The 57,671-nt window shown below is 39.3% G+C and carries 49 protein-coding genes, 1 tRNA gene, 2 pseudogenes and 2 riboswitches (2 of these 54 cut by a window edge); of the genes and pseudogenes, 23 read left to right on the top strand and 29 right to left on the bottom strand.

Annotated features, from left to right (window positions below; all coding sequences use genetic code 11):
• Both queD and queC read right to left on the bottom strand, forming a co-directional pair.
• Positions 1-308, bottom strand: partial view of a 6-carboxytetrahydropterin synthase QueD gene (gene queD, locus ACXVWB_RS08065; RefSeq protein ID WP_049357348.1) — the 5' portion only. Its footprint begins 118 nt before the window's first position; the window shows 308 of its 426 coding nt (coding positions 1-308); the start codon lies at positions 306-308; its stop codon lies off the left edge, out of view.
• A complete protein-coding gene (queC, locus tag ACXVWB_RS08060) occupies positions 301-987 on the bottom strand; it encodes a 7-cyano-7-deazaguanine synthase QueC (protein ID WP_128787485.1) in 687 nt (228 codons plus the stop codon). Before queC ends, queD begins: the two co-directional genes overlap by 8 nt.
• Position 988: 1 nt before the next feature.
• A riboswitch (PreQ1 riboswitch) is annotated at positions 989-1,033 on the bottom strand.
• Between the two features lie 122 nt (positions 1,034-1,155).
• Here queC and ACXVWB_RS08055 point away from each other — a divergent pair.
• Positions 1,156-1,299, top strand: a complete 144-nt coding sequence (locus ACXVWB_RS08055; RefSeq protein WP_128787484.1) for a hypothetical protein — start codon at positions 1,156-1,158, stop codon at positions 1,297-1,299.
• 45 nt (positions 1,300-1,344) lie between these two features.
• Here ACXVWB_RS08055 and ribA read toward each other — a convergent pair whose 3' ends face one another.
• Positions 1,345-1,992 (bottom strand): GTP cyclohydrolase II, encoded by a 648-nt coding sequence (gene ribA, locus ACXVWB_RS08050; RefSeq protein WP_005696347.1) that lies wholly within the window; start codon positions 1,990-1,992, stop codon positions 1,345-1,347.
• Positions 1,993-2,059: 67 nt separating this feature from the next.
• Here ribA and ACXVWB_RS08045 point away from each other — a divergent pair, with 67 nt between their 5' ends.
• The 3 genes from ACXVWB_RS08045 (at position 2,060) to ACXVWB_RS08035 (ending at position 5,423) form a co-directional block, all read left to right on the top strand.
• Positions 2,060-2,785, top strand: a complete 726-nt coding sequence (locus ACXVWB_RS08045; protein ID WP_172622012.1) for a phosphatase PAP2 family protein — start codon at positions 2,060-2,062, stop codon at positions 2,783-2,785.
• A gap of 145 nt (positions 2,786-2,930) precedes the next feature.
• Complete coding sequence (gene nagK / locus ACXVWB_RS08040; protein WP_285266851.1) at positions 2,931-3,848, top strand: N-acetylglucosamine kinase; 918 nt, start codon at positions 2,931-2,933, stop codon at positions 3,846-3,848.
• 135 nt (positions 3,849-3,983) lie between these two features.
• Entirely contained in the window at positions 3,984-5,423 is a 1,440-nt protein-coding gene (locus ACXVWB_RS08035) for an alanine/glycine:cation symporter family protein (RefSeq protein WP_289901984.1), read from the top strand.
• Positions 5,424-5,502: 79 nt separating this feature from the next.
• Here ACXVWB_RS08035 and ACXVWB_RS08030 read toward each other — a convergent pair whose 3' ends face one another.
• The 4 genes from ACXVWB_RS08030 to ACXVWB_RS08015 all read right to left on the bottom strand — a co-directional run bounded on the left by ACXVWB_RS08030 (position 5,503) and on the right by ACXVWB_RS08015 (position 9,820).
• Complete coding sequence (locus ACXVWB_RS08030; protein ID WP_289901985.1) at positions 5,503-7,029, bottom strand: catalase; 1,527 nt, start codon at positions 7,027-7,029, stop codon at positions 5,503-5,505.
• A gap of 252 nt (positions 7,030-7,281) precedes the next feature.
• Positions 7,282-8,481, bottom strand: coding sequence for a Bcr/CflA family multidrug efflux MFS transporter (locus ACXVWB_RS08025; protein WP_289901986.1), 1,200 nt, complete (start codon positions 8,479-8,481; stop codon positions 7,282-7,284).
• Between the two features lies 1 nt (position 8,482).
• A complete protein-coding gene (gene rsuA, locus ACXVWB_RS08020; protein WP_289901987.1) occupies positions 8,483-9,181 on the bottom strand; it encodes a 16S rRNA pseudouridine(516) synthase RsuA in 699 nt (232 codons plus the stop codon).
• Positions 9,182-9,190: 9 nt separating this feature from the next.
• Positions 9,191-9,820, bottom strand: coding sequence for a DUF1919 domain-containing protein (locus ACXVWB_RS08015; RefSeq protein ID WP_289901988.1), 630 nt, complete (start codon positions 9,818-9,820; stop codon positions 9,191-9,193).
• 200 nt (positions 9,821-10,020) lie between these two features.
• Here ACXVWB_RS08015 and ACXVWB_RS08010 point away from each other — a divergent pair, with 200 nt between their 5' ends.
• Positions 10,021-11,295, top strand: a complete 1,275-nt coding sequence (locus tag ACXVWB_RS08010; RefSeq protein WP_289901989.1) for a malic enzyme-like NAD(P)-binding protein — start codon at positions 10,021-10,023, stop codon at positions 11,293-11,295.
• A gap of 48 nt (positions 11,296-11,343) precedes the next feature.
• Here ACXVWB_RS08010 and ACXVWB_RS08005 read toward each other — a convergent pair.
• Positions 11,344-11,562 (bottom strand): annotated as a pseudogene (locus ACXVWB_RS08005) (IS3 family transposase); the annotation flags it as partial.
• Between the two features lie 160 nt (positions 11,563-11,722).
• Here ACXVWB_RS08005 and ACXVWB_RS08000 point away from each other — a divergent pair.
• The gene (locus ACXVWB_RS08000; protein ID WP_420485550.1) at positions 11,723-13,660 is read left to right on the top strand and encodes an LTA synthase family protein; all 1,938 of its coding nucleotides are present in this window, start codon (positions 11,723-11,725) and stop codon (positions 13,658-13,660) included.
• A 69-nt stretch (positions 13,661-13,729) separates the two neighbouring features.
• Here ACXVWB_RS08000 and ytfE read toward each other — a convergent pair whose 3' ends face one another.
• Positions 13,730-14,404 carry an iron-sulfur cluster repair protein YtfE gene (ytfE, locus tag ACXVWB_RS07995; protein WP_289901991.1) on the bottom strand — a complete coding sequence of 225 codons (675 nt, stop codon included), beginning with the start codon at positions 14,402-14,404 and terminating at the stop codon, positions 13,730-13,732.
• A 214-nt stretch (positions 14,405-14,618) separates the two neighbouring features.
• Between ytfE and ACXVWB_RS07990 the strand changes: the two genes are divergently transcribed.
• Positions 14,619-15,470: an endonuclease/exonuclease/phosphatase family protein gene (locus ACXVWB_RS07990; RefSeq protein ID WP_289901992.1), complete on the top strand. Its 852-nt coding sequence runs from the start codon at positions 14,619-14,621 to the stop codon at positions 15,468-15,470.
• A gap of 58 nt (positions 15,471-15,528) precedes the next feature.
• On the opposite strand, the gene ACXVWB_RS07985 is transcribed toward ACXVWB_RS07990, so the two are convergent.
• Entirely contained in the window at positions 15,529-17,004 is a 1,476-nt protein-coding gene (locus ACXVWB_RS07985; RefSeq protein ID WP_289901993.1) for a leucyl aminopeptidase, read from the bottom strand.
• A gap of 105 nt (positions 17,005-17,109) precedes the next feature.
• Between ACXVWB_RS07985 and lptF the strand changes: the two genes are divergently transcribed.
• Both lptF and lptG read left to right on the top strand, forming a co-directional pair.
• Positions 17,110-18,201, top strand: coding sequence for an LPS export ABC transporter permease LptF (gene lptF, locus ACXVWB_RS07980; protein WP_289901994.1), 1,092 nt, complete (start codon positions 17,110-17,112; stop codon positions 18,199-18,201).
• A gap of 11 nt (positions 18,202-18,212) precedes the next feature.
• A complete protein-coding gene (gene lptG, locus ACXVWB_RS07975; RefSeq protein ID WP_458485301.1) occupies positions 18,213-19,286 on the top strand; it encodes an LPS export ABC transporter permease LptG in 1,074 nt (357 codons plus the stop codon).
• A gap of 91 nt (positions 19,287-19,377) precedes the next feature.
• Here the strand turns inward: lptG and fbp are convergent, their stop codons facing one another.
• The gene (gene fbp, locus ACXVWB_RS07970) at positions 19,378-20,382 is read right to left on the bottom strand and encodes a class 1 fructose-bisphosphatase (RefSeq protein WP_049357539.1); all 1,005 of its coding nucleotides are present in this window, start codon (positions 20,380-20,382) and stop codon (positions 19,378-19,380) included.
• 177 nt (positions 20,383-20,559) lie between these two features.
• Between fbp and ACXVWB_RS07965 the strand changes: the two are divergent.
• Positions 20,560-20,694 (top strand): annotated as a pseudogene (locus ACXVWB_RS07965) (patatin); the annotation flags it as partial.
• A 184-nt stretch (positions 20,695-20,878) separates the two neighbouring features.
• Positions 20,879-22,024, top strand: a complete 1,146-nt coding sequence (locus ACXVWB_RS07960; RefSeq protein ID WP_369866792.1) for a 5-methyltetrahydropteroyltriglutamate--homocysteine S-methyltransferase — start codon at positions 20,879-20,881, stop codon at positions 22,022-22,024.
• A gap of 137 nt (positions 22,025-22,161) precedes the next feature.
• Here the strand turns inward: ACXVWB_RS07960 and lysS are convergent, their stop codons facing one another.
• The 7 genes from lysS to ACXVWB_RS07925 all read right to left on the bottom strand — a co-directional run bounded on the left by lysS (position 22,162) and on the right by ACXVWB_RS07925 (position 31,093).
• On the bottom strand, positions 22,162-23,670 hold the full coding sequence (lysS, locus tag ACXVWB_RS07955; RefSeq protein ID WP_126471084.1) for a lysine--tRNA ligase: 1,509 nt from the start codon (positions 23,668-23,670) through the stop codon (positions 22,162-22,164).
• Between the two features lie 298 nt (positions 23,671-23,968).
• Positions 23,969-25,099, bottom strand: a complete 1,131-nt coding sequence (gene nrdB / locus ACXVWB_RS07950; RefSeq protein ID WP_005637108.1) for a class Ia ribonucleoside-diphosphate reductase subunit beta — start codon at positions 25,097-25,099, stop codon at positions 23,969-23,971.
• A 101-nt stretch (positions 25,100-25,200) separates the two neighbouring features.
• Positions 25,201-27,471: a class 1a ribonucleoside-diphosphate reductase subunit alpha gene (gene nrdA, locus ACXVWB_RS07945; RefSeq protein WP_458485299.1), complete on the bottom strand. Its 2,271-nt coding sequence runs from the start codon at positions 27,469-27,471 to the stop codon at positions 25,201-25,203.
• Between the two features lie 274 nt (positions 27,472-27,745).
• Positions 27,746-28,327: a division/outer membrane stress-associated lipid-binding lipoprotein gene (gene dolP, locus ACXVWB_RS07940; RefSeq protein WP_197543450.1), complete on the bottom strand. Its 582-nt coding sequence runs from the start codon at positions 28,325-28,327 to the stop codon at positions 27,746-27,748.
• 84 nt (positions 28,328-28,411) lie between these two features.
• Complete coding sequence (locus ACXVWB_RS07935; protein WP_289902041.1) at positions 28,412-28,996, bottom strand: D-sedoheptulose-7-phosphate isomerase; 585 nt, start codon at positions 28,994-28,996, stop codon at positions 28,412-28,414.
• A gap of 12 nt (positions 28,997-29,008) precedes the next feature.
• Positions 29,009-29,368 carry a YraN family protein gene (locus ACXVWB_RS07930; protein ID WP_289902042.1) on the bottom strand — a complete coding sequence of 120 codons (360 nt, stop codon included), beginning with the start codon at positions 29,366-29,368 and terminating at the stop codon, positions 29,009-29,011.
• Positions 29,369-29,371: 3 nt separating this feature from the next.
• Complete coding sequence (locus tag ACXVWB_RS07925; protein WP_289902043.1) at positions 29,372-31,093, bottom strand: penicillin-binding protein activator; 1,722 nt, start codon at positions 31,091-31,093, stop codon at positions 29,372-29,374.
• A gap of 69 nt (positions 31,094-31,162) precedes the next feature.
• Between ACXVWB_RS07925 and rsmI the strand changes: the two genes are divergently transcribed.
• The 4 genes from rsmI to pntB all read left to right on the top strand — a co-directional run bounded on the left by rsmI (position 31,163) and on the right by pntB (position 36,776).
• Positions 31,163-32,011 (top strand): 16S rRNA (cytidine(1402)-2'-O)-methyltransferase, encoded by an 849-nt coding sequence (gene rsmI, locus ACXVWB_RS07920; protein WP_289902044.1) that lies wholly within the window; start codon positions 31,163-31,165, stop codon positions 32,009-32,011.
• Between the two features lie 81 nt (positions 32,012-32,092).
• A complete protein-coding gene (tldD, locus tag ACXVWB_RS07915) occupies positions 32,093-33,541 on the top strand; it encodes a metalloprotease TldD (RefSeq protein ID WP_289902045.1) in 1,449 nt (482 codons plus the stop codon).
• Between the two features lie 303 nt (positions 33,542-33,844).
• Positions 33,845-35,386 carry a Re/Si-specific NAD(P)(+) transhydrogenase subunit alpha gene (pntA, locus tag ACXVWB_RS07910; RefSeq protein WP_054418819.1) on the top strand — a complete coding sequence of 514 codons (1,542 nt, stop codon included), beginning with the start codon at positions 33,845-33,847 and terminating at the stop codon, positions 35,384-35,386.
• A 10-nt stretch (positions 35,387-35,396) separates the two neighbouring features.
• Entirely contained in the window at positions 35,397-36,776 is a 1,380-nt protein-coding gene (gene pntB / locus ACXVWB_RS07905; RefSeq protein WP_289902046.1) for a Re/Si-specific NAD(P)(+) transhydrogenase subunit beta, read from the top strand.
• A 59-nt stretch (positions 36,777-36,835) separates the two neighbouring features.
• Here pntB and yedF read toward each other — a convergent pair whose 3' ends face one another.
• From yedF to moeA, 4 genes are all read right to left on the bottom strand, one after another.
• The gene (gene yedF, locus ACXVWB_RS07900) at positions 36,836-37,105 is read right to left on the bottom strand and encodes a sulfurtransferase-like selenium metabolism protein YedF (protein ID WP_289902047.1); all 270 of its coding nucleotides are present in this window, start codon (positions 37,103-37,105) and stop codon (positions 36,836-36,838) included.
• Between the two features lie 41 nt (positions 37,106-37,146).
• Positions 37,147-38,370 carry a selenium metabolism membrane protein YedE/FdhT gene (yedE, locus tag ACXVWB_RS07895; protein ID WP_289902090.1) on the bottom strand — a complete coding sequence of 408 codons (1,224 nt, stop codon included), beginning with the start codon at positions 38,368-38,370 and terminating at the stop codon, positions 37,147-37,149.
• A 233-nt stretch (positions 38,371-38,603) separates the two neighbouring features.
• Positions 38,604-39,326: a molybdopterin-synthase adenylyltransferase MoeB gene (gene moeB / locus ACXVWB_RS07890; protein WP_128787454.1), complete on the bottom strand. Its 723-nt coding sequence runs from the start codon at positions 39,324-39,326 to the stop codon at positions 38,604-38,606.
• Positions 39,326-40,543, bottom strand: coding sequence for a molybdopterin molybdotransferase MoeA (gene moeA, locus ACXVWB_RS07885; RefSeq protein WP_289902048.1), 1,218 nt, complete (start codon positions 40,541-40,543; stop codon positions 39,326-39,328). The genes moeB and moeA overlap by 1 nt, the downstream gene beginning before the upstream one ends.
• Before the next feature lie 154 nt (positions 40,544-40,697).
• On the opposite strand from moeA, the gene folE reads away from it, so the two are divergent.
• Positions 40,698-41,348, top strand: coding sequence for a GTP cyclohydrolase I FolE (gene folE, locus ACXVWB_RS07880; RefSeq protein WP_128787452.1), 651 nt, complete (start codon positions 40,698-40,700; stop codon positions 41,346-41,348).
• Between the two features lie 44 nt (positions 41,349-41,392).
• Here folE and aroA read toward each other — a convergent pair whose 3' ends face one another.
• The 3 genes from aroA to ACXVWB_RS07865 all read right to left on the bottom strand — a co-directional run bounded on the left by aroA (position 41,393) and on the right by ACXVWB_RS07865 (position 44,003).
• Positions 41,393-42,691, bottom strand: a complete 1,299-nt coding sequence (gene aroA, locus ACXVWB_RS07875; RefSeq protein WP_128787451.1) for a 3-phosphoshikimate 1-carboxyvinyltransferase — start codon at positions 42,689-42,691, stop codon at positions 41,393-41,395.
• Positions 42,691-43,527, bottom strand: a complete 837-nt coding sequence (gene purU / locus ACXVWB_RS07870; RefSeq protein WP_128787450.1) for a formyltetrahydrofolate deformylase — start codon at positions 43,525-43,527, stop codon at positions 42,691-42,693. Before purU ends, aroA begins: the two co-directional genes overlap by 1 nt.
• A 71-nt stretch (positions 43,528-43,598) precedes the next feature.
• On the bottom strand, positions 43,599-44,003 hold the full coding sequence (locus ACXVWB_RS07865) for an H-NS family histone-like protein (protein ID WP_128787449.1): 405 nt from the start codon (positions 44,001-44,003) through the stop codon (positions 43,599-43,601).
• A 296-nt stretch (positions 44,004-44,299) separates the two neighbouring features.
• Positions 44,300-44,476: riboswitch (Lysine riboswitch) on the top strand.
• A 63-nt stretch (positions 44,477-44,539) separates the two neighbouring features.
• Between ACXVWB_RS07865 and ACXVWB_RS07860 the strand changes: the two genes are divergently transcribed.
• Positions 44,540-46,060, top strand: coding sequence for a Na+/H+ antiporter NhaC family protein (locus tag ACXVWB_RS07860; RefSeq protein ID WP_289902049.1), 1,521 nt, complete (start codon positions 44,540-44,542; stop codon positions 46,058-46,060).
• Between the two features lie 64 nt (positions 46,061-46,124).
• Here the strand turns inward: ACXVWB_RS07860 and cls are convergent, their stop codons facing one another.
• Entirely contained in the window at positions 46,125-47,585 is a 1,461-nt protein-coding gene (gene cls, locus ACXVWB_RS07855; protein ID WP_289902091.1) for a cardiolipin synthase, read from the bottom strand.
• An 18-nt stretch (positions 47,586-47,603) separates the two neighbouring features.
• On the opposite strand from cls, the gene ACXVWB_RS07850 reads away from it, so the two are divergent.
• From ACXVWB_RS07850 to ACXVWB_RS07840, 3 genes are read left to right on the top strand one after another with little or no spacing between them, the layout of a single operon-like run.
• Positions 47,604-48,296, top strand: coding sequence for a TIGR01621 family pseudouridine synthase (locus ACXVWB_RS07850; protein ID WP_289902092.1), 693 nt, complete (start codon positions 47,604-47,606; stop codon positions 48,294-48,296).
• A 51-nt stretch (positions 48,297-48,347) separates the two neighbouring features.
• Positions 48,348-49,151 carry an exodeoxyribonuclease III gene (xthA, locus tag ACXVWB_RS07845; RefSeq protein ID WP_265469745.1) on the top strand — a complete coding sequence of 268 codons (804 nt, stop codon included), beginning with the start codon at positions 48,348-48,350 and terminating at the stop codon, positions 49,149-49,151.
• Positions 49,152-49,160: 9 nt separating this feature from the next.
• On the top strand, positions 49,161-49,934 hold the full coding sequence (locus tag ACXVWB_RS07840; protein WP_289902051.1) for a TIGR01619 family protein: 774 nt from the start codon (positions 49,161-49,163) through the stop codon (positions 49,932-49,934).
• A 131-nt stretch (positions 49,935-50,065) separates the two neighbouring features.
• On the opposite strand, the gene ACXVWB_RS07835 is transcribed toward ACXVWB_RS07840, so the two are convergent.
• A tRNA-Asn gene (locus ACXVWB_RS07835) sits at positions 50,066-50,141 on the bottom strand.
• A gap of 400 nt (positions 50,142-50,541) precedes the next feature.
• On the opposite strand from ACXVWB_RS07835, the gene uvrB reads away from it, so the two are divergent.
• The gene (gene uvrB / locus ACXVWB_RS07830; protein ID WP_289902052.1) at positions 50,542-52,578 is read left to right on the top strand and encodes an excinuclease ABC subunit UvrB; all 2,037 of its coding nucleotides are present in this window, start codon (positions 50,542-50,544) and stop codon (positions 52,576-52,578) included.
• Between the two features lie 37 nt (positions 52,579-52,615).
• On the opposite strand, the gene ACXVWB_RS07825 is transcribed toward uvrB, so the two are convergent.
• On the bottom strand, positions 52,616-54,007 hold the full coding sequence (locus tag ACXVWB_RS07825) for a DegQ family serine endoprotease (protein WP_289902053.1): 1,392 nt from the start codon (positions 54,005-54,007) through the stop codon (positions 52,616-52,618).
• Between the two features lie 414 nt (positions 54,008-54,421).
• Here ACXVWB_RS07825 and aroG point away from each other — a divergent pair, with 414 nt between their 5' ends.
• Together aroG and ACXVWB_RS07815 are read left to right on the top strand one after the other, a co-directional pair.
• On the top strand, positions 54,422-55,513 hold the full coding sequence (gene aroG / locus ACXVWB_RS07820) for a 3-deoxy-7-phosphoheptulonate synthase AroG (protein ID WP_049357471.1): 1,092 nt from the start codon (positions 54,422-54,424) through the stop codon (positions 55,511-55,513).
• A 123-nt stretch (positions 55,514-55,636) separates the two neighbouring features.
• The gene (locus ACXVWB_RS07815) at positions 55,637-56,554 is read left to right on the top strand and encodes a LysO family transporter (RefSeq protein ID WP_289902093.1); all 918 of its coding nucleotides are present in this window, start codon (positions 55,637-55,639) and stop codon (positions 56,552-56,554) included.
• Between the two features lie 86 nt (positions 56,555-56,640).
• Here ACXVWB_RS07815 and hypF read toward each other — a convergent pair whose 3' ends face one another.
• Positions 56,641-57,671: the end of a carbamoyltransferase HypF gene (gene hypF, locus ACXVWB_RS07810; protein ID WP_128787438.1), read on the bottom strand. It continues 1,237 nt past the right edge of the window; only the last 1,031 of its 2,268 coding nucleotides appear in the window; the start codon falls outside the window, past its right edge; the stop codon is at positions 56,641-56,643.

The raw sequence follows: 57,671 nt of genomic DNA, 5'->3' as shown, positions 1-57,671 counted from the left end.
CTACGAAAATTCACGCCAAAGGTTTTTGATTGTAATTCTTCTAGAAGTATTGCAATTTTACTTTCACGTTTACTGGTTTGATCGTAGATAAAAGCATGATCCATGGGATCTAAAATAGATTTTTTCACAATAGATTTTAAATCTGAAAAGTCCATCACCATTGATTTTTTTGCGCCATGAGTAATTAAATGACCGGTTATTTCGACTTGGAGTTTATAGGTATGACCATGTAGATTTTGGCATTTACCATCATGACCATCTAATAAGTGGGCCATATCAAAACTAAATTCTTTGGATACTTTAAACATCTTTATTTTCTGCTTTTATTGATAAGTACTCTTGTAAACCTTTATGACGTAATTGACAGCTTAGACATTTACCACAGCCTCCTTCAACACCTTCATAGCACGTGTGGGTATGCTGACGAACATAATCTAAAGCATTTAATTCATCGGCAAGAGCCCAAGTTTGGGCTTTGGTGAGATACATGAGTGGTGTTTTTAAATTGAATGGATAATCCATGGCTAAATTGAGGGTGACATTCATTGATTTAATAAACACATCACGGCAATCGGGATAGCCACTGAAATCTGTTTCACATACGCCCGTGATAATGTCATTAATACCTTGTCCTTTTGCGTAAATCGCCGCATATAATAAGAAGAGCGCATTTCGGCCATCCACAAAGGTATTGGGTAATTCACCGTCTTTTTGCTCAATATTTACATTTGCATCCATTAAAGCATTATGAGTGATAGCTTTAATAACGGATGTATCAATTAGTGTTTGCTTTACGCCAAGATCGTTAGCGATCCAACGGGCTTTTTCTAATTCAATAGCATGGCGTTGGCCATATTGAAAGGTGAGGGTTTCGACATTTTCTACGCCATATTCGGCAATCGCCTGAATTAAACAGGTTGTGGAATCTTGTCCACCAGAGAAGATCACAAGAGCTTTACGATTGTGATTAGGATTTGAAATATTCATAGGATACCTAGTTTTTTTATGTAGGAGGTTTGCGAACTACAAGTTAAAAATGAGGCGCTATTGTAGAAGCTAGGTATGAATTTTGCAAGAAATCAGCTAATTTAAGCAGGAAAAGTTAATAAAAGTTATGATACAATTTTGGCAAGTCAGTTTAAAAAGGTAAACACAATGAAAAAATTACTTCTTATTGTTATTGGTGCATTAGCGATTTCAGCTTGTGCAAATAAAGACGTTTATTTTAATGGTTCTGAAGGATCCCATTCAGGAATGAAATTTGACAAAGATGCTCATCATTGGGGAGTAAATCAATAGGTTATACTTATAATCTAAAAGCCATACTATCGTATGGCTTTTTTACTAAATGACTTCTTCTTGACAATGTGGGCACGTCATTAAGTGTTCTTCATTATTGTGCACAATATAATGACCCATTTTTTTTGCCTTGGTATCAAGATATTTTGTATTATAGCGGTTTTCACCCACATTAAGAGGCACTCGCTCCACAATATTAATACCCGCTTTTTTCATGGTTTCTACTTTTTGCGGGTTATTTGTCATTAAGCGGACTTGCTTCACACCTAATAATTCAAACATATCGGCACACACATTAAAGTTACGCTCATCAGCTTTAAAGCCTAGTGCAAGGTTGGCTTCAATGGTGTCCATGCCTTGATCTTGTAATGAATAAGCACGAATTTTGTTAATTAACCCAATGCCACGACCTTCTTCACGATGATAGATCAAAACACCACGACCCGCTTCGCTAATTTGACGTAATGCGGCTGCAAGCTGGAAACCGCAATCGCATTTTAAACTGTGTAACGCATCACCCGTTAAGCATTCCGAATGAATGCGGGCGAGCACAGGCTCATCTTGGTTTGAAATATCACCCATCACTAAAGCGACATGTTCTTTTTTTGTATCGGGAAATTCAAATCCGACCATTTTAAATATGCCATATTCGGTAGGCAAATTGGCTTGAGCAACCAGTTGGATTTTTGACATAACGTATCCTTTTTCAACTTTATTCTGCTAAAATGTGTACTTTAATTTTTATTATCAAGAGGCAACAATGTTTAAAAGGCTGTCATTATATACGTTATTTCTTTGTCTTGTACCATTTTTTGTTTGGGGTTTTGCTTATCATTGGCATGGAAACAACCAATTAATGGAATGGGATTATTGGCTTTATCTTTTAACCGAAACGGGTAGCGTACCTTATGCTTTAATTACCTGTGGTGTGTTTGCTTTACTTTTCCGTTTTCTTTTTGAAAACCGTAAACAGTGGATTATGGGTGTGATTGTAATGGGTCTGTCGGTATTATCCACACAAGTAATTAAAACAGGGTTAAAAACAGTTTTTGCCGAGCCACGTCCTTTTACCGTCTATTTAGCGGAAAAAACAGAAAGTACGACAGATGCTTTTTATCATCGAGATCGTTCAGAGCGTGCAAAATTAGTGGATAAATTTTATTCTACACAAGCGGATACACCAGCCTGGTTAAAAGCGCATTATGAAGATGAAACGGGTTATTCTTTCCCATCTGGACATTCTATTTTTGCAGCCACTTGGTTAATGTTAGCCGTCGGGTTTAGCCAATTATTAGGGAAACGTTCTTTTAAAGCGGAATTACTAATTGGAGCCATGACAATTTGGGGCGTATTAATGTTGATTAGCCGAGTCCGCCTTGGAATGCATTATCCAATCGATTTATTTGTGGCGATAATTTCAGCATGGATTGTTCATTTAATTATTTTTGGTTTCTTACAGAAGAAAGGCTTGTTTAACAATAAATAGCATCAAAGACCGGTTTTAGTGATAAAGCCAGTCTTTTTTATTGCTTGTAGAAAATATGATTTTTGTCATGGATTTTCATTTTGATTTCAAGGAAAATACAACCTATAAATTTCAATAATTTTGACCGCTCTTTTAAGGAGACAATATGTATTACGGTATTGATATTGGTGGCACCAAGATTGAATTGGCTGCCTTTAATGAAAAATTAGAAAAGCTTTATACCGAGCGTGTGCCAACGCCACAAACGGATTATCAAGATTGGTTGCAAGCGATCAAAACTTTAGTCGAACGTGCAGATGCTCACTTTGGTGAAAAAGGCACGGTAGGCCTTGGGTTGCCAGGTTTTGTTAATTTGACAACAGGGCTTGCTGAAGTGACGAATATTCGTGTTGCAGATAATAAGCCTATTTTAACTGATCTTGAGAAAATACTCGGGCGTGAAGTGCGAGCTGAAAATGATGCAAATTGCTTTGCGCTTTCTGAAGCTTGGGACGAAGAGAATACCCAATATCCTTCCGTATTAGGGCTGATTTTAGGCACTGGTTTTGGTGGTGGCTTTGTGATTAATGGCAAAATTCACTCAGGACAAGTGGGGATGGCAGGAGAGTTAGGTCATCTTCAATTAAATTATCATGCCTTAAAATTATTGGGTTGGGATAAAGCACCTATTTATCAATGTGGTTGTGGTAATCATGCCTGTTTAGATACTTATATTTCAGGTCGCGGTTTTGAAATGTTGTACCGTGATTTAAAAGGGGAAGAATTATCAGCCAAAGACATTATCGATCGTTTTTATGCAAAAGAAGAAAGTGCGGTTGATTTTGTTCGCATTTTTGTGGAGTTAGCGGCTATTTCTATCGGTAACATTATCACTGCGTTTGATCCACATATGATTGTGCTGGGTGGTGGTTTATCGAATTTTGATTATCTCTATGAAGCATTACCAAAAGCTTTGCCTCCACACTTAATGCGTAGTGCTAAAGTGCCACCAATTAAAAAAGCAAAACATGGTGATTCAGGTGGTGTTAGAGGTGCGGCTGCGTTATTTTTAAAACGTGAATAGATTTAAGCTAAAAATATAGTAAAAATTTGAATAAACTTCGTTTTATGGGATAACAATCCAGTTTTTTTCTAAGAAAACTGGATTTTTTCTTTTATCACTCTACAATCAGGAGATTGATTTTTTTATGAGGTTTTTATGCTGACAGAATTTGGTAACTGGATTGAACAAGGTTTAACATGGATTGTTCAACATTTAGATGAGCCATTGTGGAACATCACTATTATCATTTTATTAGGTGTGGGCTTATTTTTTACGATTACGACTGGTTTAGTGCAACTACGTCTTTTACCTGCAAGTGTGCGAGAAATGTGGTTTGGGCGTGCTACTGAGGGAAATTCTTTAACGCCATTTCAAGCCTTTGCAACAGGTCTTGCAAGTCGTGTTGGTGTGGGCAATATAAGTGGGGTAGCGACCGCTATTGCTCTAGGTGGAGAAGGAGCCGTGTTCTGGATGTGGGTAACCGCATTTATTGGGATGTCGAGCGCTTTTGCAGAATCTACTTTAGCACAAGTATTTAAAATTCAAGATAAAGATGGTTCTTTTCGCGGAGGTCCCGCTTATTATATCGCTCAAGGTCTAAAATCGCGTTGTATGTCGGTCGCTTTTGCGATATCACTTATTTTTACTTTTGGGTTTGCATTCAATTCAGTGCAAGCAAACTCTATTGTTGAAGCAACCAATAACGCTTGGCATTGGCAAGGTGAATATGTTGGTCTTATTTTAGTTATTCTAACTGCGTCCATTATTTTTGGTGGAGTTAAACGTATTGCGACCATTTCCAGCCGTGTTGTACCAACGATGGCGTTATTTTATTTAATTATGGCCTTTATTATCTTAGGAATGCATATTGATATGATTCCTACTGTGATAGCCAATATTTACACGAGCGCTTTTACTTTCCAATCAGCTGCAGGCGGGATGTTTGGTGCTTTAGTCTCTAAAGCGATGATGATGGGAATTAAACGAGGATTATTCTCTAATGAAGCAGGGATGGGCTCAGCACCAAATGCGGCCGCTGCAGCTCACGTAAAACACCCCGTTAGCCAAGGTTTAGTGCAAATGCTTGGTGTATTTGTGGATACCATGATCGTCTGTACTTGTACGGCGGTGATTATCCTGCTTTCTGATAATTATGGTAGCGAAACGTTAAAAAGCATTTCTTTAACTCAAAATGCATTACGTTATCATGTCGGCGAATTTGGTGTACATTTTCTGGCTTTTATTTTATTACTTTTTGCTTATTCTTCTATTATTGGTAACTATGCTTATGCGGAAAGTAATATTCGTTTTATTAAAAATAAACCATGGTTTGTGTGGTTGTTCCGTTTATCGGTGTTGTTCTTTGTTTATTTCGGTTCAGTAAAATCAGGCAATGTCGTGTGGAATTTTGCAGATACTGTGATGGCTGTGATGGCAATTATTAACCTAGTCGCGATTGTTTTACTTTCCCCGATTGTGTGGAAGTTAATGAAAGACTATCAACGTCAATTAAAAGAGGGGAAAGAACCTGAATTTAAAATTGACTTTTATCCTGAAATTAAAAAGCGAGTATTAGAGCATCGAATTTGGAAATAAGTGTTCAATAAAATATGAAAGGCGGGGAATTCCCGCCTTTATTTTTAGATTTAAAATCTGCTTATAAAATTGACCGCACTTATAACAATCCACCTTGACCTAATGCTGGGTCAGTTTCACGTGCTTTTAATGCCTCTTCAACGGTTAAGCCCAATGCTTTTGCAACGCCTTCACCATATGCAGGATCACACCAGTGACAGTTACGGATATGACGGTATTTAATGAAGTCAGGTGCATCGCCCATTGCAGCTGCAGTGTTGTTGAATAACGCTTGTTTTTGCTCTGTGCTCATTAAGTTAAATAATGCACGTGGTTGGCTGAAGTAGTCGTTATCATCGTTGCGATAATCCCAATGTGCTGCATCTCCATTGATACGAAGTGGTGGTTCAGCAAAATCTGGTTGTTGTTGCCATTGGTTGAAGCTGTTTGGCTCGTAGTGTGGCAAGCTACCGTAGTTACCATCTACACGACCTTGACCATCACGTTGGTTGCTATGCACTGGGCAACGCGGACGGTTTACTGGAATTTGACGGTAGTTCACACCTAAACGGTAACGTTGTGCATCTGCATAGTTAAATAAACGAGCTTGTAACATTCTGTCAGGACTTGCACCGATACCTGGTACCAAGTTACTTGGTGCAAACGCAGATTGTTCTACATCCGCGAAGAAGTTTTCTGGGTTACGGTTTAATTCAAACTCACCAACTTCAATTAATGGGTAGTCTTTTTTCGGCCATACTTTAGTTAAGTCGAACGGATGATAAGGCACTTTTTCCGCATCTGCTTCTGGCATAATTTGTACAAATAATGTCCATTTAGGGAAATCACCACGTTCAATCGCTTCATATAAATCACGTTGATGGCTTTCACGGTCATTTGCAATAATTTCTGCTGCTTCAGCATCTGTTAAATTTTTAATGCCTTGTTGAGTACGGAAGTGGAATTTTACCCAAAAACGTTCGCCTGCTTCGTTCCAGAAACTATAAGTGTGAGAACCGAAACCGTGCATATGACGATAGCTTGCAGGAATACCACGATCACTCATTACAACAGTTACTTGGTGTAATGCTTCTGGTAATAATGTCCAGAAATCCCAGTTATTAGTTGCTGAACGCATATTAGTGCGTGGGTCGCGTTTTACCGCTTTGTTTAAGTCTGGGAATTTACGTGGATCACGTAAGAAGAATACCGGGGTGTTGTTACCCACTAAGTCCCAGTTACCTTCTTCGGTATAGAATTTTAATGCGAAACCACGAATATCACGTTCCGCATCTGCAGCACCACGTTCACCTGCCACGGTAGTAAAACGTGCGAACATTTCCGTTTTTTTACCCACCTCACTGAAAATTTTTGCACGAGTATATTGAGTAATATCGTGTGTGACAGTAAAGGTACCAAATGCACCAGAACCTTTCGCGTGCATACGACGCTCTGGAATAACTTCGCGTACGAAATCAGCTAATTTTTCGTTAAGCCATAAATCTTGTGAAAGTAATGGACCACGCGGACCTGCAGTTAAACTGTTTTGATTGTCAGCAACAGGGGCGCCATTTCCCATCGTTAGGTTAGTAGACGATAAATGCGAAAAAGGGCATTTTGAACTCATAGTTAACTCCTTGTATGAATAAATAGGGGGATGAAATAAATTTCTTAAGTATCATACAAAAAGGTTTCAGTGATTGAAATCTATTAAATCAATCAAAATAATCTATTAATTTGAAGAGGGATTGAATTTTGTATCAAATTTCATGAAAGGCTGTTGTATTCGCTTTAAATGACACAAAAATACTAGTCTAACTGAAACAATTACGTCCATTCATATCTAATAATTGCTTATTAGATATGAACAAAATTTTTATTATTTAGTTGAATTGCAATGCCGATAAGTCAGGAAATAGTAAGAGAGGGCTGAAATAACTACGCAAGCTGCCATTGTATAGAGCATTGGTGCTGCTGTTTCCATTTTAAAGCTCGCTACAAGGGAACCCATCACAGCACCGACACCAAAACGTACACTTCCCATTAATGAGTTTGCAGTACCTGCCATCGTTGGGAATTTTTCGAGAATAGAGGCGGTCGCATTGGAGGAAATTAATGGGTTTTGTCCTACAAAAAAGGCTACACCAATTGCCATAGGCCAAAATCCGAAATCAAAAAGTGCGGTTAAAAATAACCAAATTCCTGAAATGAATTGTACGGCAATACCAATTCGTAACATGGTTTCAGCACCTAGCTTCAATACAAATTTACCATTTAGATAAGATGCAGCGGTCATAATGGCAATATTGATCATAAAGAAATAGCCGAATTGATCGACAGGAATACCATAAATACCGATATAGACAATCGATCCCGCAGTGACGAAAGCAAATAACCCACCAAAACCAAAAGAAGCCGCCGCCATATAACCTAACACTTCTTTTTGTTTAGAAAGCATCATGAAGTTACGGGCAATAATATTAAGACGCAAGGGAATACGATTTTCTTGTTTATGGGTCTCGGGAATAATGAAAAAGACAAGCAATGCTGCAAGAAATCCCATGATGCCAATCACATAAAAAATCATATGCCAGTGGAAATATTTCACGATATATCCGCCAATTATAGGCGCAACAAGTGGTGCGATCATAAAGACAAGCGTGATAGTGGACATGATTCTAGAGAGCTGATCTTTGCTAAATAAATCTCGTAATAAAGCGCCTGAAAGTACAACAGGCGCCGCTCCAAAGAAACCTTGAACGAAACGCAGAACAGTGAAACTGCCAATAGAATGAATACTCGTTAAAATAATGGATGTGATAGCACCAATAATGACCCCTAACAAAATAATCGGTTTACGACCAAAGCTATCACCAAAAGGCCCCCAGAATAATTGCCCTGCCGCCATACCATAAGCGAAGAATGTCAGCGTGTGCTGTACTTGCTCAGCGTTGATATTTAAGTCTTCAGCAATATTTAAAAAGGACGGAATATACATATCCACGCCCAAAGGCGGTAGCATCGAGAGAATGCCGAGCGTGGCGATAAAAATAAAGGTAGGTTTAATATTTTGGCTCATATTATTTCACTAAATTGTCGATTTCGTCCTGAGTAAGTGGACGAAATTCGCCTTCTTCTAAGCTTTCATCTAATTCAACGTTACCGATTCTCCAACGATGGAGTGCCACGACTTTATTACCCAGCGCGGCAAACATTCGTTTCACTTGGTGATAGCGCCCTTCAGAGATAGTCAGGTTCACGTTGTAATCATCTAACACTTCAAGTTTTGCTGGCTTAGTTGGTTCTTTTTCACCACGTAACAAAATGCCTTCTTCACAAGCTGAAGCATAATGGTTCTCAACTGGGTCAGCTAAAGTGACTAAATAGGTTTTCTCACATTGATGCTTTGGTGAGGTAATACGATGTGACCATTGCCCATCATCCGTTAATAGCACGAGGCCAGTGGTATCCACATCTAATCGTCCAGCGCTGTGTAATTTGCCTGAAAGAGGCGGTTCAAAGAATTGATAAATAGTTGGATAGTCACCGTCATCATGAGAGCAAACGTAGCCCTGAGGCTTATGCAACATAAAATATTGACCTTCTTCCACCCAAGTCAATAATTCATCTTCAAAATAAATTTCATCTTCTTGGCTTACTTTGGTCGCCCCATTTTTCACAATTTCACCGTTAATTTTGACCGCACTTTGGCGAATGGCCTTGGTAGCTTGTGAACGGGTTAAACCAGTATTCTCGGCAATAAATTTATCTAATCGCATCGTAAACTCTTATTTTTGATTGAACCAGCTGACGTAATCAAATTGGTCGTAATATTTTTCGCCATTCCAACCGGAAAAGGTAAATAAATCACCCACTTCGTTTTCATTTTCAAAGCCTTTAATATAGAAAGCGGATTTAAACTCGGGATAAGGCTTATGGGTAAAGACCACTTTGTTCGGATAAGGTAAGTTATCAAAGGCTTGTAAGTGCTCGTAATCCACACCTTTTCCTCTGTACTTATCCGTCATTATAATAAATAAATTATCAAAGTTTAAACGTTGTGAGCGAGCCTCCCATTTTTCTTTGGCTTCTTGCTCTGAACGATAGTGCATAAAGTGGATTTTGAGGTCACCTAAGATTCCAATAGGATAGTTTTTTTCTGTTTGTATAAATTGGAGCGGCAGTGATTGATAAAAACGGATATCTTGCAAATAACGAATAAAATCAAAAGGTTCTAAATAAAGATTAACAAATGGAGAATTAAAAGGTTGATTTAGATCGTGTAAAATAAACGCACCGACACAGTTTGCAGAAATCACCGACATGCCTTGATTGGTTAAACGTTTTTGATAGGTTTGATTAATCGCTTTCCGTTGTAATTTATTGATGGCGCTTCTAAATTTAGAAAACAAACTCATTATTTATATCCTGTATATTTTTTGCGATATAGTAACGTTTTTGCTTATGAATGTAAAGAAAAGACAAAGGTGTGGTCGATTTCACTCATATTTTTGTAATAAATTTGTAAAATTTTTGCGGTATGTCACAAAATTCTATTTAAAAGGGAGTATAATGGTGTAAATTTTATTTGTTATAAATGAAAATGGAGTATTTTTATATGAGCGAACAATTGCGCCAAGCCGCATTAGATTTTCATGAATTCCCTATCCCAGGAAAAATTGCAGTCACCCCAACCAAATCATTAGCTACTCAACATGATTTAGCCCTTGCGTATTCTCCAGGTGTTGCTGAGCCTTGCTTAGAGATTGAAAAAGATCCCTCAGCGGCAAGCCGTTATACAGCACGTGCTAATTTAGTGGCCGTTATTTCAAATGGTACAGCCGTGTTAGGTCTAGGAAATATTGGTGCGCTTGCATCAAAACCTGTTATGGAAGGGAAAGGTGTATTATTCAAAAAATTTGCAGGCATCAATGTATTTGATATTGAAATCAATGAACAGGATCCAGATAAATTAATTGACATTATTGCTTCATTAGAACCAACGTTTGGTGGCATTAATCTTGAAGATATCAAAGCACCAGAATGTTTCTATATTGAAAAAGCATTGCGTGAACGTATGGGAATTCCGGTATTCCATGATGATCAACATGGTACGGCTATTATCGTCGGTGCAGCTGCATTAAATGGTTTAGAAATTATTGGTAAAAATATCTCTGATGTGCGCTTAGTGGTAAATGGCGCAGGTGCTTCAGCTATTGCGTGTACTAACTTGCTTCGTGCATTAGGTTTCAAAAAAGAAAATATCACCATGTGTGACTCTAAAGGCGTGATTTACAAAGGCCGTGGCGATAACATGGATGAAACCAAACAATTCTACGCGATTGAAGATAATGGTTGGCGCACATTAGCGGATGCCGTTAAGGGAGCTGATGTGTTCTTAGGTTGCTCTAAAGCAGGTGCATTAAAACCTGAAATGGTGAAAACCATGGCAGAAAATCCATTAATTCTTGCATTAGCTAACCCTGTGCCTGAAATTACCCCAGATGAAGCCAAAGCAGTTCGTCCAGATGCGATTGTTTGTACTGGTCGCTCAGACTTTCCAAATCAAGTAAATAACGTACTTTGTTTCCCATTCTTATTCCGTGGAGCATTAGACGTAGGCGCAACAGCGATTAATGAGGAAATGAAATTAGCCGCTTCTCATGCAATTGCGGGTTTGGCAAAAGAACAAGTTCCATTAGAAATTATTACTAATTATGGTGCGTTATCATTTGGGCCGGATTATGTCATTCCGACTCCGTTCGATCCTCGTTTATTATTTACCGTGTCTTCTGCGGTAGCGAAAAAAGCAATGGAAACAGGCGTGGCAACACGTCCAATTACAGACTGGGTAGCTTATGAAAAACAATTAAAAGCGTTGGTTGCAGCTTAGTCTTTCTCTTTCAAAAAGTGATCTGCCCCCAAAAGTTGGACAGGTTAGTTAACTTAAATATTGAGCTCGGTATTGCACCGGGCTCAATCCTTTTAAACCAAGTTTAATTCGGTTTTGGTTGTAATACACTAAATATTCTTCAATTTCAGCCTGTAATTTAACAATTGAATGATAAGTCCGAGAGTAAAAACACGCTGATTTTAATATTGTAAAAAAGCTTTCAATCACCGCATTATCGTAGCAATTTTCTCGGCGACTCATACTTTGCACCTCAAATTAGGTGTCCAGGTTTTGGGGTGCAGATCAAAGTGCGATCAAAAATGATGATGTTTTTAACCGCACTTTGTGTTTTTTTATCTGTCTATGAAAGGAATGGCACATTAGCGTGCTTTAAATTAATCAAAGGGTAGCGATTCCCTTAGGACTTATGAGTGTCAAAATGAAACAAACACGTTCTTCTTTATATCCAATTTTTCTCTTCGTCATCATTAATCTGATCATTTTCTCCTTATCTCGTCTTGGGCTTGCGATTTGGCAGGCAGACCGTGTTTCTGCGGTAGCGGGTTGGGGGCAATTATTCTTACAAGGCTTGCGTATGGACATCGTGGCTTTGTGTTATCTATTTGGTGTGCCGGCATTATTTACGGTGTTATTTCATCATAGCCGAATTTGGAAAATGATTTTACGCATTTGGCTTACCTTCGGTAGTGTGTTTATTCTATTCATGGAATTGGCTACGCCTGCATTTATCGAAACCTATGATTTCCGTCCAAACCGTCTATTTATCGAATATTTAATTTATCCGAAAGAAGTCTTTTCAATGTTGATGGAAGGCCATTTAACTGCGGTCATTTTTAGCCTTATTTTCACTGTTACGGCTTTCTTCTGTTATTGGAAATTATCTGGTTATGCGGTCAAAAATTTACGCCCAATGAGCTGGAAATTACGCCCTGTTGTAGCATTGCTCGTGATTGCTGTTGCTTTTTTAGGTGCGCGTTCGAGTTTCCAACACCGTGGTGTTAACCCTGCAATGGTCGCCTTTTCTTCCGATGGTTTAGTGAATTCTCTCGTGTTGAACTCTGGCTATTCTGTCCTTTATGTGGCACAGCAATTTAAAGATGAAGGAGCATCTTCCGAAGCCTATGGCAAAATGGATACTGATGAAATGTTGCGTATTGTCAAAGCAAGCCGTGGGCGCCCTGAAAGTGATTATATTTCAGAGAAGATTCCAACCTTAACGAAAAACCAAGCGACTTACCAAGGTAAACCGAAAAATATCGTCATTATTTTGGAAGAAAGTTTTGGGGCGCAATTTATCGGTACATTAGGCGGAAAACCACTTTCACCTGAATTTGATAAGTTAGCCAAAGAAGGCTGGTTATTTGAAAATCTTTATGCTACGGGGACGCGTTCTGTACGCGGTATTGAAGCTACAACTGCAGGTTTTACACCCACTCCAGCACGTGCAGTGGTGAAATTGAATAACAGTCAAAGTGGTTTCTTTACTATTGCAGATTTACTTGCCAAACAAGGTTATAACACTTCCTTTATTTATGGTGGTGAAAAACACTTTGATAACATGGCAAGCTTCTTCTATGGTAATGGTTTCCAAAATATTATCGATCAAAAGGATTATCAAAATCCGAAATTTACTGCGACTTGGGGCGTGAGTGATGAGGATTTATTTGATAAAGCGAACGAAACTTTTACCCAATTACAGAATGAAGGAAAACCATTCTTTAGCTTAGTGTTTAGTTCGAGCAATCACGATCCTTTTGAATTTCCGGATGGTAAAATTGAGCTTTACGAACAACCAAAAGCAACCCGTAATAACAGTGCAAAATATGCAGATTATGCCATTGGTTATTTCTTCAACTTAGCGAAACAATCTAATTATTGGAAAGATACCGTGTTCTTGGTAATTGCCGACCATGATTCTCGTGCAGCAGGGGCAAGCTTGGTGCCAATTAAGCATTTCCATATTCCTGCGTTAATTTTAGGTGATCATGTTGCACCTCGCCGAGACAGTCGTTTAGTGAGTCAAATTGATATGCCGACAACCTTACTTTCTATTGCGGGGGTAAGTGGTAATTATCCGATGATTGGCTTTGATTTAACGCAAGATGTGAATCCGAATCGTGCCTTTATGCAGTTTGATCAAACCCAAGCTTTAATGAAAGGCAATCATGATGTCGTTATCCAAACACCAAATAGCAAAGCAAAAGGCTATGTTTATGATAAGGAAAAAGACACATTAACCGAAAAAGACGTGTCGGAAGAAATGAAAAAAGAAGCGTTGGCACATGCCTTACTTGGCAGCTATTTGTATAAAAACCGTTTATATAAAGGCAGTGAAGAGAAGTAAAGTGCGGTCAGTTTTAGGCTAATTTTAAAGGGCGAATGATTTCGCCCTTTTTCTTTAGATGATTTGTTCTTAGTGATTTTCAGCAATCACACGAGGGAATAAAACATTATTTTCACGATGAATATGCATCATTAAATCATCTGCAAATTCTTGGATACCGCTATAAAGCGCACGCCATGTGTTACAAGCATCTGCAGGAGGTGTCATATTGTTTGTTAATGATTTTAATACGTCTAAATGTTCGCCATGTTCTGCGTGTTCCATTTCCATCATACGAATCGGCATTTGTGCCATCATATAATTTCCCGCTTTGATCATTGGGAAAAGCACGTGCTCTTCTTTCATCATATGGTTGCTTAAATCATCATAGACATTGCGTAATTCTGCTGCTACGCCGATAGGGCAATCATCGCGATCACCATGAACACTTTCTACGCGATCCGCTAATACGATTAATTCTTGAAGTTGTTCACGGTGACGTTGATGATAGCGAACTAAAATATGATCGATAACTTCACCATAATTTGCACCACCCCAATATTCTTCAGGGTTTTCTGCTTTGCTGTTTTGTAGCGCAGTTAAGCGCGTTTCGATGTCTACTAAATTGAGTCCTTTTTCTGCCGCTGCGTGAGCAAGTGTATCTGAGCCACCACAGCAGAAATCTAAATCATATTCACGAAGTAGTGAAGTTGAGCCGGGTACGCTGATTGCGATTTCACTTAATTTTTTATCTCCAAAAGACATAATGAATCTCCTTGTTGATGAGGTAGAGTTAGAAGTTGAGCAAAATACTAAGATAATAAAAGGAAAATGCAACGTTTTTTTTAGCAAAGTATGATTTAAATCAAAGCTAAAAATTAAAGTTACCATGTTGTAGGTAGGTATTAATGAGTATTAAAAGTGAAAGTTGCATTGCTTTGATGAGGTGTTATTATTCGAGCATAGAGAGAGGATCATCATGAAGCGAATTTATCGATTTTTAACTATTGGATTACTATTGCTGGTTTTAGGTGGTGGCTATTTTTTTGCGAATTTAACAATTTTTGCTCGTACATTTATCCAATTAAATACGTCACAAAAAGTGAGTTATATTCCTTTTGAAAACAAACTAAATATGCAATGTGACAAGGCTAATGGTTTGATGCCTAAATTAACGTCTTCACATTTTCGTTTGGTCAACTGGAATGTGCATAAAGGGCAAGATACGGGTTGGCAAGAAGATTTAGCGAGATTGTCTGAACAAGCTGATTTTGTGTTATTACAAGAGGCGACACAACATCAAAATTTAAACACATTTTCGACCGCACTTTTTGTGTCCTCTTTTTCTTTTAAAGATCTCTTATCCGGTGTAAAAACATTCACCAAAACGCAACCAGAATGGTATTGCGGTGGTGGCGTAGCAGAACCATTAATACAAATTCCCAAAGTGGCAAGTGTGATGAGTTTTCCATTAGAAAAAGGCGATAGCTTGCTACTTATTAATGTGCATTTGATTAATTTTGAATGGGGGATTTCCGCTTATCAAACTCAGTTAGAGCAGCTCTTTTCTTTTGTAGAAAATCATCAAGGCCCCATCATTATCTCTGGCGATTTTAATGCATGGAATGAGCGTCGTCTGAATTTAGCTAATAATTTGATGCAAAAATATGGATTAGATGTAGTGACGCTCTCTCAAGATGAGCGGGTTAGATTTTTAGGTTATCCACTTGATTATATTTTTACGCGAGGCGTAAAAGTGGTGAGTGCAACATCAGAAGTGGTTACTTCGTCAGATCATAATCCGTTACTAGTTGAATTTGAATTGGAATAAAGTGCGGTCAGATTTTGAGAAAATTTTAGGGCTAACGTTATGTTAGCCCTATGTGTTATTACTTGGTTTGATTAATTAAAAATTGCGTTAATAAAGAAACCGGACGGCCTGTGGCGCCTTTATTTGCACCTTGAAGCCAAGCTGTCCCGGCGATATCTAAATGTGCCCAAGTGTACTTTTTCGTAAAGTTGGAGAGGAATGCGCCTGCAGTAATTGCACCGCCCCAACGACCGCCAATATTAGCTAAATCAGCAAATGGGGATTTTAATTGCTCTTGATATTCTTCACTTAATGGTAAACGCCAAGCTTTGTCAGTAGTTTGCTGTGCGGCTAGTAATAACTGTTCGGCTAAGGCATCGTTAGTTGAAACTAAGCCGCTGTTATGTTGACCTAAAGCTACCACGCAAGCGCCTGTTAGGGTCGCAATATCAATCACATATTGCGGTTCAAAACGCTCTACATAAGTTAATGTATCACAAAGTACTAAACGGCCTTCAGCATCAGTATTTAACACTTCTACGGTTAAACCATTCATCGTGGTGAGAATATCACCCGGGCGATAGGCATTGCCGTCAGGTAAGTTTTCACAACCCGCTAATACACCGATAACATTGAGTGGTAGATTTAATTCTGCAATGGCTTTCATTGTGCCGAATACCGAAGCAGCACCACACATATCGTATTTCATCTCATCCATTTCTGCGGCTGGTTTTAACGAAATACCGCCTGCATCAAAGGTTAAGCCTTTACCCACTAATACGATAGGTTTCGCATTTTTATCTGGGGCGTTGTTGAAATGCAAAATAGATAGGTAAGCAGGGTGTTGAGAACCACCTGATACCGCTAAATATGCATTCATCCCAAGTTTCGCCATTTCTTCTTCATCAATCACATCTAAGGAAAGTGCGGTTGATGTTTTGGCTAAATTTTTAGCTTGTTCAGCTAAATAAGCCGGTGTACAAATATTAGATGGCATATTCGCGATATTACGCGCAGCTTTTACACCATTTGCAATGGCCTGTGCTTCTGCGATGGCTTGCTGAGCTTGTGAATCATCGGTATTAAAAATGATTTCTTGAAGTGAGATAGCATCCGCTTTTTTACTTTTAAATTCATCGAATTGATAGAGACTATGTTCGATGGTTTCAACAGTAAAACGTACATTCCAAAATAGATCGCGATCTTTAATTTCCACATCCGTTAAATTATTCACCGCTTGTTGAATATTTAATTCTTTTAATGTTTGGGTAACTCGTTGGATGATTTGTTTAAATTGGCGTTCAGTCGTTTCACCTTTTTTACCACAACCTGCTACTAACACGCGTTTAGTCGCAAGATTCGGTAACGAATGAAGCAGAGTCGCTTGCCCAATTTTGCCTGAAAGATCTTGGCTTTGAGCTAACTGGCTGAGGTAGCCTTGTGTGATTTGATCGATTTCATTGAAACTTTTTGTTAATTCATTGTTCTCATAAATGCCGATAATAAGGCAATCGGTTGATTGAGAAAGTGCGGTTGAGTTCGCTTGATATTTCATGTTATTTCCTTATGTTGCTAATTTGCTATTTAAATCAGTCAAAATAAGGTATCATACGCCATCTAAATTAGCCAGTTTCCCGTGTTTTTTAGTTAGAAAAAAAGAATGATATTAACCCGATATTTAACAAAGGAAGTTTTTAAAAGCCAGATTGCAATTTTGTTTATTTTGCTTTTAATTTTCTTCAGCCAACAACTTGTGCGCGTACTTGGTTCAGCGGCAAATGGTAAAGTACCTGCCGATCTGGTGTTCTCTTTACTCGGTTTAGGGATGCCGACAATGGCGCAATTAATGTTGCCATTATGTTTGTTTATCGCCATTTTACTGACTTTCGGTCGTCTCTATGCAGAAAGTGAAATCACCGTTATGCGTGCATGTGGTGTAGGCCAACGTATTCTTGTTCGCGTGGCGTTAATTCTTTCTTTGTTCACAGCTGGCTTGGCTGCTTATAACGCATTGTGGCTTTCTCCATGGGCGATTCAAAAACAAGTGGCAATTGTTGAAGATGCTAAAGCTAACCCAACAATGGGGGCATTGGCTTCTGGTCAATTCATGTCCACAAGTAACAATAATTTCGTTTTATTCATTGATAAAATTAATGGTAATCAAATCAGTGATGTTTATCTTTTCCAAATGAAAGCCAAAGGTCAAACGAAACCATCAGTGGTTACAGCTGAAAAAGGTGAGTTAAAAGCGTTACAAAATGGCGATCAAGTGCTGAATTTACAAAATACCTTGCGTGTAGAAGGTACATCTGTGCTTCCTGATTTCCGTATTACACATTTTGATGACTATCAAGCCTATTTAGGCCATCAAGAGACAAACACAGAAGGTGATGAAGCTGCTGAATTATCTTTTGAGCAATTATTAAAAGATAAAAGTGCGGCCGCAAAAGCAGAATTGCATTGGCGCATTACCTTAATTTTAGCCGTGCCTTTAATGGCGCTCATCGCCGTACCAATGAGTAAAGTGAATCCTCGCCAAGGCCGTTTTGCGAAGATCTTACCGGCACTATTGCTTTATTTAATTTACTTCTTATTACAAAGCTCATTTAAATCTTCGGGTGGCGCAGGTAAGCTTGATGCCGGTTTGTTAATGCCGTTGGTAAATATCGCCTTTTTAATTTTAGGGATTGTGCTGAATAGCTGGGATAGCACCGCTATGCATAAGTTCCGTCGCGTATTCAGAAAAGGGTAATAACAATGTTGATGAATACTCTTGATCGTTATATCGGTAAAAGCATTTTAGGGGCAATTTTTGCCACGCTATTTACATTGGTTGGCCTTTCGGCAATTATCAAATTTGTAGAGCAATTCCGTAGCGTAGGGAAAGGTTCTTATGATATTTGGCAAGCGGTGGCTTATACAGGATTAACTATTCCTAAAGATGTGGAAACCTTTTTCCCAATGGCGGCCTTGTTAGGTGCCTTAATTGCTTTAGGTAATTTAGCCAGCCGCAGTGAATTAGTAGTAATGCAATCTGCGGGTTTTTCTCGCTTTAAAATTGGATTAGCCGTCATGAAAACGGCACTTCCACTGGTACTTTTTACCATGATTATTGGGGAATGGGGAATTCCACAAACTGAACAATTTGCTCGTGATATGCGCACTCGAGCACTTTCTGGTGGTTCAATGCTTTCGGTGAAAAATGGAGTATGGGCAAAAGACGGTAATAATTTCGTGTATGTTCGTCGTATTACCGATGATGCACAATTAGAAGATATTTATATTTATACCTTTGATGAACAGCGTAATCTCACGCATTTGAAGCATGCAAATCAAGCACAATATTCTGCTGAAAATAATCAATGGCAGTTACGTCAAGTGAATAATTCAGCGGTATCAAAAGAGCAAATTACCACAACAAACCGCTTAACCGAAAATTGGGCGACGAGTTTAACGCCAGATAAATTAGGCGCAGTTTCATTACGTCCAACGTCATTATCCATTTCAGGTTTATACGAATATATCGCTTTCTTAAAACAAACGGGGCAGGATTCTCGCCGTTTTGAATTAACCTATTGGCGTAAGATTTTACAACCCCTTTCTGTAGGTGTGATGATGATGCTTGCGTTATCTTTTATCTTCGGTTCATTACGCAGTGTCACTGCAGGAGCAAGAATCGTAACGGGGATTTGCTTTGGATTCTTGTTCTATGTCGTCAATGAAATTTTTGGACAAATGAGTGTGGTATTTAATGCGCCAGCTTTTTTAAGTGCACTGATGCCAAGCCTCTTGTTTATGGCGATTATTTGGTGGTTACTCGCAAGAAAACGGGATTAATTAAAAAGCATTAATGAAAAAGGCGAACTGATAAAGTTCGCCTTTTTATTCTCTAAGAAAGTGCGATTAAAATTGACCGCACTTTAGGAATTTAATCTTCTTTAAATTCTCTCATCATTTCTTCTGCTTTTTTCACCATTTCTGCAGAACCGATGAAAAGTGGTACACGTTGGTGAAGTTCAGTTGGCTGAATATCTAAAATTCGATTGTAACCATCAGATGCAATACCACCCGCTTGTTCTGCTAAGAATGCCATTGGATTGCCTTCATAAAGCAAACGAAGCTTACCATTTGGATAGTTGGTTGCACTTGGGTAAATGTAGATACCGCCTTTTAATAAGTTGCGATGGAAGTCTGCCACTAATGAGCCGATATAGCGTGAAGCATAAGGGCGGTTAGTTGCTTTATCTTCTTCTTGGCAGTATTTAATGTATTTTTTTACCCCTTGTGGGAATTTGAGATATTGTCCTTCATTGATGGAATAGATTTTTCCCTCTTTTGGCATTTGCATATTTTCATGAGAAAGGCAGAATGTACCGATAGATGGATCATAAGTGAAACCATTTACACCATGACCAGTGGTATAAACCAACATGGTAGACGAACCATATACGATATAACCCGCAGCCACTTGTTTATTACCCGGTTGCATAAAGTCTTCTAAGGTAACAGGTGAGCCAATAGGGGATACACGACGGTAAATAGAGAAGATTGTCCCAACCGAAACGTTCACATCAATATTGGATGAACCATCAAGTGGGTCAGTCAAAATAATATATTTTGCATTGCGAGCACGTTCAGTATCAAAAGCGATAAAGCTTTCTTCTTCCTCTGAAGCAAAACCTGCTACTTCTTCACGTGACATGAGTGCTGCATTCATGGTGTTATGGGCGAATAAGTCCAATTTCATTTGGCTTTCACCTTGCACGTTTTCGACACCAGATTGACCAAGGATATTCGTTAAACCTGCTTTATTGATATCACGATGAATGATTTTTGCTAGTAAACGAATAGAGGACAAAATACCACTAAGTTCCCCTTTTGCATTTGGGTACTCTGCTTGGCGTTCAACAATAAATTCACTTAATGTTTTCATTTTTATTCCTTTTTTATCATTATTAAGTAACAGATGCGCTGATTATACGCTATTTCATAATTTTGATTGAGATCAAAATATGAATAATGAGATCTGCATCACACTTTATTTTCAAGGCGAAGCCTTGACAATGTGTATTTATTAGAAAAGGATAGAGTTTAAAAATTATCGGAAAGACAGATGAGAAATGATGTGCTTAATATCGGTACATTGTTATATTTGCCAGAATCGGATGTTGATAAATTGCGTGAAGCGGCTAAGATTTTATTGGAACAATCAAAAGAATACCATAAGGCAGTGAAAGCATTGTGATCGTTTATAGATTTAAAATGTGGTTAAAAATGACCGCATTTTTTCTTTTTACATTTTATATCAATTCCCTTCATATAAAATTACAATAAAATTCACACCCATCTAGACGTCTAAATGTTTAATGAGGACGTTAATTTTGTTACACTCAGTCTATCTTAAAATTAATTAAATATAGGAAAGCAAAATGAGTAAACTTTTTCCAAGTGCCACTATTCGTACTTTTGCACCATATCGTTTTGATATTGTAGGCAGTTTTTTACGTCCAGAGACTTTAAAACAGGCTCGTCATCAATGTAGTTGTGGCGATATTTCTTGTGCTGATTTAACGCAAGTTGAAGATGCTGAAATTGCTAAATTGGTTGAGCATCAAAAAACTGTCGGATTGCATGCGGTGACTGATGGTGAATTTCGTCGTACTTTTTGGCATTTAGATTTCTTAGCCGCATTAGATGGCGTGAAAGAAGTGGATGCTGAAAAATTCTCCGTGCAATTTAAACACGATAATGTACGTCCAAAAACACTAAAAATTATAGATAAGATCGGTTTTTCAGAGAGCCATCCTTTCGTTGAACATTACCGCTCATTACAAAAAATAGCAGGTGAGACTGAAGTTAAATTAACGATTCCTTCTCCGTCAATGCTTCATTTAATTTGTACAGTACGTGCTACAGATTATCAGCCAATTGAACGTTATAAAGATAATAATCAGTTGTTATTAGATGATATTGCTGATGCTTATATTGATGCAATGAATATCTTCTATAAATTAGGCTGTCGTAACTTACAGTTGGATGATACAAGTTGGGGAGAATTCTGTGCGGAAGATAAACGTAAAACCTATACTGAACGTGGTTTAGATTTAGATCAAATTGCCAAAGATTATGTGTATATGTTAAATAAAATCGTGGCAGCGAAACCGGCTGATTTAGCGATTACAATGCATATTTGTCGTGGTAATTTCCGTTCAACTTGGTTCTCAGCAGGTGGTTATGAGCCTATCGCAGAAACCTTATTTGGACACTGTAATGTGGACGGTTTCTTCTTGGAGTACGACAGTGATCGTGCGGGAGATTTTAAACCTTTACGCTTTATTAAAAATCAACAAGTAGTGTTAGGATTAATCACCTCTAAATCGGGCGAGTTAGAAAAGCGTGATGAAATTATTGCTCGTATTAAAGAAGCAGTACAATATGTGGATATCAATCAACTTTGCTTAAGTCCACAATGTGGTTTCGCTTCAACAGAAGAAGGTAACATTCTGACCGAAGAGCAACAATGGAAAAAACTCGAATTTATCCGCGATATCGTAGAAGAAGTTTGGGGTAAGTAATCTAGTTTAGAGTGTAAAAGAGATAATCGTTAAGGCGGTTATCTCTTTTTTTCATGAAAGTGCGGTTAAAAATGACCGCACTTTTAAATAATAAAAAAGGAAGTCAATAGACTTCCTTTTATGTTACTTCAATTTAATTATTTTTGACGCATTGCAGGGAATAGGATTACATCACGGATAGATGGCGCGTTAGCATAAAGCATTGCTAAGCGGTCAATACCTAAACCTTCACCCGCTGTAGGTGGTAAGCCGTGTTCAAGTGCAACTACGAAGTCATCATCCTTAAACATTGCTTCATCGTCACCCGCTTCTTTCGCTGCGACTTGCGCATCAAAACGTTCATTTTGGTCTTCGGCATCGTTTAATTCTGAGAAGCCGTTACCAATTTCACGACCACCGATGAACAATTCAAAACGGTCTGTTACTTCTGGATTTTCATCGTTACGACGTGCAAGTGGTGAAATTTCTGCTGGATGCGCCATTAAGAAGGTTGGTTGAATTAAGTGATGTTCAGCCACTTCTTCAAAGATCGCATTTACGATAGAGCCTAAGCCCCAAGATTTTTGTACTTCAATACCTAAGCGTTCAGCGGTTGCTTTTGCACGATCGAAATCATAAAGATCTTCTTTTACGATACCTTTATCTGCACCATATTTAATGGTTGCATCATGTAATGTTATACGCTCAAATGGTTTGCCGAAGTCAAATTCTAAATCACCGTATTTCACAATGGTTGTACCAAGAATATCAATGGCGAGTTTGCGTAATAATTCTTCGGTGTTATCCATTAAATCATGATAATCTGCATAAGCTTGGTAGTATTCAAGCATGGTGAATTCTGGATTGTGACGGACAGAAACTCCTTCATTACGGAAGTTTCGGTTTAATTCGAAGACACGCTCAAAACCACCAACCACTAAACGTTTTAAGTAAAGTTCTGGCGCAATACGAAGATACATATCAACATCTAATGCGTTGTGGTGTGTGATAAATGGACGAGCAGATGCGCCACCTGGAATCACTTGTAGCATAGGCGTTTCAACTTCCATGAAACCTTTAGAAATAAAGAATTCACGAATACCGGCAACCACTTTTGAACGAATAATAAATGTACGGCGAGATTCTTCATTAGAAATTAAATCTAAGTAACGCTGACGATAACGCGCTTCCATGTCGGTTAAACCATGGAATTTGTTTGGTAACGGACGAAGTGCTTTGGTTAAAAGTTGTACTTCAGTTGTTTTAACGGTTAATTCATTGGTTTTGGTTTTGAAAAGTGTTCCTTTCACGCCAATAATATCACCTAAATCCCAGCTACCTACATCTTCTGCATAAACGCCTTCAGGAAGATTATCACGAGCAACATATAATTGAATTTTGCCACTCATATCTTGTAAGGTAATAAAGGTGGCTTTACCCATTGCGCGACGAGTCATAATACGACCGGCAACAGCTACTTCAATGGCTTTTTCTTTTAATACTTCGCCCTCTTCGGCTTCGTACTTATCATGTAAATCTTGGGCAAGGGCGTTACGACGGAATTGGTTTGGAAACGCATTACCTTTTGCGCGTAATGCGGCTAATTTTTCACGGCGAACGAGCATTTCGCCATGGAGATCTAATTCTTTTACTTCTTGCTCTGACATATCCTTTACCTCGTTAGTTTTTACTTAGAATGTGATTTATTTAATAATAAATAGAATTTTTCTATTCTACCTAGAGCATTGTTTTTTGTTAAGCCTTTTTTAATTAAGTTATCCTTTTTATCTAGAAAGTTGTCGAAATTGAATTGGTAGAGATGGAATTACGCCATTTTTCCACATAAGATAATTTTATCCTTGGTTCTTGAATAAGGTTCACCGTGTACGCAAACAAAAGAGCGGTCAATTTTTCAGAGGTTTTAAACGCTGAAAATACTGATCGCTCTTTGCGTAGAATGATTAATTAAAGATCGAAATCGCCGAAATCATTGGTATCGACTTTAGAATCAATTTGACCAACAAGGTAAGAACTCACTTCCACTTCTTGTGGTGCAACTTGTACGTTGTCAGAAACAAGCCATGCGTTAATCCATGGAATTGGGTTAGAACGCGCACCAAATGGTAATGGAAGCCCAACCGCTTGCATACGGATATTAGTGATGTATTCCACGTATTGCACCAAAATGTCTTTGTTCAAACCAATCATTGAACCGTCTTTGAACAAGTAATCCGCCCATTCTTTTTCTTGCTCTGCTGCGGCTAAGAATAAATCATAGGCTTCTTGTTTACATTCTTCCGCAATTTCAGCCATTTCAGGATCGTCTTGACCTGCAGCCATAATGTTTAAAATGTGCTGTGTGCCGGTTAAGTGTAACGCTTCATCACGAGCGATGAATTTAATGATTTTCGCATTACCTTCCATTAATTGACGTTCTGCAAAGGCAAAGGAGCACGCGAAAGATACATAGAAACGAATGGCTTCAAGTGCGTTCACACTCATCAAGCAAAGATAAAGTTGTTTTTTCAAGTTACGTAACGTTACAACACATTCTTTACCATCTACCGTGTAAGTACCTTCACCGTACAGGCTGTAAAGTTGGCTATCACGGATTAAATCATCGTAATAAGAAGAAATGTCACGCGCACGTTTGATGATTTCTTCGTTCGTCACGATGTCATCAAACACGATAGATGGATCGTTCACAATGTTACGAATGATGTGTGTGTAAGAACGAGAGTGGATGGTTTCTGAGAATGTCCAAGTCTCGATCCAGGTTTCTAATTCCGGAATGGATACCAATGGCAACAACGCAACGTTCGGACTACGACCTTGAATGGAATCCAACAAGGTTTGATATTTTAAATTGCTGATGAAAATGTGTTTTTCATGTTCAGGTAACGCGGCATAGTCGATACGGTCTTGCGACACATCCACTTCCTCCGGACGCCAGAAGAAAGAAAGTTGTTTTTCAATGAGCTTTTCAAACGTCTCATATTTTTGTTGATCGTAACGCGCAACGTTAACGTTTTGACCAAAGAACATCGGTTCTTTTAATTGGTCGTTTTTATTTTGTGAGAAAGTGGTGTATGCCATTTTTGTCTCCATATCGTAGGGTGGGCTTTAGCCCACCATTTTAATAAGAAAGTTTTGGTGGGCTAAAGCCCACCCTACAAGAATAGAAAGAAATGTCTAATTTAAATCTTACACGCTCCACCAGCACAGCCATCGTCTAAATCTTCTTGGCTGTCTTCAGCACCATCACGGGTGTTTTGATAGTAGAGGGTTTTTAAGCCGTATTTGTAAGCGGTTAAAAGATCTTTTAACAACACTTTCATTGGCACTTTACCGTCTTCAAAACGTTTTGGATCGTAGTTGGTGTTGGCAGAGATCGCTTGGTCCACGAATTTTTGCATAATGCCCACTAAGTGTAAGTAACCGTCATTGCTTGGAATATCCCAAAGCAACTCATAGTTATCACTTAAGTTTTCATAATCCGGTACAACTTGTCTTAAGATACCATCTTTTGATGCTTTAATACTCACATGACCACGTGGTGGTTCGATACCATTTGTTGCATTAGAAATCTGTGAAGAAGTTTCTGACGGCATTAATGCGGTCAAGGTTGAGTTACGTAAATCGAATTCTTTGATTTCTTGGCGCAATGTTTCCCAATCATAATGCAATGGTTCTTGCGTTAAGTTATCGATATCTTTCTTATAGGTATCGATTGGTAAAATACCTTTTGCGTAATTGGTTTCATTGAAGTACTCACATGCACCTAATTCTTTCGCTAAGTTCATGGAGGCTTTTAATAGATAGTATTGAATTGCTTCAAATGTACGGTGAGTTAAATCGTTCGCTGAACCATCAGAATAACGCACGCCATTTTTCGCTAAGTAATACGCATAGTTAATCACACCGATACCCAGTGAACGACGACCTAATGAAGAGCGTTTCGCTGCAGGAACAGGGTAGTCTTGGTAATCTAGTAATGCATCTAATGCACGTACTGCAAGATCTGCCAGGTTATCTAACTCGTCTAAATCGTCTAATTTACCTAAGTTAAATGCAGAAAGCGTACAAAGGGCAATTTCACCATTTTCATCATGGAAATGTTGTAATGGTTTAGTTGGTAATGCAATTTCTAAACATAAGTTAGATTGACGTACCGGTGCAACAAGCGGATCAAACGGTGAATGAGTATTACAGTGATCCACGTTTTGAATATAAATACGACCAGTTGATGCACGTTCTTGCATTAATAAAGAGAATAACTCAACGGCTTTTACAGAACGTTTGCGGATATTTGGATCCTGTTCGTATTTCACGTAAAGTTCTTCAAATTTATCTTGATCAGCAAAGAAGGCTTCATAAAGTCCAGGCACGTCTGAAGGGCTAAATAAAGTAATATCTGCGCCTTTAATTAAGCGTTGATACATTAATTTGTTTAACTGCACGCCGTAGTCCATATGACGCACACGGTTATCTTCCACACCACGGTTATTTTTCAATACTAATAAGCTTTCAACTTCTAAGTGCCAAATCGGGTAGTAAACTGTCGCCGCACCACCACGTACGCCACCTTGTGAACAAGATTTTACAGCACTTTGGAAGTGTTTATAGAATGGAATACAGCCAGTGTGGAATGCTTCACCACCACGAATTGGGCTACCTAACGCACGAATTGCACCTGCATTTACCCCGATACCCGCACGTTGTGAAACGTATTTCACGATTGCTGCAGAGGTAGCGTTGATAGAGTCTAAGCTGTCACCACATTCAATCAATACGCAAGAGCTGAATTGACGCGTAGGCGTACGAACCCCCGCCATAATAGGCGTAGGTAAGGAAATCTTAAAGGTTGATGTCGCATCATAGAAACGACGAATGTAATCCAAACGGGTTTCTTGTGGATATTTTGAGAATAAGCTCGCTGCAACTAATAAATAAAGGAATTGTGCAGATTCATAAATCTCACCGGTTACACGGTTTTGAACTAAGTATTTTCCTTCTAATTGTTTTACTGCGGCATAAGAAAAGGTCATATCACGCCAGTGATCAATAAACCCATCCATTTCATCCCATTCTTCACGAGTATAGTCGGCTAAAAGTGCAGGATCGTATTTGCCCATGCGCACTAATTTTTTTACATGATCGTATAAACGAGGTGGATCAAAATGGCCATACGCTTTTTTACGTAAATGGAAAACGGCAAGACGCGCAGCAAGATATTGATAATCAGGGGTATCTTTGCTGATTAGATCTGCTGCTGCTTTAATAATGGTCTCATGAATATCGGAGGTACGAATACCTTCATAGAATTGAATATGAGAACGCAATTCAACTTGAGAAACAGACACGTTTTCCAAGCCTTCAGCCGCCCAAGTAATCACACGGTGAATTTTGTCTAAATTGATTTGTTCAAGCGTACCATCGCGCTTTGTAACCATTAATCCTTTGTTCATGGGAGATAAAACCTGCTAGAGAGATGACTTTAAAAAACACAAGATATAGTGTTATGGAAAATAACGATGCACAAGATAGAGTGTTTTAAAATTGAATTCAAGCAGTAAATTTTTTACTTAGATTATTGACAAAAGATAAGTCATTTAAAATAAATGACTTATCTTTCAAGTGATGTTTTTTTAGGCAGGATCTTTTTTGTAAATCTTTGTAAAGAAAAAAGTGCGGTCAAAAATCATCTCGTTTTTGACCGCACTTTAAAGTTTAAAAATTTAATTAATTCAAGTATTTAAATACTTTGACGACTTTTTGAACACCAGACACTTTACTTGCAATTTCTGCCGCTGAGTCACCTTGTGATTGAGTGACGTTTCCGAGTAAGAATACTTCACCATTTTCGGTGATCACTTTCACATCTGTTGCTTTTACATTATCGCCAACAAAGAGTTTTGATTTAATTTGTGTGGTAATCCAGCTGTCTTTAGTAATTTGACCAAAGTTAATTTTATTGCCCACACGTAATTCATTATAGACGTCATTCACGCCGTCCACGCCTTTTGCAAGACTGGTTGCGGTTTCTTTCACGCCTTCACTCGGCACTTGACCAATCAATAATACACGACCACTATAAGAAACGGCATGTACACGACCTTCTGATTTAATTTGTGCATCTTTATCTAATGCATTTTCAACTTTTATTTCTAACGTTTCATCATCGACTTGCGTCCCCATTGTGCGAGGATCCGTTGCAACTTTAGCACCAGCAGCTGCGCCACCAAGTACAGCAGCCACACAGCCTTGTAACATAATCGATGCACCAAGTACGAAGGCGAGTTTTTTTAATGGGGTTAATTTCATTATTAATCTCCTTTTTATAAATGAGTGAGTTAACTAGTTAGTCAATTAATTTTAGAAATAGTTTGGTTGGAAAAGCCTTTAATGTCAAGCTCTTGGGAAAAGCGTGTTATCAACAAGCTCACAAAGAGCATTAATAACAAATAAATGATTTTCCAAAATCCGTGCTTCTTTCGTCGCGGGAATAGAGATTTCTAAATCAGCTTCAGCTAACACACCTTGAATCGCATCATTGTTTGCACCGGTTAAGGCAATGACCTGAATTTCTTTGTTGACGGCATTCGCAATCGTATTCAGTACCGCTTTTTCTGTTCCAAGCGGCGCAAAGGCAATCAATAAATCGCCAGGCTTCGCGATAGCGTTGAATTGATGCTGATACAGTTGATCAATAGGTTGATCAAAAACCAGTGAAGAACCGACCGCACTTTCAAGGCTAAGATGTACGGATGGCAGGCTAGGGCGCTCAAAATCATAACGATTAAGCAAATTTGATACTAAGAATTGTGCATTCGCATAAGAGCGAGCGACACCACAGGCAATCACTTTATGACCACTTAACAAACATTGCATGACCATTTGTGTGGCAGTTGCAATATTTTCTGATAATAGACTCGAAGCAGAGATTTGAATCTGAATACTTTCGCTATAAATATCTTTAACTTTTTGTAACATAATCGGAAAAGGTTAATCGAGAAAATTAGGAATCCATTGGATATCACTGGCGGTTTTTCCAAAGGCGATAAGATCAAAACGACAATCCGCATCTTCAAGGCTTAGGTTACGTTTGGCTAGCCATAAATTTGCGGAATTTAGCCATTTTTGTTGCTTTTGCCAATCCACGCTTTCAACAGCGGATCCAAATGTCGAACTGGATCGTTGACGTACCTCAACAAAAACAATCGTTTGACCGTCTTGCATAATAAGATCTAATTCACCGCATTTGAAATATTGATTCGCCGCGATGAATTTAAGGCCTTTGGTTTCTAAGAAAAGGCGGGCTTGATGTTCAAAGCCCGCCCCTTGTTGGCGTTTTAATGAAAACATAGATTAGTTTGCAACTGTAACTACGTGACCATCTTGTACTTGATACCATGTCATATCACGATTTATATTGCAGTTTGAATCGGCATTAAGCTGCCCAGTTAAACCGCTTAAGGTATAACCCGGTACTTGGCGTAATTCGTTAAAGTGATTGATGAGCAACCATGCATCAGCACCCATTGCATATAAACGCATTAATTGGAACTCACCACCGGTTGAACCCGCTACTTTTTGGTATTGTGAAGAATCATTTTGTTTAAAGAACGGAATATCACTAAATTGAACGCCATTCATTTTTGCATAGTATTCCGCAGTATTGCTTGCCGCATTTGAACGAGAACTTGCATAAATGCGAACATTCGGATTGCTGGTATCTAAGTAACCTTTAATTTCTGCTAATTCATCTGGCGATGACACGACATAAAGCCCAGCTGTATCTTGTGAAGCACCTTGGAAGAAATAGGTAATATCAGCTGGTAAGTTATAGTAGCGAATATTCGCATCTGTACCCGCTAAACGTTGCCAACGTACATTGAACGCATTACCAACACGTTGTCCTAAATCATTTTGTGGCATCGCAACGATGGGCTGGCGAATACCATCTTGCCACATTTTATTTGCAGCCGATTCCGCTTCATCCTCTGGAGATAAACCGTAATAACACATTTGGTTAATTGTGCGCACATTCGGTGTCGCATTTAATGCTAACACATCTATACCTTGCACTTCTGTAGGATTTGAAATAATCGTATCCACATTCTGTTTGAGCAATGGTCCGACTAATGCTTTAATGCCAGCGTTTTTAGCTTGTACAATAATTTCGTTAATTGGTGTGGTTGATGAGTCAAAGACCTGCACTGGGATAGTTGAGTCACCTTTGGCATTATTGAAACCTGATTGAATCGTTGTACCTAAAATTTGTCCATCTCCACTTAAGGGTAAGATTAACCCAATTTGAGCTAAATTTGTTTGTTGGAAATTTAATAAGCTTTCTAGCTCTTTAGGGAAAAAAGTAGCTGCAACGTGACTTGGATAAGCGGATTTCCAGCTTTGTAGCGCTTGACTTAATTGTACTGGCTGACGAATGTTGTCATTATAGGCTTTAATTAAAGTGAGCCACCCCCCGAGTGCTACGCTGCCTTCATCTGAGGCATTATTAATGACCCCTGTATTAGCAGAGTGGAGTAATGCCCAAGTCTTATCGACATTATTTTTACGACGTTGTATATCTGTTAAGTTTTCATCCATTTTGATGCGTGCTTTCACCGCTTCAATCACATCTTTACGATTTTCTGCAGTTTGCGCAAAGGTTTCGTAATAACGGGATTTTTGTGATGGACTTAATTTCGTAAGATCAAGCGCACGTAATTGACTTTCAGCCATCTCATTAGCGCCTTTCGCCGCAGAGATACTCGCTTCAACTAACGTACGGTCTAATTGTTGCGCTTCGTTTAAGTCAACTAACTCCGTTAATAGCTCTTCCGCTTGGGGTACTTTATTTTCAGTAATTAATACACGTGCCGCTAAGAGTTTGTAAGTTTGTTGATCTTCTTTATCTTGTGCTTGTCCTAATTTATTCATATAAAATTCAGAACTTGCATTGGCATCACGTTGTAATGTTTGGGTAAAGCTGCTATCGAATAAGTTAGAACAACCTGCTAATGCAACAGACAATAAAATCGGCATTAAACGTTTTTTAAAACGACCGCCTTGTAATAGAATAGACATATTCGCTCCATAATGAATAAATCAATAATGGGCGATCTTACTTATCTCACAATGTAAAAGCAAACAAAAATGAATGATTTAACCGGAATTTTATATATTGTCGCTACGCCAATCGGGAATTTACAAGATATTACGCAACGTGCTTTAGAGACCTTTTCGCATGTAGATTTAATTGCTGCGGAAGACACGCGCCACAGTGGTTTATTGCTCAGTCATTATGGTATCAAAAAGCCTTTTTTTGCCTTGCATGATCACAATGAACAAGAAAAAGCACATGTGTTGGTAGAAAAGCTAAAACAAGGTATCAATATTGCATTAATTTCCGATGCAGGAACCCCCTTAATTAGCGATCCAGGTTTTCATTTAGTGCGTCAATGTCGTGAAGCGGGCATTAAAGTAGTGCCACTACCAGGTGCTTGTGCAGCGATTACTGCATTATGTGCATCAGGCATTGCGTCAGATCGTTTTTGCTTTGAAGGTTTTTTACCTGCGAAAACCAAGGCACGTAAAGATAAGTTAGAAAACGTCGCAGAAGAAGACCGCACTTTAATCTTCTATGAATCAACTCACCGCATTTTAGATACCCTTGCCGATATGCAAGATGTATTAGGTGGTGATCGTTATGTTGTGCTTGCACGTGAAATTACGAAAACGTGGGAAACCATTGCAGGGGATAAATTAAGTGATCTTCGTCAATGGTTAAGTGAAGATCCGAATCGCACAAAAGGTGAGATGGTGTTAATCTTGGAAGGCAAACCCAAATTAGAAGATAGCGAAGAATTTTCACCACAAGCAATTAAAGCACTCACTTTGATTGCCAAAGAACTCCCTTTAAAAAAGGCTGCGGCGATTGTAGCAGAACTTTATGGTTATAAGAAAAATGCCTTATACCAATTTGGATTAGATAATTTAGATTAGTCAAAAAACTATCTCCCTCTTTAGCAAAGAGGGGATAGGAGAGATTTGGCTGAATTAATTTTTATAAATTTCGGAGAACAAATGTTAAAACAGGTTTCAGATACCTTACTTGCACCAAGCAATTTATCGCATCAATCATTGCTTAATATTTTTGATGTAATGTCGCATCGTCATATTGATTATGCGGATCTTTATTTTCAATTAAGCCAAGATGAAAGCTGGGTATTAGAAGACAGCATTATTAAAGAAGGTGGCTTTCATATTGATCGCGGTGTTGGTGTGCGCGCCGTTTTGGGTGAAAAAACAGGCTTTGCGTATTCTGATCAAATCAATTTAGCCTCATTACAACAATGTGCTGAAGCTGTAAAAGGCATTGCACAAATTAAAGAAGGTAATTTAATTTCGCCTCAGGCATTTAATGCGGTGAATGCGGTTCAGCGTTATGCGGCGATTAACCCGTTAGAAAGTTTAAGTAAAGAGAAAAAGATCGAGTTATTATACTTAGTGGATCATACAGCTCGATCTGAAGATCCTCGTGTTACGCATGTTTCCGCAGCATTAAGCTCAATTTATGAAGAAGTGTTAGTGGTCGCAACGGATGGCACTCTTGCTGCAGATATTCGCCCGCTTGTGCGTTTATCTATTTCGGTTCTCGTGGAAGAAGATGGCAAACGTGAGCGTGGTAGTTGCGGTTCAGGTGGACGCTTTGGCTTAGATTGGTTCTTTGACGTGGTAAATGGGGATATTCGTGCCGTTAATTTTGCCAAAGAAGCGGTTCGTCAAGCCCTTGTGAATTTGAGTGCGGTCGCTGCACCAGCAGGATTAATGCCTGTGGTATTGGGGGCAGGTTGGCCTGGCGTATTGCTTCATGAAGCAGTAGGGCATGGTTTAGAAGGGGATTTCAACCGCAAAGAAAGCTCTCTATTTACAGGAAAAATTGGTGAGTTAGTGACGTCGCCATTATGCACAATTGTGGATGATGGCACATTGCAAAACCGCCGTGGTTCTTTAACCATTGATGATGAAGGTGTGCCTAGTCAATGTAACGTTTTAATCAAAGACGGGATTTTGCAAGGCTATATGCAAGATAAACTCAACGCTCGATTAATGGGTGTGAAACCAACAGGAAATGGTCGTCGTGAGTCTTATGCACATTTACCAATGCCGCGAATGACAAATACCTATATGTTGGCGGGGCAAAGCAAATTTGAGGATTTAGTAGCCTCTGTGGATCGTGGTATTTATGCACCGCACTTCGGTGGTGGGCAAGTGGATATCACTTCGGGTAAATTTGTGTTCTCGACTTCTGAAGCTTATCTGATCGAAAAAGGTAAAATCACCAAACCGGTTAAGGGCGCTACATTAATTGGTAGCGGTATTGATGTGATGCAAAAGGTGTCTATGGTCGCAGATAAAACAGACTTAGATCTTGGTATCGGTGTATGTGGCAAAGATGGCCAAAGTGTGCCAGTCGGCGTTGGTCAGCCCGCCTTGAAAATAGATGAAATCACCGTTGGTGGAACCAATTAAACATACAGCCCGATAAACCATGTCGGGCTTTTTATTCCTCCATTTAAGTGCGGTCAATTTTTTAGGTATTTTTATCAATCGATTTTTGATGAATAATCATTGAGTTATGTGAGAAACTAAGCGTACCATATTTCTATTTCAATCCTTTTGTGATCCCTATCACAATATCTTGTAAAACCAGTTAAAAATTTCCCCAAACAATTCCAATAAGTGGTACATTTACCGTGCATGACTTTTTGTCATTTAAGAGGTAGAGACAGGCGTGAGCTTGTCTGAAATTTTATCAACTAGAGGGAAACATTTATGTTAATTGGTGTACCTAGAGAACTGCTTGATAGCGAAAATCGTGTGGCGGCGACGCCAAAAACGGTTCAGCAGATCTTAAAACTGGGCTTTGACGTCATCGTAGAACACGATGCGGGATTCAAAGCAAGTTTTGAAGACCAAGCATTTATCGACGCCGGCGCAAAAATTGGCTCAAGTTCAGAAGTGTGGCATTCGGATGTGATTTTTAAAGTGAATCCACCAACGGATGCAGAAATTGATCAAATGAAGGAAGGTGCAACACTTGTGAGCTTCATTTGGCGCGCACAAAATCCGGATTTAATGAAAAAACTCACGTCGAAAAAAATTAATGTATTAGCGATGGATTCTGTGCCACGTATTTCCCGTGCGCAAGCGCTTGATGCATTAAGCTCTATGGCGAATATTTCTGGTTATCGTGCGGTGATTGAAGCAGCTCATGAATTTGGTAGTTTCTTCACTGGACAAATTACTGCAGCAGGTAAAGTACCCCCGGCAAAAGTGTTAGTCATTGGTGCGGGTGTTGCAGGTCTAGCGGCGATTGGTGCTGCGAATAGCCTTGGTGCGATTGTACGTGCTTTTGACTCTCGTCCTGAAGTAAAAGAACAAGTACAAAGTATGGGCGCGTCTTTCTTAGAAATTGATTTCAAAGAAGAAGGCGGTAGTGGCGATGGTTACGCGAAAGTGATGTCAGAAGAATTTAACCGTCGTGCGATGGAGCTTTATGCGGAACAAGCGAAAGAAGTGGATATCATTATTACCACTGCAGCAATTCCAGGTAAACCAGCCCCTCGCTTAATCACAAAAGAAATGGTTGATTCCATGAAACCAGGTTCTGTGGTGGTGGATCTAGCGGCTGCAACAGGCGGTAACTGTGCTTACACTGAAGCAGGAAAAGTCGTCACCACTGAAAACCAAGTGAAAATCATTGGTTATACCGATTTCCCAAGTCGTTTACCAACACAATCTTCCCAACTTTACGGTACAAACTTAGTTAATTTATTAAAACTACTTTGTAAAGAAAAAGACGGCAAGATCAATATCGATTTTGAAGATGTGGTATTACGCGGTGTGACTGTGGTACGTGATGGGGAAGAAATTCCACCAGCACAAATCCAAGTGTCAGCACAACCAAAACAAGAAGCGAAAGCGGCACAAAGTGCGGTTAAAAAAGAGGAAGAAAAACCGGCGGATCCTCGCATCAAATATGGTGTGATGGCGGGTGTAGGTGTGTTATTCCTCTGGCTTGCATCTGTGGCGCCAGCGGCATTTCTTTCTCACTTCACCGTATTCGTATTGGCTTGTGTAGTCGGTTACTACGTGGTTTGGAACGTCAGCCACGCTTTACACACCCCACTTATGGCGGTAACCAATGCGATTTCAGGTATCATCATTGTGGGTGCATTACTGCAAATTAGACAACCAACAGGCAACTTCTTTATTGATGCATTAGCCTTTGTGGCAATCTTGGTGGCAAGCATCAACATCTTTGGTGGTTTCCGTGTAACCCAACGTATGTTGGCGATGTTTAGAAAAGGTTAAGGAGAAGACGATGTCTGAAGGTTTAGTACAAGCAGCCTATATTATCGCTGCATTACTTTTCATTATGAGCTTAGCCGGTCTTTCTAAACATGAAACGGCAAAAGCTGGTTGTTGGTATGGTATTGTCGGTATGACAATTGCCCTTATTGCAACCATTTTCGGCCCGCAATCTGAAGGTACATTATGGATCATTATTGCGATGATCATCGGTGGCGTGATTGGTGTTCAACGTGCATTAAAAGTTGAAATGACTGAAATGCCTGAACTCGTTGCGATCCTTCACAGTTTTGTAGGTTTAGCAGCCGTGCTTGTAGGCTTTAACAGTTACGGCTTAACACACGAAACCGATCCTGTGTTAATGAATATCCATAACGTTGAAGTATTCTTAGGGATCTTTATCGGTGCGGTAACATTCACGGGTTCTATCGTAGCATTCGGTAAATTAAGCGGCAAAATCAATTCAAAAGCATTAATGTTGCCACATCGCCATAAATTAAATTTAGCGGCGTTAGTAGTTTCTGCTTTATTGATGGTCGCTTTCTTAAACAACCCAGATAATATCTTCCCAGTGTTACTCATGACCGCGATTGCACTTGCATTCGGCTGGCACTTAGTGGCATCTATCGGTGGTGCGGATATGCCGGTTGTGGTTTCAATGCTTAACTCATACTCTGGTTGGGCAGCGGCTGCAGCAGGTTTCATGCTAAGCAATGACTTGCTTATCGTCACCGGTGCATTAGTGGGTTCTTCTGGTGCGATTCTTTCTTACATTATGTGTAAAGCGATGAACCGCTCATTTATCAGCGTTATCGCTGGTGGTTTTGGTAATGATGTTCAAGTATCTTCTGATGAAGAACAAGGCGAATACCGTGAAACAACCGCAGAAGAAGTGGCTGAATTACTCAAAAATGCAAGCTCTGTGATCATCACGCCAGGATATGGTATGGCGGTAGCACAAGCGCAATATCCAGTGGCTGAACTTACGGCGAAATTGCGTGAGCGTGGTATTAACGTGCGTTTTGGTATTCACCCTGTTGCAGGTCGTTTACCGGGTCATATGAACGTACTTTTAGCCGAAGCGAAAGTGCCTTATGACATCGTGCTTGAAATGGATGAAATCAATGATGATTTCGCGGATACTGATGTGGTATTAGTTATCGGTGCAAACGACACCGTAAACCCAGCAGCGATGGAAGATCCAAACAGCCCAATCGCAGGTATGCCAGTGTTAGAAGTATGGAAAGCACAAAACGTTATCGTATTCAAACGCTCTATGGCGGTGGGATACGCGGGCGTTCAAAACCCATTATTCTTCAAAGAAAACACTCAAATGCTCTTTGGTGATGCAAAAGAACGTGTTGATGACATTCTTACAGCATTAAACAAATAAGAAAAAAACTGAAGTAAAACAGGCCGCACTTTGAGAGATTAAAGTGCGGTTTTTTTACATTAACGTTGAATCAAATAGCGTAATTTGGTGCCATCTTGTTCTACTCTTAATAGAGTGTAGCCGTGGTTTTTAGTATCAACAGGAATGTTGTTGATAGATTGAGCACAGTCGCTTAATAGTTCTAAGATTTCGCCTTTTTGTAATTGAGGCATGGTTTCGAGCATCACGATTGCTGGATACGGGCAAGGTTCACCTAGCGTATCTAACGTGTAATCTGGGGTGATGTCTTTCGGATCTTTATCTAATTTTTGAACAACGATAAATGCCATAATAATGTCCTCTTTTTTTGAAGGAATTCGTTAATATTTAATTAGCAACCACAAGCTTGTGGATTTGCTGCCGCAATTTTTGCTTTAGCCTTTTTCAAGAAGTGATGTTCCCACCAAATGACAGCGATTAAGCAAAGAATAAGCAAGCCATAATTCACTAATAAACCGCCAACAGGGCCAAAGGATTTCAATAAGTTAAGTTTTTCGTAATCTAATGCGAGCACTGGTGCAAGATCGTCCCATGCATAGGCTAAATAAGTTGAACCGATAACATTACCCACGCCCACCCACATAAAGTGAACTTGACCTTCCATTGAGCGATACATCCAACCGGTTTCACATCCGCCCGCTAACACAATACCGAAACCGAATAATAAACCACCGATAATGGCATTTGGGCCTGCCCACATGATTTTGGCTGGTACGCCTAATTGAATATAGCTGAATACGCCAAGTGTACCTACGATAATACCGAAGATAATCGCTTTTGCCATATAAGCACGGCCTGTTACCCATAAATCACGGAAGGCAGAAGTAAAGCAAATTTGAGCACGTTCGATTAACAAGCCGAAAGCTAAACCACAAAGCATTGCAAAGCCCAGTTTGACTGAGTTTGTCATCACATAAAGGGAAGCGATAAGATAGGCAAAAAAGATGACCATACCAATCCAGAAACGACGATTAGCTTGTTTCGGGTCAGTTTCTTGTAATTTTGCAGCGCCTTTTTTCAATTCTAATTTCACGCGAAATATCGGAAGTAAGGTGACTTTTACCCCCGCGTAAGTGCCTATGGCTGTCGCAATAGTGAAGAACCAAGCGTGGACAGAAAATTGTGGAATACCGGTGAAGAGAGAGGCAAGGTTACAACCCATCGCTAAACGAGCACCAAACCCCGCTAATGCACCACCAATGAGGGCTTGGACAATACGACGTTTGTGTGGTTGATTACGCCATTTTACGTTGTTTGCCCAAAGTGCAGCAGAAATACACCCCGCAAACATACCTAAAATCATCACACCATCAATACGGGTGAAGATCGTGCCTTGCATGCCGATAATTTTATAATAGCTCCAGTCGGACACATCCACGCCTAGCGCTTGCAAAGCATGACCGCCCCAACGGGTAAATTCTCCTGTAACCGCCCAATAAGTGCCGGTTACCCCAAAGTAATAAGCTGAAATGAGCCCCGCAGCAATGACTGCCGCGACAGGATTCCAGTATTTGATCAGATAATTTTGTTTGAATTGCTGCAAAATCTCTTTCATGAGTGAGTAAATCCTTAAAATGAAATGATGATTTGCAAGTGCGGTATAAAATGAAGAGATTTTTGAAGTGTCTGCCATTTTCCTATACACAAAACTTGCGATATAAGACAAATGAATTGTCGAGCAAGATAATAGCATTTGTTTTTTGTTAATGCACGAGGGGAGGGATAATTATTTGTGGGTAATTTAGGATTTAGACAGACTTACTGTCTGTCTAAATGTTAAGAGAAAACTTAAACGGGCAATTTCATTTCTCGTACACGCATGGTTAATCCATCGATTAACAATAAGCGTCCACATAAATTTGAACCGATTTTTAACCGCACTTTGATGGCTTCTAAGGCTTGAATAGAGCCCACAATCCCCACGATTGGCGCCAGTACGCCAGCTTCTACACAGCTTAAAACATTTTGTCCAAAGAGTTGGCTAAGTTGGCGATAGGTTGGGGTATTGGGTTCATAAGTAAAGACGGAAATCTGTCCTTCTAAACGGATTGCAGCACCAGAAACAAGCGGGGTCTTCGCTTGTTCGCACCCACGATCGAGCGCATTACGAATATCCACGTTATCGGTACAATCTAATATCACATCAAAGTGCGGTATGATTTCCGCGAATTTTTCTTCGGAAAGTTGTGCATTGATGGTTTCAATTTCGACATGAGGATTAATCTGCTGCAAGGCGATTTTTGCCGATTCCACTTTAGGCATATTCAATCGGCTATCCGTATGCAACACCTGACGTTGCAAATTAGAAAGCGATACGGTGTCAAAATCCAATAAGGTTAAATGACCCACGCCAGCGGCGGCAAGATATTGACTTGCCGCACAGCCTAAACCGCCTAGACCGACAATTAACATTCGGCTGTCTTTCAGCTTTTCTTGTCCGTCAAAATCAACCGCTTTTAAGATGATTTGGCGGTTATAACGCAGTTCTTCTTCGTAGCTTAATTCAGCCATTATTGCCCCAATAGGTGATTAAACGGTTCAATGGTGACGATTTCGCCCGCAGACACATTACCACGATCTTTTTCTAAACGAATAAAACAGTTACTTTTCACAAAGGAACTGAATAAATGCGAGCCTTGGAAACCCACCGGTTGCACTTCAAGTTGACCATTTTCATTGATTTGATAGAAACCACGTTGGAAATCTAAACGTCCTGGCGCTTTTTTCAAATTGGTTTGGGCAATCGCTTGAAAGTGCGGTTGTTTTTTCGGGTGTTTTTTACCGCTTAATTTGGCGATAGCAGGTTGAACCAATTGATAGAATGTCACTAATGCAGAAACGGGATTGCCGGGTAAACCGCAGAACCAAGCATTTTCTAATTTACCGAAAGCAAATGGCTTGCCGGGTTTCATTGCAATTTTCCAGAAATTCACTTGACCCACTTTTTCTAATACGGTTTTCGTGAAGTCAGCTTCACCCACCGAAACGCCACCGCTTGTGATCATAAGATCGGCCTGAGCTTGTGCTTTCACAAAGGCCGCTTCAAATTCTGCTTGGTTATCCGGCAGAATACCAAAATCGAGCACATTGCAATTTAACTTTTCGAGCATTAATTTGACGGTGAAACGGTTGGTATCGTAGATTTGTCCCGCTTGTAATGGTTGGCCGACAGGCACTAATTCATCACCCGTTGAAAGCACGGCCACTTTTAAGCGAGGGTAAGCTTTCACTTCAGCGATGCCTAATGACGCGAGTAAAGGTAAAGAAACGGCATTTAACTCATCCCCTTGATGTAATACCACATCACCTTTTTTCACATCTTCACCAATACGGCGAATATTCTGATTCGCTTTAGGTAATGCTGCAAAGGTAACAGAACCATCTTCATTGACGGTGACCTCTTCTTGCATCACCACCGCATCAGCACCTTCGGGAATCATCGCACCCGTCATAATTCTGACCGCACTTTGTGCTACCCATTCCCCTTGAAATGGATTACCAGCAAAGGATTTTCCTGCGACAGAAAGCGTCATGGATTGCTGTAAATCGACTAAACGAACCGCATAGCCATCCATCGCGGAGTTATCAAAAGAAGGCACATTAATCGGAGAAATCACATCTTCCGCACAGATACGATCTGCAGCTTCAGTTAAAGCCAGTGTTTCAGTTTTTGTTGGGAAGGGAAGTTGGTTGAGCATTTGCGCCAAGGCATCTTCAAGTGGCAACATAATCAATCCTTTGGGTTGAGCAAAATAAACGTGGATATATTGTAGCCCGAAATACAATATGAAGGAAATTAATAAATTAGGGTGATTTTTCGCATTTTACGAATAATTCATCTTTTGTTAAAATAACACAATATTTTTTATAAATGGAAAGTAAATGAACGCGATTTCACCTGATGCGGAAAGTGTCCGCCGAGCCTTGGTAGCCAAAGGCATCGAAACACCAATGATTGATCCGACTCAATGTAAAGATGAGCGCCGTGCGGCGATTGCTTCGCATATGCGTGAAGTGATGGAATTGATTGGATTAGATCTGCATGATGATAGTTTAGAAGAAACGCCAAATCGCTTAGCCAAAATGTTTATTGATGAAATTTTCAGTGGAATGGATTATGCCAATTTCCCGAAAATGACGAAAATCAAAAACCAAATGAAAGTGAGCGAAATGGTGCAAGTGAATGACATCACCTTGACCAGTACTTGCGAGCATCATTTTGTGACAATTGATGGCAATGTTGCTGTCGCATATTATCCAAAAGATTGGGTGATTGGCTTGTCTAAAATCAATCGCATTGTGGCGTTTTTTGCGCAACGCCCACAAGTACAAGAGCGTTTAACTGAACAGCTTTTAACGGCATTTCAAACCATTTTAGAAACTGATGATGTGGCCGTTTATGTGAAAGCAACACATTTCTGTGTGAAAGCTCGCGGAGTAAAAGATACCCACAGTTATACCGTGACATCAGCCTATGGCGGGGTCTTTTTAGAAGATCGCGAAACTCGAAAAGAATTTTTATCTTCTATTTAGAAATAACGAAAAAAGCACCGAGCATTCGGTGCTTTTTTATGTTTTTAGCTTCGAACACTTAATTTCTCAAATTCATCGAAGAATGTTGGGAAGGTTTTAGCCGTACATTTTGGATCTAAAATCGTGACGGGGGTATCCGATAAAGCAATCAACGCAAAGCACATTGCCATACGGTGATCGTTATAAGTCTCAATTTCGGCATGTTTAAATTGAGAAAGGGGAAGCGGTTGAATTCGAATAAAATCTTCACCTTCTTCAACCTCTGCACCGACTTTTCGTAACTCGGCAGCCATAGCTGAAAGGCGATCGGTCTCTTTCACACGCCAGTTATAAATGTTGCGAATAACGGTTTCACCCTTGGCAAATAAAGCGGTTGTGGCAATCGTCATAGCCGCATCAGGAATGTGGTTCATATCCATATCAATGCCGTGGAGTTCAGCTTGTTCTGCTTGAATAAAATCTTCACCCCAAGTGATTTTAGCGCCCATTTTTTCTAGCACGTCAGCAAATAGGCGGTCGCCTTGAATGGAATGTTTGCCAATTCCCGTCACTTTTACGTTGCCTTTAATCGCGGCAGCGGCAAAGAAATAAGAGGCAGATGAGGCATCACCTTCGACCATGTATTTGCCAGGTGAAACATAGGATTGGTTACCTTTCACCTTAAACACTTGATAATGTTGATTTTCAACCGAAACACCAAAATCTTTCATCATCGCGAGGGTAATATCAATATAAGGTTTTGAAACTAAATCACCCACAATATGGATATCTAAATCGCCTTCAGCAAGAGGCGCAGTCATTAAAAGTGCGGTCAAAAATTGAGAAGAAATTGAACCGTCAATTTTAATCATGCCACCTTTAATCCCTTGATTACGAATTGCAACTGGTGGGTAACCGTCATTTTCTAAATAACGAACATTGGCGCCTGCTTGAAGAAGTGCATCAACCAAATGTTTGATTGGACGCTCTTTCATACGGGGCTCACCAGTCAAAATAACTTCGCCTTCTGTATCGCCTTTTAAACAAAGCGCAGCGGTTAAAGGTCGCATAGCGGTGCCAGCATTGCCTAGAAACAGCGACAAGCCATTTTCAACCTGAAATGCGCCACCTAAGCCTTCAACTTCACAGCAAGTTTTGTCTTCGGATAGTTGGTAATTCACCCCTAAAGATTTAAGGGCATTTAACATATGACGAATGTCATCACTGTCTAACAAGTTAGTGACCGTTGTGGTGCCTTTAGCTAATGCTGCTAATAATAATGCACGGTTTGATAAACTTTTCGAGCCAGGTAAGTTGATCTCACCTTCAATGCGAGAAATTGGCTCTAAAGTGATTGCTTTCATTACAAGACCACCGTTTTATTTTTATACACAAAAATACGATCATGTAAGGCAAGATCAAGCGCACGGCTTAATACGGTTTTTTCCACATCACGGCCTGCACGCATCATGGCATCGGCAGAGTAAGTGTGATCCACATTTATTACATTTTGCATAATGATCGGACCTTGATCTAATTCATTATTAATAAAGTGAGCCGTTGCACCAATAATTTTTACGCCACGTTCATAGGCTTGTTGATAGGGTTTTGCTCCAATAAATGCGGGTAAGAATGAATGGTGAATATTGATGACGCGATTGGGATAACGCGCCACGAATTCTGGATTTAATACACGCATATATTTAGCTAACACAATATAATCAGGTGCATATTCATCAATTTTTTCAGCGAGTAATTTATCGTGTTCCACACGAGTGAGCCCTTCATGACTGACACAATGGAATGGAATATCAAAGCGTTCAACTAATTCGCGTAAATTATCGTGATTTCCAATTACTGCCGCAATTTCTACATCTAATGCACCGTAGTAATTTTTCATTAAAATATCACCTAAACAGTGCGCTTCTTTAGTCACTAAAATTACGATACGTTTACGTTTTGCACTGATTAGCCGACAGTTTGTCCCTTTCGGCAAACTATAATCTAAATCAGCTAGCAAGGTGTCTTCATTAAAAATCCCTTCTAACTCTGTACGCATAAAGAAATGCTTCGTTTCAAAATCAACGAACTCATTATTATGAAGGATATTTAATTGATGTTTGTAACAAATATTGGTGATTTTGGCGATTAAGCCTTTATCATCAGGACAGTCCGTCAGTAATATTTTCTTTTCTAACATAATGAATATTTTGCAAGGTAAATAAAAAAAGAGAACCCATAAAAATGGGTTCTATATAGTTGATAATGAAATTAGATTTCGAAAGAAGCTAAAGAAGCACCTTTATCTAAGGCCTTTTGAATCACTCGAGGTGTACGGCCTTGGCCCGTCCATGTTCTTTCTTGACCTGTTTCATCAGTATATTTGTATTTTGCTGGACGAGGTTCACGTTTTTTACGAATTGAAGCTGGGGCAATACCAATAATTGCCGTTAATTCTTCTGCCGTGATACCTTCTTGTTTAATTAACTCTTTATATTTGGCAATACGAGCACGACGTTCTTGTTCAGCTTGTTTAATTTCAGCGGCTTGAGCGCGTTTTTCTTCAACAGCAGCTTGTAATTTTAAAAGTGAATTTTCAGCTTGCTCTAATGTTAAATCGCGTATAGCTGCGCGCAAGCTACGAAGATTAGTTAAACCTTTTGTTAATTCGTTCATTACGACCTCTTTTTACGTGTGTGAATGCTTAATTGTTTTCAAAACATATGATAGCGAAAATAATATATTTGGTAAATATGAATTAACAAAAATAAAATAATTAATTAGTCGAATGTCATTATATTTATATTATCAATTGAATTATTCTTATATTGTTTTCCTCATATAGAGGTTAAATTTCTTAACAAACACGCAACAATCTTATAAGTAATGGTAAATCAAACAATCGATCTAGGAAAAAACATAAGATTTTATTGGTAATATTATTCGTTTTAATGTAATCTTTCTCCATCCTATACAACAGTAGAGGTGCGATTACTATAAGTATTTTCTTAGAGTGGATAACGTTGAAGAGAAAGGAAAGGAGTGATTGCCGAAATCGAATAAAAGTCATTTTATTCGGTTGGTTGCGTGTTCGAAAGGAACGTGACTGTCATAGTTTTATGTATTAACTATGGAGCGCTACGGTTCGGTCTGGTTATACTTGGTTGTATCTTTTCTTGCCGTTGTCTCCATTAATTTATAGGTATAACTTAATGGAACTAATTGATTATTCTTCATCTATTTATTCAATTATACCCGCATTACTTGCGATTATTTTAGCGATTGCAACACGTCGGGTTTTGGTGTCTCTGAGTGCAGGGATTGTTGTCGGTGCATTAATGTTGGTTAATTTCAACCCATTGAATGCATTCATTTATTTAAAAGATAATGTTATTGCATTAGTTTATAGTAGCGAAGAAGGCATGAATTCAAATATGAATATCGTGTTTTTCTTAGTTTTGCTTGGCGTATTGACCGCACTTTTAACCGTGTCAGGCAGCAACCGTGCGTTTGCTGAATGGGCACAGAATAAAATTAAAGGTCGTCGTGGTGCGAAATTATTAGCGGCATCTTTAGTGTTTGTGACATTTATCGATGATTACTTCCATAGTCTTGCTGTCGGTGCTATTGCTCGTCCAGTCACTGATCGTTTTAACGTTTCTCGTGCAAAATTGGCGTACATTCTTGATTCTACTGCTGCACCAATGTGTGTCATGATGCCAGTATCAAGCTGGGGAGCATATATTATTACTCTCGTAGCAGGTTTATTGGCGACTTACTCTATTACATCTTATACGCCTATGGGCGCATTCGTTGCGATGAGCTCAATGAACTACTATGCGATCTTCTCATTATTAATGGTGTTCTTTGTTGCTTATTTCTCATTTGATATTGCATCAATGGCTCGTCATGAAAAATTAGCTATGGAACGTGATTATAAAGAAGAAGTCATTGAAGGTGTAAAAGGTAAAGTTCGTAATTTAATTTTACCGATTGTGGTTTTAATTGTGGTGACTGTATTTATGATGATCCACACGGGGAGTGAAGCTTTAACTGCTGATGGAAAACCATTTAGTATCTTAGGTGCCTTTGAGAATACAACGGTGGGAATATCACTGGTTGTAGGTGGTTCAAGTGCGGTTGCAATGTCAACATTATTGATTATCCTTGAGCGTCAAGTTTCTTTACAAGAATATGGAAAAGCCTGGATTGTTGGTATTAAATCGATGTTAGGGGCAATTGCCATTTTATTCTTTGCTTGGACAATTAATAAAGTAGTAGGTGATGCACAAACAGGTAAATACTTATCTTCTTTAGTGAGTGGTAGCATTCCTGTTCAATTTTTACCTGTTCTTTTATTTGTACTTGGTGCGGCAATGGCGTTCTCAACAGGGACAAGTTGGGGAACATTCGGGATTATGTTGCCAATCGCAGCAGCAATGGCGACCAATTCAGCACCAGAGTTATTACTCCCTTGTCTTTCAGCCGTAATGGCTGGTGCAGTATGTGGGGACCATTGTTCACCGGTTTCTGATACGACGATTTTGTCATCAACTGGGGCGAAATGTAACCATATGGATCACGTCACCACACAATTACCGTATGCGGCAACAGTAGCAACAGCAAGTGCTGTCGGTTACATTGTAGTTGGTTTTACAAAATCAGGTTTAGCGGGATTTGTAGCAACTGCAGCAGTATTAGTTGCTTTAGTGTTTATCGTGAAAAAACGTTAATCAATAAGTAAAAGAAGAAAGGGGCGTACTATGCAGTACGCCCTTTTTGCATTCATTATCAAAATTATAATAATGGACTAAACAAGAAAAACAATCGTTCGATAATTCGATGATAGAGAGGGCGATTAAGCCATTCTTGCATATCGAGTTTAGATGAATTCGCTAAGTAATTTTCGTGGAGTGTTGCGACTTCATTCGCAAAATTACGATCTTCGACGACAATGGTGATTTCAAAATTAAGTAAAAAACTACGCAAATCCATATTTACTGTACCAACAAGTGCAAGTTTATTATCAATCAGTATACTTTTTGTATGCAGAAGCCCCGCCTCAAAATGATAAATTTTTACTCCCGCTTCTAGCAAATCATCAAAGAAGGTACGGCTTGCCCAGCGAACCATTAGGGAATCATTTTGTTTCGGTAAAATAAGCGTGATATCAACGCCACGGAATGCGGCAATACGTAATGCTTCAGCGATATTGTGACTTGGTACAAAGTAAGGCGAGGTGATAACAATACTTTCCCTTGCTGCATAAATGGCGGTAGCAAGAGATTGAGCGATTAGATCATCAGGAAAAGCGGGTCCACTCGCAATGACTTGCACTGAATGCGTGTCGTTATCGTCAATTTCCATAATCGGGCAGTTTGGTAATAAAAGCGGTAATTCTTCCGTCGTTTCAATTTCCCAATCCCAAGCGTGTAGGCTGTTTAAAATCGGCGAAACAGGACCATTAATTCGCACCATTATATCTACCCAATTGCCCACATTACTTTCTTGTTTGAAGAAATTAGGGTCCACCATATTCATACTACCTGTATAGGCAATTTGATTATCAATGACGATAATTTTACGGTGTTGGCGTAAATCAATTCGGTTGAAGAACATACGGAATAAGTTTACGTGTAGCGCTTCTGTAATCTCAATGCCTTTCGCTCGCATTTCTTTACAAATAACACTTTTAAGAAAGGCTCTACTACCAACGGAATCCAGTAAAAGACAAACTTTTACGCCACGTTGCACAGCTTCTTCTAACGCTTGTTTAACCTCATTAATTAACCCATCATTACTCCAAATATAAAAGACCATATTAATGGAATGGCGAGCTTGTTGAATATCACCGATGATACTTCGAATAATGGTTTCCGGGGTATCGAGAATATGTAATTCATTTCCTCGAATATTCGGAATGCCTAAGCGTTGGTGGACTAATTTAAATAAAGCACGATAACGTGGGTCTTTAGAGTGAGTGACCACATCTTTTTGCTCTGAAAGCAGATTAAGCCATTTGATGTATTTAGGTTTTAACAACTGAAATGCTTTGGCACGGCGAGCACCGAGTTTCACTTCACCAAAAATTAAATAGGCAATGACACCAATCAGCGGCACGAGGTAAATAATCATCAGCCATGACAACGTAGCGGAAACCGCTTGTTTTTTGACGAGCAACCGCAAGGTGACAGAAATAACCGCCACCCAAATTAACACGGGAATAATATAAACCAGTATAATATGTTCAACATTCATCAATTTTTAACCGCACTTATGAAATTAGACATTATTTATCAGACCGATGATTTTATCATTATTTACAAGCCTTGTGGACTGAGCGTGCATAAAGATCAAAGCGAAATTGGTTTAACCACTTTGCTTGCTGAGCAGCTTGGCGTGTCACAGATTTGGCTTGTACATCGGTTAGATAAAGTGACATCAGGTTTACTCATTTTGGCATTGAACGCCGAAAGTGCGGCTGAATTTTTCCGACTTTTTGCTGAACACCATATTCAAAAAACTTATCTCGCCCTTAGTAATCAAAAACCCAAAAAGAAACAAGGATTGATTGTAGGGGATATGCAAAAAGCCAGGAACGGAGCCTGGAAACTCTGCCAATCGAAAGAAAATCCTGCTATTACTCGTTTTGAAAGTGTAAGTTGTGAGCCTAATTTACGATTATTTATTTTAAAGCCACAAACAGGCAAAATTCATCAATTACGTGTTGCGATGAAAAGCTTAGCTAGTCCCATTTTAGGCGATGCGCTTTATGGCAAAAAGACGGAAAAAATTGACCGCACTTATTTACATGCTGCAAGATTGCAATTTGAATTTAAAGGTAAAGCATTTGATGTGTTTACCCCTCCGAAAGAAGGAGAGTTGTGGCATCGTGAGAGCGTCCAATCTCAGATTCAAAAATTTGGCTCAGAGCATGCTGAGTCAACTGAACAGGAAAAGTGCGGTTAAGATTTCAATTATTTTGTATAATAGCCACAATTTTTCACATTAGGAACAAAAATGAAATTTATCTCTTTTAATATTAATGGTTTACGTGCCCGCCCTCATCAGCTTGAAGCAATTATTGAAAAATACCAACCGGATGTGATTGGTTTACAAGAAATTAAAGTCGCGGATGAAGATTTTCCGTATGCAATTACCGAAAATCTGGGGTATCACGTTTTTCACCATGGACAAAAAGGGCATTACGGTGTCGCCCTGTTAACTAAACAAGAACCAAAAGCGGTGCGTCGTGGTTTTCCAACGGATAATGAAGATGCGCAAAAACGCATTATTATGGCGGATTTAGAAACACCATTTGGTTTGTTAACGGTAATCAATGGCTATTTCCCACAAGGCGAAAGTCGTGCACATGAAACCAAGTTTCCGGCAAAAGAAAAATTTTATGCGGATCTTCAACGCTATTTAGAACAAGATCACGATAAAGCCAATCCAGTGTTAATTATGGGAGATATGAATATTAGCCCAAGCGATTTAGATATTGGCATTGGCGATGAAAACCGCAAACGTTGGTTGCGTACTGGAAAATGTTCATTCTTGCCCGAAGAGCGAGAATGGTATCAACGCTTATACGATTATGGATTGGAAGACACGTTCCGCAAATTAAATCCAACGGTCAATGACAAGTTCTCGTGGTTTGATTATCGCTCAAAAGGTTTTGATGATAATCGTGGATTACGTATCGATCATATTTTAGTGAACCGTCAATTAGCAGAGCGTTGTGTTGATGTTGGCATTGCATTGGATATTCGTGCGATGGAAAAACCGTCAGATCACGCACCAATTTGGGCTGAATTTAAATAGGAAAGCAACATGGATATGGCAAATTGGCAGAATTATCGTTCACAAGTGAATGGTATGCCTGCCGTATTTAGTGCAAATATTGAAAATTTAGATGTTTACCATGGTAAACATCTTAGTAAGGTTGTGCAATTTACCGTGCCTTATCAAGGTGATGAGGACGGTTTGCCGAATGAAGACGAATATGAAAAATTGATTAATCGCCTTTTTAAAATCCTTGCACAATTGACCGCGCTTCCAAATGTATTCTTTGCCGGGCATTTTATTTGCAACCATCAGGCAAAAATGCATTTTTATTGTGAACATGATAGTTTGCTTAAAGAAACCCTTCAACAGCTTGATTTTGTTTCAGAAATCAATGTACAGAATGATCCTAATTGGGATACCTATTTTGATTTCTTATTGGCTTCACCATTAGAAATGAAATTAAATGCGACAGAAGAAATTTTGAGCATGCTGAATAGCAAAGGGCGTAATTTAAGCGACATTTATTTGATCGAACATACTTTCCATTTTGATGACGAAGAGAAAATGTTTCCTTTTATGGATGAATTGACGCTCGGACAAGTGTCTTTTAACACGCTGAAATATTCTAGCCAAGCGATTCAAACAGAAGAAGATGAAGAACCTTACTTTATGGTGAAATTGGAGCAAGAACTTTCATTAGACAGTAATGAGATCTTCCAGTGGGTAGAGCGCTTTGAAAAGCTAGCCGTAGAATTTTCAGGCGATTATATTGGTTGGGAGTGCGATAATTTAATCGACGACCATTCAGTGCTAAATTAGTGCGATAATTCGTCAAGCAGTATAGTTTAGATAAAAATAAAGCCCATCAATACGATGGGCTTAAATTCTTTTGGCTACTAATTTAGAATTTGTAAAAGGAGACAAACGAAAGCTAAACCAAAAGAGAAATTTGGCTCCTCCTGCGGGACTCGAACCTGCGACATATGGATTAACAGTCCACCGTTCTACCGACTGAACTAAGGAGGAATAAATTTAGTATCACAAAGAATAGGCGCGCATTTTAATGAGCGGTCCATTCCTTGTCAAGGCCAAAAATGAAAAAAAGTATAAAATTTTTTGCACTTTTTTCTATCCACAAAGCCTGTGGATAACTTTGTGGATTGTTTTTGTTTAAAATGGTCAACCACTGGTGCAGACTGGCTTTTCCTTAAATTGTTCATCTATTAGCCATAAGTGGATATTCTTTTAAATATCAATACGTTGCATAAAGTCCAGCAAAAAAAATAAAATATTTTTCAATTTTGAAGTGTTTCAGACTTGACACGCCTAAGTATGTGTAAAACTTGGATTTTTATCGCTCAATTTGGAGTAATAAATGTGCTAAAATAGTCACACTTCTAAAACAGTTAAAAAATTGACCGCACTTATGGCAGAGAAAATTAATACTAAGCCTTTTATCCTTCATTCTGATTTTAAACCTTCCGGTGATCAACCCCAAGCAATCGAAAAATTAGTTGAAAATTTAGAGGATGGTTTGGCCCATCAAACCCTTCTAGGGGTAACGGGGTCAGGCAAAACATTTACCATTGCAAATGTCATAGCGACATTAAATCGTCCAGCGATGTTACTTGTCCCAAATAAAACCCTCGCTGCTCAGCTTTATGCAGAAATGAAAGCATTCTTTCCTGAAAACGCAGTGGAATATTTCGTCTCATACTATGATTATTATCAGCCGGAAGCTTATGTACCGAGTAGTGATACCTTTATTGAGAAAGATGCTTCCATTAATGATCAAATTGAACAGATGCGTCTTTCTGCTACCAAGTCGTTCTTAGAGCGTCGAGATACTATCGTAGTGGCGTCCGTATCAGCGATTTATGGTTTGGGCGATCCAGATAGCTATTTGAAGATGATGTTGCATTTACAGCAAGGGGCCATTATCGATCAACGTCAGATTTTAGCGAAGTTAGCGGAATTACAATATACAAGAAACGATCAGGCTTTTCAGCGTGGTACATTCCGTGTTCGCGGCGAAGTGATTGATATTTTCCCTGCGGAATCTGACGATCGAGCGGTACGAATTGAATTATTTGATGATGAAATTGAACGTTTAAGTTTATTTGATCCTTTAACTGGCACAAGTTTTGGCGCAGTTCCGCGTTTTACGGTGTATCCAAAAACTCACTATGTCACACCAAGAGAACGTATTTTAGATGCGATTGAAAAAATCAAAGCGGAGCTTGTGCAACGCCGTGAATATTTCATCAAAGAACATAAATTACTAGAAGAGCAGCGTATAACCCAACGTACGCAATTTGACATTGAGATGATGAATGAGCTCGGCTATTGCTCAGGCATCGAAAACTATTCACGCTATCTTTCAGGCAGAAATGAAGGCGAACCGCCTCCGACATTATTTGATTATATGCCGTCTGATGCGATTTTGATTATTGATGAATCACACGTGACAGTGCCGCAAATTGGCGGGATGTATCGCGGAGACCGTTCTCGTAAAGAAACTTTGGTGGAATATGGTTTTCGTTTGCCTTCAGCATTGGATAATCGTCCATTACGCTTTGAAGAGTTTGAACGTTTAGCGCCGCAGACGATTTACGTTTCCGCAACACCAGGTCCTTATGAGTTAGAAAAATCGGGCAGTGAAATAGTCGATCAGGTGGTACGTCCAACGGGCTTGCTCGATCCACAAATTGAAATTCGTCCAGTATCCATTCAAGTAGATGATTTGCTGTCTGAAGCGCGTCAAAGAGCGGATAAAAATGAGCGTGTTTTAGTCACCACGCTGACGAAGAAAATGGCGGAAGATTTAACGGATTACTTAGACGAACACGGCATTCGTGTACGTTATCTGCATTCAGATATTGATACTGTTGAGCGTGTAGAGATTATTCGTGATTTACGTTTAGGCGAGTTTGATGTGTTAGTCGGTATCAACTTATTACGTGAGGGTTTAGATATTCCAGAAGTTTCTCTTGTCGCCATTTTAGATGCCGATAAAGAAGGTTTCTTGCGTTCTGAGCGTTCCTTAATTCAAACCATCGGTCGTGCCGCTCGAAACTTGAATGGTAAAGCGATTTTGTATGCTGATAGCATTACTAAATCTATGGAAAAAGCCATTACCGAAACGAATCGCCGTCGTGAAAAACAAATGAAATACAATGAAGAGCATGGTATTGTTCCACAGGCATTGAATAAGAAAGTCGGCGAGTTGTTAGATATTGGTCAAGGTGCAAATCAAAAAGCGAAATCGAAACAGCGTGGAAAAACGGCAGCTGAACCGACCGCACTTTACAATGCACCTAAATCCGCCAAAGAATTCCAACAACAAATTAAGAAATTGGAACAACAAATGTATAAATTTGCTCAAGATCTCGAATTTGAAAAAGCCGCAGCAGTACGCGATCAACTTCATCAATTGAGAGAGCAGTTTATGATATCGGAATAAAGGAAAAGAGCGATCAAATTGACCGCTCTTTTTTATTTTATTGTACTAATAAGTAGAAGTTGTTTTTGCCACGTAAGATATTGAGTGCAACAGCTGATGGTTTTTCATCTAATGCTTTGCGTAAGTCTTGCGTGCTTTCAATTGGCTGACGGTTGATGCCGATGATGATATCGCCCGATTTTAAACCGCGTTGTGCTGCCATTGAATTTGGCTGTACTTTGCTAATTTCCACACCTTTCACGCCTTTTACATCATAGTTGTTTAAGGTTGCACCGTCTAATGCAGGAAGTTCGGTTTTACTTGTTGTTGGTGTACCATCGTCTGCTTGCAAGGTCACTTTTACGTTTTCAGTTTTACCATCTCGTAAGTAAGTGAGCTCAATTTCTTTACCAACACCAGAAGTCGCGATTTTTGCACGCATTTCGGCAAAGCTTGAGATTTTTTGACCATTCATTGCGGTAATCACATCACCCGCTTTTAAGCCCGCTTTTTCGGCAGCAGAATTTGGAATGACTTCACTCACAAAAGCACCTTGTTGCGCACTGACATTAAAGACTTTTGCCAAGTCTGCATTTAATTCGCCACCTTTAATACCGAGTAAACCACGGCGTACTTCACCAAATTCTAAGATTTGTTGAACGAGATTGTTGGCTTGGTTGCTTGGAATTGCAAAGGCGATCCCAGCGTTACCGCCACTTGGAGAAATAATTGCGGTATTAATGCCAATTAATTCACCTCGTAAATTCAATAATGCACCACCAGAGTTACCACGGTTTACCGCAGCATCGGTTTGAATATAGTTTTCATACGCTCCGCTATCTGAACCAGTAGAGCGGCCAAGTGCTGAAACGATACCAGAGGTTACAGTTTGACCTAAACCAAATGGGTTACCGATAGCCACAGTAAAATCACCGACACGTAATTTATCGGAGTCCGCCATTTTGATAGCAGTAAGATTAGTTGGTTTTTCAATTTGTACTAAAGCGATATCAGATTGTTCGTCTTTTCCAACGAGTTTTGCTTTGAATTCACGTCCGTCTTGTAATTTTGCGGTAATTTTATCCGCACCATCTACCACGTGATTGTTAGTTAAAACATAGCCTTTATCTGCATTGATGATCACGCCAGAACCTAAACCACGGAAGTTGCGTGATGAGCCACGGTTTCCACCAAATTGTTCGCCAAATTGATCACCAAAGAAAAATTTAAATTCTTCTGGAATATCATCAGGTAATACTGAACGGCTGTTTGCTTTTGCTTTGCCTTCAACAGAAAGAGTCACGACTGCTGCTTGCGCTTTTTCTAACATTGGCGCAAGGCTGCCTTGTTCTACGATTTCATTCGGAATAGCTGCTTGAGCGGATAAAGAGGTCGCAAATACGCTTAAACCTAATGCGATACCGGTTAATACAAAATTTCTTTTCTTCATAAGTTCTCCAAGTAAAAATAAATGACTGAATCAGTGTTCAATCAGACAAAAAAATGAGGGGAATGTTCAGTAAAAACAAGGGAGTTTAAAAAATATTTAAAAAAGTGCGGTTGGAATTGAAATTGTTTTTTATGACCACATTTTATTTAAATTTATTTATTCATTTTAGAGGATAAAAGAATAATCTATTTTAAATGGAGCAGGTACAACCTATTTTTACGCCAAAATCCTTGCCAGATAAGGTGAAAGGTAGTTTAATAACGAGTTACTAGGATTGCTTAACGAGTACAAGTTTTATGCAATTGTATAAAATTAGTGTATGAATTCAAATAAACTAGTTTACTAGTACAAAAAATGGGTGTAGAGTAACGCCATGAGATTGAAACACAACATTTAAGATTTAGAGAGTGACATATGGCGACGAAGAAAGAAGAAATCGAAGTAAAAGTTGCAAATGATGATACCCGAATTGAAAAAGTCGATCAGGTATTACCTCCCATTGCCTTATTAGAAAAATTTCCTGCAAGTGAAGAAGCGGCAGATTTAGTTCATGAAACCCGTTTGCATGCGCACAATATTATTCATGGTAAAGAAGATCGTTTACTTGTAGTAATTGGCCCTTGTTCGATTCATGATCCTAAAGCCGCATTAGATTATGCTAAACGTTTAAAAGTATTACGTGATGAATATAAAGATACACTTGAAGTGGTGATGCGCGTTTACTTTGAAAAACCGCGTACAACAGTGGGTTGGAAAGGCTTAATTAATGATCCTTATTTAAATGATACATATCGTTTAAATGATGGTTTGCGTATTGCACGTAAATTATTATCTGACATCAATAACTTAGGCGTACCATCAGCAGGTGAGTTCTTAGATATGATCACACCACAATATGTAGCGGATTTCATGAGCTGGGGCGCAATTGGTGCGAGAACAACGGAATCTCAAGTTCACCGTGAATTAGCTTCAGGCTTATCTTGTGCGGTAGGCTTTAAAAATGGCACAAATGGTGGCGTAAAAGTAGCATTAGATGCAATGGGCGCGGCAGAAGCTTCGCATTACTTCTTATCTGTGACAAAATTTGGCCATTCGGCTATTGTTTCAACAAAAGGAAATGAAGACTGCCACATTATTTTACGTGGTGGGGATAAAGGTCCTAACTATAAAGCGGAAGACGTTGCAAAAGTTTGTGCAGAGATCGAAAAATCAGGTCGTATTCCACATGTCATGGTTGATTTTAGCCATGCAAATAGTAGCAAACAATTCAAAAAACAAATGGATGTTTGTGAAGATGTTTGCCAGCAAATTGCAGGTGGTTCAAAGCAGATCTTCGGTGTCATGGTAGAAAGTCATATTGTTGAAGGGCGTCAAGATTTAGTAGATGGTAAAGCGCATACTTACGGACAAAGTATCACTGATGCTTGCATCGGTTGGGAAGATACAGAAATCGTGTTAAAACAGTTATCTGATGCCGTAGCGGCTCGCCGCCGAGTAAATAACTAATAATTTTTTATTTTTCAGATAATTAAAAGTGTGGTTAATTTTGACCGCACTTTTTTATGCGCTTTGAAAAAGGGGGAGAAAAGGGGTATGCTAGCCTCAGTGGAATAAGAAAGGAGATGTATGATGCAGGATATGATAAATGGCTTATTAATTGTCTTAGTACCGATGGTGTTAGGCTATCTACTGAAGGTCAATAATAAATCCTATATCGCAAAGATTAATCATATTGTCATGTTTTTGCTTTACATCATCCTTTTCTTAATGGGGTATTTACTTGGTCAATTGGATGATTTAGAACATAAACTTCCTATTATTGGTACAACCGCATTGACGCTATCGGGGATCATTTTGGGTTCAAATATGATCGGTCTGATGCTTTACGATCGCTTTAACCCAGCTGAGCCACTTAAATCACAAGGTAAAATTGATTCTCGTTGGCATTCCTTAATCGATTCTCTCAAGCTTTCGGGCACAGTGGTGCTTGGTACTCTTTGTGGTTTCTTTTTTAAATCCTATCTTATGTTGCCTACAGGTATAAATCTATATGTATTGATTGTGCTGATTTTCTTTGTGGGTATTCAACTAAGAAATAACGGCATTTCCTTAAAAGAAGCACTTTTCAATAAACGTGGTTTCCAAACAGGGATGGTGTTTACGTTTACCTCGTTACTAGGTGGAGTGGTTGCTGCTTTCGTTTTAGCGATGCCCATTACTCAAGGACTCGCTTTTGCCTCTGGAATGGGCTGGTATTCGTTATCTAGTGTGGTATTAACTAATGCGTGGGGACCTGTGCAGGGTAGTATTGCCTTTTTTAATGATTTATCCCGTGAAATTGTGAGTTTATTTGTCATCCCATTATTTATGCGTCACTTCCGTTCAACCGCGATTGGAATCACAGGGGCAACTGCAATAGATTGTACTTTGCCGATTATCCAAAAAGCGGGGGGCATTGAAGTGACACCTATAGCCATTTCATTTGGCTTTGTGACGAATATTCTGCCACCATTGTTATTGGTTTTCTTTTCCAGTATTCCGCTATAAAAAGATAAAAAAGAAATACAAAAACAAAAGCGTTAATCGTTATTTTTCGATTAACTCTTTTTCTTATATTTTAATATTAGGAATTATCAGTTTCTATGCATGGCAATAACAGCCTGACCTAAACTGAGGCCTCCATCACCCATCGGTAGTTTATGCGCACTTAATACATGGAATTCGCTCAAATTTTCTTTTAATAAGCGACGTAGTAGTTGGTTATGCATCACACCACCAGATAACACGATAGTACGGCATTGGTATTTGCGAGCTTGATTTGCAGCAAGTTCAGCAAACCCTTGGGCGAGAGCATAGTGAAAGGCGAAGGCTTTATCTTCAACAGAAGCATGATAATTCAACCAACTTTGCCAAAAGTAAGCCAAATCCAGTTTATTGCCGATAAGCGGCATTTTTACTGGAATATTGATCGCACTTTTTGGGTGTGTAGCAAAGGATGAGTTATTTGCCAGAACTTCTAGATGGCAGGCGGCTTCGCCCTCCCAAGAAACAATGGTTGGTGCAATACCGAGAGCATAAGCTACGGCGTCAAATAAACGACCAGCAGATGATATAGGTGGACAATTGAGTCCGCGCTCAATGGCATTGACTAGTATTTGCCAATTCGGTTCAGCACAAGTTTTTGTGAGTATTTCTTGCCACTGTGGCACAAATTGATGCAGGTGAGCCAGCCAGTTGCGCCAAGGTTGTTTCGCTGCAAGATCACCGCCTGGTAGAGCAACAGCCGGCAGACCACCTAAATATTGACTATGTTGATAGTCAACGAGTAGGCATTCGCCTCCCCAAAGTTGTCCATTTTCGCCCATGCCGATACCGTCTAGAGCAAGACCAATTACTGGTTCATTACAATTGTGCTCGGCTATCACGCTGACAATATGAGCATGATGATGCAGTACTTCTATTGGTGTGATTTGTTGCTGTTCGGCAAGTTGTTGACCAATGGAAGATGAAAAATAGCCAGGGTGAGCATCAACCGCGATGATGTCTGGTTTAAATTGATAAATCTGCTGAAATAATGCAAGATTTTCACTCAATTGTGACCGCACTTGTTCATTTGCTGTATCGCCAATATGTTGGCTCAGTACGGCTTTATTGTGACGTAGCA

Source organism: Haemophilus sp. SZY H53 (genome assembly GCF_054332375.1).
The sequence above is the reverse complement of the archived record's forward strand: the minus strand, read 5'-3'. Positions and strand labels throughout refer to the sequence as shown.

Excerpts from the sequence above, each read along its gene's own strand:
- moeB (WP_128787454.1), bottom strand. The coding sequence starts at position 39,326 with ATGGCTGAATTAAGCTACGAAGAAGAACTGCGTTATAACCGCCAAATC.
- ribA (WP_005696347.1), bottom strand. The coding sequence starts at position 1,992 with ATGTCAAAAATCCAACTGGTTGCTCAAGCCAATTTGCCTACCGAATAT.
- ACXVWB_RS07815 (WP_289902093.1), top strand. The coding sequence starts at position 55,637 with ATGCAGGATATGATAAATGGCTTATTAATTGTCTTAGTACCGATGGTG.
- yedF (WP_289902047.1), bottom strand. The coding sequence starts at position 37,105 with ATGGCATTTATCGTTGTTCAAAAATTAGATAAAGATCCGAAAGACATC.
- aroG (WP_049357471.1), top strand. The coding sequence starts at position 54,422 with ATGGCGACGAAGAAAGAAGAAATCGAAGTAAAAGTTGCAAATGATGAT.
- ACXVWB_RS08015 (WP_289901988.1), bottom strand. The coding sequence starts at position 9,820 with ATGAGTTTGTTTTCTAAATTTAGAAGCGCCATCAATAAATTACAACGG.
- nrdA (WP_458485299.1), bottom strand. The coding sequence starts at position 27,471 with ATGAACAAAGGATTAATGGTTACAAAGCGCGATGGTACGCTTGAACAA.
- aroA (WP_128787451.1), bottom strand. The coding sequence starts at position 42,691 with ATGAAAGCAATCACTTTAGAGCCAATTTCTCGCATTGAAGGTGAGATC.
- xthA (WP_265469745.1), top strand. The coding sequence starts at position 48,348 with ATGAAATTTATCTCTTTTAATATTAATGGTTTACGTGCCCGCCCTCAT.
- nrdB (WP_005637108.1), bottom strand. The coding sequence starts at position 25,099 with ATGGCATACACCACTTTCTCACAAAATAAAAACGACCAATTAAAAGAA.
- ACXVWB_RS08000 (WP_420485550.1), top strand. The coding sequence starts at position 11,723 with ATGAGTGTCAAAATGAAACAAACACGTTCTTCTTTATATCCAATTTTT.
- nagK (WP_285266851.1), top strand. The coding sequence starts at position 2,931 with ATGTATTACGGTATTGATATTGGTGGCACCAAGATTGAATTGGCTGCC.
- ACXVWB_RS07860 (WP_289902049.1), top strand. The coding sequence starts at position 44,540 with ATGGAACTAATTGATTATTCTTCATCTATTTATTCAATTATACCCGCA.
- lptG (WP_458485301.1), top strand. The coding sequence starts at position 18,213 with ATGAATACTCTTGATCGTTATATCGGTAAAAGCATTTTAGGGGCAATT.
- pntB (WP_289902046.1), top strand. The coding sequence starts at position 35,397 with ATGTCTGAAGGTTTAGTACAAGCAGCCTATATTATCGCTGCATTACTT.
- yedE (WP_289902090.1), bottom strand. The coding sequence starts at position 38,370 with ATGAAAGAGATTTTGCAGCAATTCAAACAAAATTATCTGATCAAATAC.
- ACXVWB_RS08010 (WP_289901989.1), top strand. The coding sequence starts at position 10,021 with ATGAGCGAACAATTGCGCCAAGCCGCATTAGATTTTCATGAATTCCCT.
- ACXVWB_RS07990 (WP_289901992.1), top strand. The coding sequence starts at position 14,619 with ATGAAGCGAATTTATCGATTTTTAACTATTGGATTACTATTGCTGGTT.
- ytfE (WP_289901991.1), bottom strand. The coding sequence starts at position 14,404 with ATGTCTTTTGGAGATAAAAAATTAAGTGAAATCGCAATCAGCGTACCC.
- ACXVWB_RS08045 (WP_172622012.1), top strand. The coding sequence starts at position 2,060 with ATGTTTAAAAGGCTGTCATTATATACGTTATTTCTTTGTCTTGTACCA.
- purU (WP_128787450.1), bottom strand. The coding sequence starts at position 43,527 with ATGTTAGAAAAGAAAATATTACTGACGGACTGTCCTGATGATAAAGGC.
- tldD (WP_289902045.1), top strand. The coding sequence starts at position 32,093 with ATGTTAAAACAGGTTTCAGATACCTTACTTGCACCAAGCAATTTATCG.
- ACXVWB_RS07825 (WP_289902053.1), bottom strand. The coding sequence starts at position 54,007 with ATGAAGAAAAGAAATTTTGTATTAACCGGTATCGCATTAGGTTTAAGC.
- rsmI (WP_289902044.1), top strand. The coding sequence starts at position 31,163 with ATGAATGATTTAACCGGAATTTTATATATTGTCGCTACGCCAATCGGG.
- ACXVWB_RS07935 (WP_289902041.1), bottom strand. The coding sequence starts at position 28,996 with ATGTTACAAAAAGTTAAAGATATTTATAGCGAAAGTATTCAGATTCAA.
- ACXVWB_RS07865 (WP_128787449.1), bottom strand. The coding sequence starts at position 44,003 with ATGAACGAATTAACAAAAGGTTTAACTAATCTTCGTAGCTTGCGCGCA.
- ACXVWB_RS08035 (WP_289901984.1), top strand. The coding sequence starts at position 3,984 with ATGCTGACAGAATTTGGTAACTGGATTGAACAAGGTTTAACATGGATT.
- moeA (WP_289902048.1), bottom strand. The coding sequence starts at position 40,543 with ATGTTGCCACTTGAAGATGCCTTGGCGCAAATGCTCAACCAACTTCCC.
- uvrB (WP_289902052.1), top strand. The coding sequence starts at position 50,542 with ATGGCAGAGAAAATTAATACTAAGCCTTTTATCCTTCATTCTGATTTT.
- queC (WP_128787485.1), bottom strand. The coding sequence starts at position 987 with ATGAATATTTCAAATCCTAATCACAATCGTAAAGCTCTTGTGATCTTC.
- lysS (WP_126471084.1), bottom strand. The coding sequence starts at position 23,670 with ATGTCAGAGCAAGAAGTAAAAGAATTAGATCTCCATGGCGAAATGCTC.
- cls (WP_289902091.1), bottom strand. The coding sequence starts at position 47,585 with ATGAATGTTGAACATATTATACTGGTTTATATTATTCCCGTGTTAATT.
- fbp (WP_049357539.1), bottom strand. The coding sequence starts at position 20,382 with ATGAAAACATTAAGTGAATTTATTGTTGAACGCCAAGCAGAGTACCCA.
- ACXVWB_RS07840 (WP_289902051.1), top strand. The coding sequence starts at position 49,161 with ATGGATATGGCAAATTGGCAGAATTATCGTTCACAAGTGAATGGTATG.
- ACXVWB_RS07960 (WP_369866792.1), top strand. The coding sequence starts at position 20,879 with ATGAGTAAACTTTTTCCAAGTGCCACTATTCGTACTTTTGCACCATAT.
- ACXVWB_RS07985 (WP_289901993.1), bottom strand. The coding sequence starts at position 17,004 with ATGAAATATCAAGCGAACTCAACCGCACTTTCTCAATCAACCGATTGC.
- ACXVWB_RS08025 (WP_289901986.1), bottom strand. The coding sequence starts at position 8,481 with ATGAGCCAAAATATTAAACCTACCTTTATTTTTATCGCCACGCTCGGC.
- ACXVWB_RS08030 (WP_289901985.1), bottom strand. The coding sequence starts at position 7,029 with ATGAGTTCAAAATGCCCTTTTTCGCATTTATCGTCTACTAACCTAACG.
- dolP (WP_197543450.1), bottom strand. The coding sequence starts at position 28,327 with ATGAAATTAACCCCATTAAAAAAACTCGCCTTCGTACTTGGTGCATCG.
- ACXVWB_RS08055 (WP_128787484.1), top strand. The coding sequence starts at position 1,156 with ATGAAAAAATTACTTCTTATTGTTATTGGTGCATTAGCGATTTCAGCT.
- folE (WP_128787452.1), top strand. The coding sequence starts at position 40,698 with ATGAACGCGATTTCACCTGATGCGGAAAGTGTCCGCCGAGCCTTGGTA.
- ACXVWB_RS07850 (WP_289902092.1), top strand. The coding sequence starts at position 47,604 with ATGAAATTAGACATTATTTATCAGACCGATGATTTTATCATTATTTAC.
- pntA (WP_054418819.1), top strand. The coding sequence starts at position 33,845 with ATGTTAATTGGTGTACCTAGAGAACTGCTTGATAGCGAAAATCGTGTG.
- ACXVWB_RS07930 (WP_289902042.1), bottom strand. The coding sequence starts at position 29,368 with ATGTTTTCATTAAAACGCCAACAAGGGGCGGGCTTTGAACATCAAGCC.
- rsuA (WP_289901987.1), bottom strand. The coding sequence starts at position 9,181 with ATGCGATTAGATAAATTTATTGCCGAGAATACTGGTTTAACCCGTTCA.
- lptF (WP_289901994.1), top strand. The coding sequence starts at position 17,110 with ATGATATTAACCCGATATTTAACAAAGGAAGTTTTTAAAAGCCAGATT.
- ACXVWB_RS07925 (WP_289902043.1), bottom strand. The coding sequence starts at position 31,093 with ATGTCTATTCTATTACAAGGCGGTCGTTTTAAAAAACGTTTAATGCCG.